We start from the raw sequence: 54,123 nt of genomic DNA, 5'->3' as shown, positions 1-54,123 counted from the left end.
TCGCCTCCTTCGCGGGGTTCGCCCTCTTCGGGGTGTTCACCTCGGTCAGCCCCGCCTTCCTCGGCCGTTTCCTGCACGTGGACAACCACGCGGTGAGCGGACTGGTCGTCGCCCTGGCCTTCTTCGCCTCCACCGCCGGGCAACTCGCCGTCGGCCGCTTCGGGGTGTCCAGGTCCCTGCCGCTGGGCTGCGCCGTGCTCTTCGCCGGACTGGCCTTCCTGGCGGGGGCGCTCTCCGCGGAACTGCTGGTGCTCGTGGTCCTCGCCGCCGTCGTCGGCGGAGTCGGCCAGGGGCTCTCCTTCCGCGCGGCGCTGTCCGCCGTCGCCGCGGCCGCCCCGGTGGAGCGGCGTGCGGCAGTGATCTCGACCCTGTTCCTGGTCGCGTACACGGGAATCTCGATCCCGGTCATCGGAGTCGGCCTCCTGACCGGACCACTGGGCCTGGAGGAGGCGGGTCTGGTGTTCACCGGCTGCATGCTGGTGCTGGTCACGTCGGCCGGGATGTACCTGCTGCGACGGCCGGTGCGGACGGGAGAACGGTGAGGCCTCCGGCCCGCCCCGGGCGATCGCCGGCCGCGGCCGTCCTCACATGGGGAGCGAGAGCAGGCGGACCTCTCCCGGAGGCCAGGTCGCGCCGTCGTGCAGAGGCGTCCACATGGTCCGCAGCGGCATGATCACTGCTCCCCCGGGTTGCTCGACGTGGACGTCCCGCTCAAGGGCGCGCCAGCCGAGTCGCTCGTAGAGCGGGACGAGCGGAGGGCGGCAGAAGAGGAGCCCGTGCCGTGGTCCCAGCGTCCGCGCGTGGTCCACGGCCGCCGACACGACCGCCCGCGCCAGTCCGTGGCCCCGCAGGTCGGGGGCGACGGCCACACCGCCGAGGCCCACCACCCGGGTGTCGACGCCGTCGATCGACAGGGGGAGCCGCAGCAGGCCGGCGTGGGCGACGAGACGGCCGTTCCGTCTGATGCCGAAGTGCTCCTCCTTGGGCAGCCAGGTCAGCCCGGCGTCCGCGACGCCGAAGGGATCGGGGCTGTCGCCGAGTATCTCGATCTGCTCGGCCCTCGTGTACTCCGCGAGCCGCACCACGGTCGGGGGCGCGGGGAGGTGGCGATCCGTCATCCCGTCATGATCCCCCACCGGCACGGCCCCGGTCCGGTGAGGGCCGGACGGCGGGCGGCGGCTCCCCCGGCGGCGGAACCGCACGGTGTCGAGGCACGTCCCTTCCCCCGTCCACAAGATCATGAACCTGGTCGGAGAGAACGAGCATGACGGAGACAGCCGCCCGCTACCTGTACCTGGCGCGACACGGTGAGGCGTCCGCGGACGGGAGCGCGTTGACGGACGACGGCCGCCGCCAGGCCGTCCTGCTCGGAGAGCGGCTCCGGAAGGCCCCGCTCACGGCGATCCACCACGGCCCGCTGGCCCGGGCGGAGCAGACGGCTCGACTGGTGGGCGACCGACTCGACGGGGTTCCCCTGCGGATGTCCCCGCCCGCCGGCGACTACATCCCGTACGTCCCGCGGCGCGAGGAGCTGCCCGCGGAGTCGGCCGACGCCATGCTCGGCTTCCTGGCCCGGTTCCCGGCGGAGGAGCGCGAACAGGGGCCCGGGCTGGCCGCGGAGGCCGTCGCGCGGTTCACCGGCCCCGTCGAAGGCGACCGGCCGCGCCACGAACTCGTCGTCACGCACAACTTCCTCATCGCCTGGCTCGTACGGGAGGCCCTCGACGCCCCCGAGGGCCGCTGGATGGGCATCAACCAGGCCAACGCCGCACTCACCGTCATCCGCTACGCCCCCGGCCGGGCTCCCGCCGTCCTCTGCTTCAACGACACGGGGCACCTCCCCGAGGAACTGCGCTGGACCGGCTTCCCTCCCGAGCTCCACATCTGACGCGGTGACGGGCCCCATCCGGTGGGTAGGGGCAGCCGGGGAGGCACGGTCCGGAGCCGACCGGTCCGGATCGCGGGTGCCCGCAGCCCTTGATCCGGGCCTCCGCAGTCACCATGATCATCAAAACGAGATGCAAACCCCCGGAAAGGTTCTGAGCCCATCATGCGAGTCAAAGCCTTCGACCACCTGGTGCTCAACGTGACCGACGTCGACAAGGCCCTCGAGTTCTACACCGACGCCCTGGGCCTCGCGCCCGAGCGCGTCGAGGAGTGGCGGGCCGGCAAGGTGTCGTTCCCGTCCGTACGCATAGACGAGAACACCGTCATCGACCTCTTCTCCCGTCCGCGCGGCGAGTCCAACGTCGACCACATCTGCCTGGTCGTCGACCCCCTGGACTGGCAGGAGGTCATCGACTCCGGCACGTTCGACGTCCTGGAGGGCCCGGTCCCGCGCTGGGGCGCGCGCGGCTCCGCCCAGTCGGTCTACGTGAAGGACCCCGACGGCAACACGGTCGAACTGCGCTGGTACCCGCAGGACGTCGAGGACTGAGTCGGTCCCACCGGCCCCGCACGTCCCGGCCGGGCGAACGGTCCGGCGCCCTGGCGGCCGGGGCGTGTCCGGTGGGTCACAGGGCGAGGATCCGGGGACAGGGGGCTCCCGCACCCGCTAACGTACCGGCGAGTAGCGGTGGGGGAGTCCCACGGGTGCGAGGGGAGCGGGCCATGGACCGGCAGTGGAGCCTTGAGGAGAGCACGGTCGTCGACGCGCCGCCGGCGGTCGTCTACCGGTTGGTGTCGGACCTGCGGAACATGGGGCGGTGGAGCCCCGAGTGCCGGTCCGTATGGGTGCTGCGCCCTCCGGCGCGCACCGGCTCCCGGTTCATCGGCTTCAATCGGCGCGGGCTGTTCTTCTGGCCGTCCCTCGGGCGGGTGACCCGGATGCGCCCGGACAGCGAATTCGTCTTCGACATCAACGTCTTCGGCCTCCCGATCGCCCGCTGGGGCTACCGGTTCGAACCGGAGGGCCCGGGGACGCGGGTCACCGAGTTCTGGGAGGACCTGCGGACCGAAGGCTACCGGGCCCGGATCGCCGAACTGCTCGGAACGGTCGTCGCCGGGACGAACCCCGCCCGCCGGGTCGCCCTCAACCGGGCCGGGATGCGCACCACGCTCGAACGCATCGCGAGGACCGCGACGACCGGGACCTGAGGTGGTCAGGTGACCCGGCGGGCCGTACGCGGCCGCGCCGGGATCCGGTGCAGCACGCACCGGCGCAGCGGCAGGCGATCGGTGCGCGGTTCCGTCATGCCACCGGGCCGACTCCGTCGAGGTCCGGGGCGTCGACCGACCATGCGGCGGCCACTGCTGTGGTCCTCGGCGCACCCGTTCCGTCCCGTGACCGTGATGCCCGTCGAAGTCGAAGGAGAGCAGAAGCGGACAGCAGACGCTGATCCGCGTGGACGCACCGGAGCACTGAGCCCCGGGCCCGGGTCCTCGCCCTCCCGCGCTCCCCCGCCACCACGACGTCCCTCGTCGAACGCGCGTCCGTCTCGCTCGCCGCGGCCGGCCGGCACGCGGGGTCCTGCGGAGTGCGGGCCTGATCGGCACCGTCCGCACCGGGACGGCGGTGCTGCACAGCCTCACACCGCTGGGCCGTTCCCTGTCGGCCGGGAGACCGCCGTGACTACGACTCCCGCGTGCGGGTCCTCTCCTGCCGCCGGCCGGAGAGGACCCGGCCCAGGTCCAGCACGCTCAGGCCGAACATCAGGACGCCCAGGGGGACATGGAGGGAGGGCTTGTGCGCGATGCCCAGCACCACCTGCACCGAGGCGAGGATCAGGAAGCCGGTCGAGTACAGGACGGGCCGGGGCGAGTCCCCGCCCGGCTTCCAGGCGAGGACCGCCGCCAGCACGTACAGCATCGTGGCTCCGTACATCACGCGCGCTCCGGCGCTGTGCAGCACCTCGCCCTGAGGCGACGTCAGAAGCAGTCCGGCGGTGGCGGCCTGGAAGAAGATGGTCAGGGTCTGGAGGGCGATCGAGACCCGCAGGAACGTGCGGCTGCTGTCCCGTACTGCCGTGGTCTGCGCGATGGTGGCCATGACTCGGTCCTCTTCTTCTGCCTCGCGGCGGTGGCTCGGTAGTCTCTCGAACAGTCCGACGACGTAGGCCCGGGAAATGTGAGGCGCCGGAGGCGTCGAAGGAACGAGATCCACGTCACACCGCGAAGGACCGAGGAAGCAGGGAGCGGCCGCGATCATGATCACCTCCGACGAGCCGGTGCGCGACGGGACCGAGCCGGACCTCGGCGTGGTCGTCGGCGAGCGGCGCCGACTGATCAACCTCGGCTACCGGCTGCTCGGTTCGCTGGCCGAGGCCGAGGACGCCGTACAGGAGACGTACGCCCGCTGGTACGGGATGTCGCCGCGGCAGCGGGAGGCCGTCAAGTCGCCGGAAGCCTGGCTGACGACGGTGGCCGGCCGTGTCTGTCTGGACATGCTCGGCTCGGCGCGGGCCCGCCGCGAGCGCTACGTCGGGGCGTGGATACCGGAGCCGCTGCCCGACCGCACGGAGTGGGCCGGCGGGCGGGCGGACGACGGGCGGTCCGGGCCGGCCGACCCTGCCGACCGGGTCACCCTGGACGAGTCGGTGAACATGGCGTTCCTCGTCGTACTGGAGTCGATGACGCCGGCCGAGCGCGTGGCGTTCATCCTGTACGACGTCTTCAAGTACCCCTTCGCCGAGGTCGCCGAGATCGTCGGCCGGTCGCCCGCCGCCTGCAGGCAGTTGGCGTCCTCGGCCCGTCGCCGGATACGCGCCGAGGGGAGGCCGGCCGGGCCGTCGGCCGGACAGGCCGCGCTGGTGCGGGACTTCAAGGAGGCGTGGGAGGCCAAGGACATCAAGGCCCTCGTCGGCCTCCTCGCTCCCGACGCCACGATGACGGCCGACGGCGGCGGTCTGGTCGGCGCCGCGCTGCGCCCCGTCGAGGGCAGCGCGCTCATCGCCCAGTACATCGTCCACTTCGCCGACAAGGCCCCGGGGCTCAAGCTCCTCGAACGCACGGTCAACGGGATGCCGGGCCTGGTCGCCCAGAACTCGGGCGTCACCGTGACCGTGGCGGCGTTCGACCTCGCCGACGGCCGCATCAGCCGCATCTGGGTGGTACGGAACCCGGAGAAGCTCCAGGCGTGGAGGGACGGCGCAGTGAACTGACTCGTTCGCCGAGTCACTTCGAACGCCGTCGGCGCGCCGGGAGGCTCGCCGTGCGGTACCTCCACGACGTCATCGCCCGAGGGATTGACCGCAGCGGCCGGTGGACGGAACCCCCGGCCGCTCCCCCTCACGCGGAGGGGGACAACTGCTCACGCACCCACGCGGGATCGGGGTTGACGAACGGCCGGCCCGCGACGACGACTGTCGGCACGGTCTCGTTCCCGTCGTTCGCCGCCCGCACCACCGCCGCGCCGGCCGGGTCCCGCCAGATGTCGACCCAGTACAACTGGCGGGTACGACGGCCCAGTCGGAGGCGCAGACGCAGGCAGTACCTGCAGCCGGGCCGCCAGTAGACGATCGGGCGGCCGTCGGCCGCACTGAGACGCTGCGCCTCCGAGGCTTCTGTCGTCCTCGGGAAGACCAGAGGCGAGTGAGCGACGGCGAGCAGCAGGAACACCGGTAGGAACACCGTGGCTTTCACGGGTTTCCCGTCGGAGGCCGCCCCCGCCGCGACGAGCGCACCGCAGAGCAGGAACAACACCGGCAGCATCCAAACGCGCGTCATGATGACGCAGGTTACCGATGAGCTCAGGGTGTGGCGACGAGCCGGCCCAGTCGGGGGGCGAGCCAGGGCCGACGGCCGCCGGCCCGCATCTGACCGCGGGCGATCGCCTTCCAGATCGGCAGGCGTCGGAAGGAGACCAGCAGGAACGCGGTCGGTGCCACGGTGAGCCGGCAGTCGTAGGCGCGGGGCGGGGCGTCGCGGGTGACCGTCATCGTGCCGTCGTCGACGACGATCGCCAGCCGCGGGCCGCCCTTGACCACGAGGTCGAACGCGATGCCGACACCGCGCGCCTTCGCCGTGTCCAGGGCCGCCACCATCATCGTCGGCATCGACTGGCCGAGCACGAGACGGGCCTCGTCCGGCCCGATGGGCCACGGCAGTCCGGCGCCGCGCGCGATGTCCAGACCGTGTACGAGCGTCTCGCTCAGCATCAGGCCGGTCACCGTCGCCAGCGTGAAGGGCAGGTCCTGCCCGTACCAGGGCGCGGCGACCGGGGTGTCCGGGGCGAGGCCCTCGGTGACCCGCAGGAACGTCTCGCCCCGCTCCGCGAGGAAGTCGCCGAGGTGGGCGCGTTCCTCACCGGTGACGAGGCCGATGGACGTGGCGTTCATGGCCGTGATCCGTTCGGCGAACGGCGCGTCGCCCGGCGGGAGGAGGCCGTCCCAGTCCATGGACCCGTCACCGGAGGCGACGGAGGTGTACGCGAGGTACACGGCCGCGAGGTGCGCGCCGACGTCGCCGACCGTCCACACCGGGACCCCGGAGGCCGCGTCCAGGTCGGGTACGTCGCGCAGGAGCCGAACCAGCCGGGGAACGGCGGCGGCCAGCGCGGCGCGGGTCCTCTCGTGCTCGGTGACGGGATCGAAGCTCGTGACGGTGCCCATACCACTCCCCGCCTCCGGGCCGGCCGACACCGGAAACCAGCCGTCGCCCCGGCTCGTCATGGCGCGGAGCAGTCGGGCGTCGCCGACGTCCGCCACGGCAGGTGCGTTTACGGCCACCTGTCAGGCCGCCCACAGGTGCGCGGGAACGGCCTCGGTGGAGGCGTACCGGAACCGAAGGAAACGCCTCAGGCCCAAACGCCCGGGCCGAAACCCCTCATGAGACCACCCGCCGTACGGGCCGCGCCCGTTCCGGTGGAATGGCCGAACTGTGCGTAGACCAGATAGGTGCCTGAGGCATGTAGTGGAGACGGCAACACAGCCCCTGCCATCGATGCGCTCCTAGCGAGGCCCCCGTGACGAAAGCCGTGGCGTTCCCCCAGGACCGGACCTGCCCCTACCACCCGCCCACCGCCTACCCCCGGACCGAGGAGGAGCACCCGCTGACGCGGGTCACCCTGTGGGACGGAAGGCCGGTGTGGCTCGTCACCGGACACGCGGCCGCCCGCTCGCTCCTCGCGGACCAGCGGCTGTCCACCGACTCGACCCGTGACGACTTCCCGCTGCCGACGGAACGCGCCACGGCCGTGCGCAGGCGCCGGCGCACGGCGCTGCTCGGCTGGGACGACCCCGAGCACAACGCCCAGCGGCGGCTGCTGATCCCCAGCTTCACCCTCAAGCGCGCCGAGACCCTGCGGCCCCGCATCCAGGAGACCGTGGACCGGCTCCTCGACGCGATGGAGGCACAGGGGCCGCCGACGGAGCTGGTGAGCGCGTTCGCCCTGCCCGTGCCGTCGATCGTCATCTGCGACCTGCTCGGCGTGCCGTACGCGGACCACGACTTCTTCGAGGAGCAGTCGCGGCGGCTGCTGCGCGGTCCGACGGTCGCGGACACCGAGGACGCGCTGGCCCAACTGGAGGGCTACCTCGGGGACCTGATCGACCGCAAGCGCCGGAAGCCCGGCGAGGGCGTCCTCGACGACCTGGTGGCACGCGGCTCCGGAGACGGCGGCCCCGAACGCGAGGAACTGGTGCAGCTGGCCACGATCCTGCTGGTGGCCGGCCACGAGACCACGGCGAACATGATCTCCCTGGGCACGTACACCCTGCTGCGCCACCCGGAGCGGCTGGCGGAGCTGCGGGCGGACCCCGGGCTCGTGCCGGCCGCCGTCGAGGAGCTGCTGCGGTTCCTGTCGATCGCCGACGGGCTGCTGCGGGTCGCGCGGGAGGACATCGATGTCGCCGGGACGGTGATCCGGGCGGGCGAGGGCGTGGTCTTCTCCACCTCGGTCATCAACAGGGACGCCTCCGCGTACAGCGACCCGGACACCCTCGACTGGGCCCGGTCCGCCCGCCATCACGTGGCGTTCGGTTTCGGCATCCACCAGTGCCTCGGGCAGAACCTCGCCCGCGCGGAACTGGAGATCGCGCTCGGGACGCTCCTGCGCCGACTGCCGGGGCTCCGGCTGGCCGCCCCGGCCGAGGAGATCCCGTTCAAGCCGGGCGACACGATCCAGGGGATGCTCGAACTCCCCCTCACGTGGTGAAAGGAGCGATGCGGAACATGACGGAGGAAGCGGTGCCCATGCGCGTATCGATCGACGCGGACGTCTGCATCGGCGCGGGGCAGTGCGCCCTGACCTCCCCGGACGTCTTCACCCAGGACGACGACGGATTCGGGACGGTCATCCCGGGCCGGGAGGACGGCACCGGAACACTGGTCCGCGAGGCGGCACGCGCCTGCCCGGTACAGGCGATCACCCTCCATGACCTCGCCGACGAGCCGCGTGCGTGACAGCGGCCGACGAAGGCGATGAGGAGTCGGCACCGTCACGGGCCGCCGGTGCCGACTCCTTCCGGCCGACCGCCGCGTCCACGCCGTACGACTTCCTGCCGCTGAACGCCTGCCACACCGGGCTCCCTCACGCGCTCCGGGATCAGAACGACGCACGCCCCGCAGGCCCTTGCGAGTCGGAGCCCCGGGTTGAACAGCTCGCGGCGGCGTTGTCAGTGCCTCGGGCTACGGTGCGGTCATGTCGTTCGCCCTGCCCGACGGCCTGCCTCCCGGCCGGTTCTTGTCCTGTGGCTCCACCCTTCTATGGGTCTCTGACACATTCCCCCGAGGCGTCGAAAAGTTGTGGCCGCGCCTGCTGAGCGAGCGACCAGCACACGGCTGATCCCGCTCCTGTGTCCACCCGACCCCGGAGGAGGCCGCTTCGCGTCTGTTGGCCGGGGTCGTCGAGGCGGGCCGGTTCGGGCTGGACGAGTGCCGTCTCGTTCTCGTCCCCGCCCGTCGCGGCAGCGACGCCCTGGCGTCGATCGGCTGGTCCGCGGAGGCACCGCTGCCTCTCTTCTGCGCACTCCTGCGGAGCTGGGAGGACCGGTTCGGTGCCCAGGTCGTGGCGGCCTTCGGCAGCGAGCTGCACGTGTCGGTCGCGAGACCTCCCGTCGAGGCGGAGCACGCGGCCCTGCTCGCCCTGGAGCACGTGCTCTCAACCGCGAACAACATCCTCGACGACCCGCCCACGCCCTTCCCCGAGTACGCGACGGACCTGGCGGGACGGACTTCCTGGTCCTTCTGGTGGGACTAGGAACTGCCCGGCCGATCATCCGACTGGCCGAGCCGGAGGCCATGACGCCTGTCGAATGCGGCCATCCCGCCGCACGGCAGAATGGCCGTAGGGAGATCCCATGGGTTTGTGGGACGTGTTCCCGGACCCGGAGGGGGCGGGCCACTCAGTCTCGGCGTAGCCCTCTGGCTGCAGCGGGCTCACGTACGCAGCCAAGGGCAAGGGCGGCCGTGACAGTGCCGGGGAGTACGGCCGCGTTTGTCCTGGGCCGCGTCCCGGAAGTGAATCTTGTACATAAGGTGGCGGCATGTCACTGGGTCACATACTTCTCTCGTCCGGTCGTTCGATCCGACTCACCGAGCTACAGATGTCTTCGACCTACGGGGGGATGCTGGAGGGCTACCCGTGCAAGCGCATCAACGACCTGAAGATCAGTTGGCTTCAGCGGCGGGCCGAACGCGCGTTTCCCTCCACGCCGGTTCATCTTGTTCCGCCTTCCCGCGAGTACCCGGACGAGACCGCCGGCGCCTTCGGTCCCGTTGAAGTGCTGCCTTCCGTGTTCTGCGTCGGTGCCTTCGACTCCGCGGCGCTTGACCCGGCAATGGACGGTTCCGCCCTCGTCGTCGCCTGGTTCCAGCCCCTCCCGGAGGTGCCGGCGGGCGAGGACGCTGATCTTGCGCTTCGCAGCATTCGCTGGGAGGAGCTGGCCCAGGACTACGAGCTGTAGGCGGGGCGACATCGCGATCGGTGGCGCGACGCTCGCCGCCGAGGCGGCCGCGTCGGATCTGATCGACGCATACCGGGCCGGGGCCCACCCGGTGCTGGCGTGCTGAGCAGCCATCGTCCGCCAACTCTTCAGTCCCTTGCTCCGGAGGACGATCGCCCGGGCCCGACGTGCTCGTATTCCCTGGTGGTCCATTGGGATTCCTATCGGAGACATTGGTTTCCTCATTGGATACCTATGAGTCCCCGACCTACTGTCGAGGACGTCGCCGCACTGGCGATCTCGCCGGAGGACGTCACTCGGGTCAGAGTGTCAGTGTGCGCCCCGTCCCCGGGCCCCGGTCGGGCCCGCCATCCCCTGGAGTTCCTTCATGTCGAAGATCCTTTTCGTGATGACCGGCGTCGACCACTGGACGCTGGCCGACGGCACCAAGCACCCGACCGGCTTCTGGGCCGAGGAGGTCGTCGCGCCGTACGAGGCGTTCAAGGCCGCCGGTCACGAGGTCGTCGTCGCCACGCCCGGCGGTGTCGTCCCGACCGTCGACGCGGGCAGCCTCGCCCCCGAGGTCAACGGGGGCCGGGAAGGCGCGGACAAGGTCGCCGCGGCCCTCTCCTCCATCGGGGAGATCCAGCACCCGATCAGGCTGGAGGACGCCCGTCCGGCCGATTACGACGCCGTCTTCTACCCCGGCGGCCACGGCCCCATGGAGGACCTCGCCGTGAACCCCACCTCCGGCAGGCTGCTGGTCGACACCCTGCGCTCGGGCAAGCCCCTGGGCGTCGTGTGCCACGGGCCCGCCGCGCTCCTCTCCGCCACCGACGCCGACGGCTCGAACGCCTTCGCCGGCCGCAAGGTCGCCGCCTTCACCAACGCCGAGGAGACTCAGGCGGGCCTCGCCGAGAAGGCGAAGTGGCTGCTGGAGACCCGGCTCGTCGAGGCCGGCGTGGACGTCCAGGTCGGCGAGCCGTGGGCGCCGCACGTGGTCGTCGACGGCAACCTGGTCACCGGCCAGAACCCGTCCTCCTCCGCCCCGCTCGCCGCTGAGCTGCTCAAGAAGCTGGGCTGACCCCCCACAAGCACGGACCCGGCTCGCCGCGCGCCTGCACGACCGGGCGCGCGGGTCTGGCCGAGGCGATGGGGCGCAGTTCGACCGCATCGCCGCCGAGGCCGTCGGCACCGCCCCGCCGCCGGGGTCGCCGAGGCGGACCCGGCGTGAGCGGTGACTACGGCGCCGTCGTCATCGGCGCCGGAAACGCCGGTCTGACCGCGGCCGCCCCCCTCCAGCAGGCGGGCGCACGGACCCTCCTGGTCGAGTGGCACAACGTGCCGGGCGGTTCCGGCGTGGGTGGTACGAGTTCGATGTGGCCCTGCACCAGCTCTCCGGCATCGGGGCGGAGGGCCCAGGCGTTCTCGCTGCGCGGGCTGTTCGAGCGACTCGGCATCGCCGGCGAGCTGGACTTCGTACGGGAGCACGATCTGTACCGGGCGGTGGCGCCCGGCCGGTTCGACGTGACCCTGCCGGCGGAGTGGGGTGCCGCCGCCGCCAACGCCCTGGCCGCCGACGCCCTGGAGAAGGCCGGCATCCGCCCCGAGGCGGCGTGCCGCTCCGGCGAGTGCGGCCTCTGCCGCCTCCGGGCCGTCAAGGGCGCCGTCCACGACGCCGAGGAGGCCCGGCTGCGCCTGTCGGACCCGCCGGCCTGCCACACCCGCTCCTGCGCGTGGCCTACCCGCTCACGGACGTCGAGCTCGACGTCCGACCGAGCCGGGCCGGAGAGGAGCGGGCCCCGGCAGACGTGCGGCTCGGTTCAGTCCAGGTACGCGGCCACCAGCGTGGCGAAGTCCTCCGGGGTGAGGACCTCGACGCCCAGTTCCGCGGCCTTGACGGCCTTCGAGCTCGGCTTGCCGTTCGCCGACGGCGCCGCGACCAGGTACGTGGTCCTGGAGTTCACGCCGCTGCCCGCGCGCCCGCCGGCCTTCTCGATGAGCGCGCCCATCTCGGAGCGCCCCCAGCCGTCCAGCGGGCCGGTCATCTTTCCCGTCACGACGACGGTCTTCCCGCTCAGCGGCCCGTCGACCGCGTCCTCGGTCTCCTCCGGCCTCGGCTCGATCATGCCCACGCCCGCCGCGATCAGCTTGTCGATCACCGGGGCGAGCGCGGCGACCTGCTCCACGATGACCGGCGCCTTCTCCGGGCCTATGCCCTCGACCTCCTGCAGGGCGGCGGCGTCGGCTGCCCGGATGGCCTCCATCGTGCCGAAGTACGCGGCGATGCGCCGGGACATGCTGCGGCCGGTGCCCGGCACACCGAGCGCGCAGAAAACGCGACTGAGGGGACGGGACTTGGCGAGCCGGATCTGCTCGGCCAGCTTTGCGCCCCGCTTGGCACTGCCGGAGGCGGCGGTGAGCTGCTCCTCGGTGAGGGTGAACAGGTCGGCGACGTCACCGACGACACCGGCGGCGATCAGCGCGTCGACGTACTTCCTGCCGAGACCGTCGATGTCGAGGATGTCGCGCCCGGCGGCGTACTCGATCAGCGGCGCGAGCGCGCAGGCCGTGCCCTTCGCGCAGCGCCACCGCTCCTGGCTCTTGTCGATCTCCCCGCCGCAGTGGGGGCACGCCCCGGGCAGCGGCACCGGAACGGCGCCGTCCGGGCGGAGCTCGACGACGGCTGCCTGGACGCGCGGGATGATGTCGCCGGCCTTGTGGACGGTCACGGTGTCCCCGATGTGGAGGTCCCGCCGCAGGATGTCGGCGGGGTTGTGCAGGGTGGCGCGGGTGACGGTGGAGCCGTCGAGTTCCACGGCGGCGAGCACGGCCGTCGGGGCGAGCACACCCGTACGGCCCACTTCCCAGAACACGTCCTGAAGGACGGTCTGGCGTTCGACGGCCGGAAGCTTGTAGGCGATCGCCCAGTACGGGAAACGGCTGCCGAAGCCCGCCGTCGCCTGCTCGGCTGCACTGTCGGCCTTGATGACGACGCCGTCGATGCCGAACGGCAGGCTCGCGCGCATCGAGGCGATCGCGTCGACCCTCCGCTGGGCCTCGGCGAGGAAGGCGACCACGTGCAGTCCGGCCGGGGTCGCCGCCGTCGTCTGCACCCCGGCTTCCGCCACCGCGGCCAGGGTCTCGGCGTGACCGGCCCCGGCGGGCAGGAACGCCCGGCCGTCGAGGTCGACGGCGCCGTACGCCCAGAAGGTCATGGCCAGGCGGTAGGGCCGGTCCTTCGCCCGCAGCGTGCCGGCGGCTCCGTTGCGCGGATTGGCGAAGACGTCTGCGCCGTGCGCGATCCGTATCTCGTTGGCCGCCTCGAACTGCTCCTGCGTGAAGAGGACTTCGCCGCGCGCCTCGAAGGTGGCGGGGACGGGCAGCTGCTCGGGGAGGCCCACGATCGTCCCGATGACGTGGCTGACGTCCTCGCCCCGCGCGCCGTCGCCGCGGGTGATGATCTGCACCAGGCGTCCGTCACGGTATCGGGCGGCGACGGCCGCACCGTCCATCTTCGGCTCGACGGTGAACCCTCCCGCCGGCTCGTGCCCGAGCCTCCGCCGGAGCGAGGCGCCCCAGGCGACGAGCCCCTCGGGCGCGAAGACGTTGTCGAGGCTGAGCAGTCGCGTGGTGTGCGCGACGTCGCCGGCCGGGGCGGCGCCGTCGGCGACCTGGTCGGCGGGCGAGTCCGGTGCGACGTCCCCGGGGTGCTCCGCCTCCCAGGCCTTCACGTCGAGCCGCAGCCGGTCGTACGCGGCGTCGTCCATGACGCTGTAGCCCGCGCCGAAGTACGTGCGGGACGCGTCGCGCAGTCGCTCGATGGCGGCCTCGTACGCAGCACGGCTGGACAGGCTGAAGTGCGCCTCAACGGCGGGCGTTGTCGTCATGCCCACCATCCTGTCGCAGGGGTCTGACAGTGAGGATGGAGGCGGCATCACTCGGGGGTCTGACTCCGGGTCTGGCCGTGGAAGCCATCCGCGCGTTGCGTGTGGTCCGCAAGAGCGCCGTCAAGGCCCGGACACAGGCCCTCAACCAGCTCCGCACTCTCATGGTCACCGCTCCCTCCGCGCTGCGCGACAAGCTCCGGGGACTGCCCACCGGCCTGCTGATCGACACCCTCGCCCGGACCCGGCCGGCTGGTGACCTCGCGGACCCGGCCTGCGCGGTCAAGACCGCACTGCGCCGTCTGGCCCGGCGCTACCGGGCCCTCCAGCAGGAGATCAAAGAGGCCGACGCGGCCCTCGCTCCCTCGTGAGGCGAGCCGCTCCCAGCCTCGTCGCGCTGCCGGGGGTCGGCACCGAGACGGCCGGCCAGCTGCTGATCACCGCGGGAGACAACCCCGACCGGCTCAGATCCGAATCGTCCTTCGCGCACCTGTGCGCCGCGGCCCCGGTCCCGGCCTCGTCCGGCCGCACCAACCGCCATCGCATCAACCGCGGCGGAGACCGGCACGCCAACAGCGCCCTCTACACCATCGTCCTGGTCCGCATGCCACACGATCAGCGGACCCGGGACTCCGTCGCCAGACGCACCGCCGAAGGCATGACCACCAAAGACATCATCAGATGCCTCAAGAGGTTCGTCGCCCCCGAGGTCCACAGACACATCACAGCCCCGAGCCGCGTCAACCAGGTGCCGCCCGCGGGCTTCCCGTCTCAACCACAGGCAAGGAACGCGTGCAGCGCTGAGCCGTCGGCTTTACCAGTCGATCCATCCGTCCTTGCCGACGATGGGCCGGGCTACTGCGGTCAGTCGCTCGGGCCGGTCGTGATGTTCCATCGCTTCAGAGATCTCGTGGAGCCAGGCACCCAGGCTTGGCCAGCCCAAAAAGCACGCGGTGTCGGCGTGCGGGGCGTTACCCAGATGACCCCGCCACATGCCCTGGCCGGCATCGATGAACGAGTCGTCCCCGTCCCGACCGGCGAAGGGAATCCAGTGTTCCCGCCACCACGGCGTTTCCTCCTCGTCAGGGTCCTCGGTGTCGTCCCAGACCTCCATGCGCATCTGCCGGACCTCGGCGATCCGCTCGGTGGAGTACAGCGGACCGCATGGAAGGACCTTGAGATACGAGGTGTCGCCGTCGTGGCAGAGCAGCGAGGCACGCAGATCGTCGGGCAGCCGTAGGTTCATCCGCGACTCCAGGGCGTCGATCGCACCTGTCGTCGCCGGCGGCCGCAGGTCCGCCAGCCGGGCGGGTGCATGCCGGGCCAGCCATGCGTCGATACGCCGCCATGAAGCAGATACAGGAGGAACGGCCGGCGAAATACCGATCCGAGGAGGCTCAATCACAGGCTGAAGCATGCCACCGCGATGCAAACGGGCCGCAGCTGACCAGCTTGACGATCTATAGGAGCTTCAAGGCTCCCGTAAGCCGCTCGGCGCCTACCGGGCGTTCGTGCGGTGCGGGGTGGTGGGCCGGGATGTCGCCCCACCGCGGTATCCAGTCGGCCGACGGCTCCCCTGCGTGGCGGTCCGGCCGACGTCATCCGGACGGAGACGGGAGGTTTCCCGGCGTCCGGGACGACGGGCAGGCATGCTCGGTGGAGAACAGGGAGGGGGACGTGCGTGTCCGACGAGGTGACGTCGTGGTTGGCCCGGGCGGCCCTGCCGTTGGCCTGCCTCACCGCCGGCGCGCCCACCACCGATCTCCAGCCGCTGAAGGGTGTCCTCGACGGCGTGAGGGTCGTCGGTCTGGGGGAAGCGACGCACGGGACACGGGAGTTCTTCCAGCTCAAGCACCGTCTCCTGGAGTTCCTGGTGACCGAGCTGGGGTTCTCGGTCCTGGCCATGGAGGCGAGCGCGTCGGCCGCGCCGGCCGTCGACGCGTACGTCCGCCACGGCGGCGCCGTGCCGTCCCTGGGACGGCACCTTCACTCCCGGTACGGCGACGCCTATTACGCGCTGGGGCTGCTGTTCGGTCGCGGCGCGTTCCGCGCGCGGCGGATGCGGCTCCGTTCTCGGGCCCGTCCGCGAGCCGGCGCCGTCGTCACCCATCGGATCGGGCCGCCCCGCGCCGGCACCGTGGAGGCTCGGCTCGCCGCCGCCCGTCCAGGCGATCACCTCGTGGATCTGCGGAGCGCGGCCGATGCGCCGGCAGCCGTCCGGGAGTGGCTCGACGGCAGTGGCTTCTCTCGCGGCTTCGGGGCCATGGTGCCTCGTTGGACCTACCGCTTCCAGCAGAGACCGCTTTCCCCGGCCGCCGAGTTCGACGGCCTGGTCTACATCGCGGAGTCGTCCGCCTCCCGGCCCCTCTCCCTCTGAAACGGACCGCGGGGGAGAGAATCCTTCTGTCGGGCCGGCAGTTGTGGAAGGGGAGTCACGGAGTGCGTGTGGTGTTGTCGACGTACGGGGCGCGCGGGAGTGTCGAGCCGATGGCGGGGCTCGCGGTGGCGTTGCGGGAGCTCGGTGCGGAGGTGCGGGTGTGCGCGCCGCCGGACGAGGAGTTCGCGGAGCGGCTCGCCGAAGCCGGACTGTCCGTGGTGCCGACCGGTCGGCCGGTGCGTCCGCTGGTGACGACGGTCGCACCGGGGTCGGCGGTGGGACTGGCCCAGCGCGCCGCCGAGTTGATGGCCGCTCAGTTCGAGACGGTCGCCGCGGTGGCCGAGGGCGGTGACGTGCTGGTGGCGACCGGTCCGCTGCCGGTCACGGCCGGTGCGCGGTCGGTGGCCGAGAAGCTGGGCATCCGCTACGTACACGCCTGCCATCAGCCGGTCGTCCTTCCGTCTCCGTACCGCCGGCCGCCCGCGCGGCGGGGCCGGCCGCTGCCGCGGGAGGTGACGGACAACCGGGTGCTGTGGGACCTGGACGCCCGCGTCGCGAACGAGATGTTCGGGGAGCTGCTCGACGCCCAACGGGCCGCGGCCGGCCTGGCGCCGGTGGACGACGTCCGTGACTACGCCTTCACCGACCACCCGTGGCTGGCCACGGACCCCGTCCTGGATCCCTGGCGGCCGACGGACCTGGACGTGGTGCAGACCGGCGCGTGGATCCTCCCCGACGAACGCCCGCTTCCCGCCGACCTCGTGGAGTTCCTGGACGCCGGTGCTCCGCCGGTGTACGTGGGCTTCGGCAGCACGACCATGGGCGCCGCCACGGACATCGCCCGGGTGGCGATCGAGGCGGTCCGCGCGCGGGGCCGCCGCGCGGTCGTCGCCAGGGGCTGGGCCGGTCTGTCCCTCGTCGACGACCGCGACGACTGCTTCGTCGTCGGGGAGGTCAACCACCAGGCGCTTTTCCGCCGGGTCGCCGCCGTCGTGCACCACGGCAGTTCGGGCACCACGACGACCGTCACGCGGGCGGGCGCGCCCCAGGTCGTCGTGCCCCAGGGCGCCGACCAGCCGTACTGGGCGGGCCGCGTGTCCGACCTGGGCATCGGGGTCGCGCACGACGGCGCGAGCCCGTCCGTCGAGTCCCTGTCTGCGGCGCTGGAGACGGCCCTCGCGCCCGGGACCCTCGCCCGCGCGGAGGCGGTGGCGGGTACGGTCCGCTCCGACGGGGCGACGGTGGCCGCGAAGCTGCTGTTCGACGCGGTCGGCTGAGCTGAGGAGAGGGCCGTGTACGCCGGCCGGGAACGGGTTCCGGTCGGCGTGTCGGGAACGGGCCCCGGTCGGCGTGTCGGGAGCGGTGAGCTCGTGTCGGCTCGGGTGCCGGGCGAAGAACTCCGGCGAACTCCCCCTTCGAACGGTGGCACGTCCCCGTACCGGCCCGGTCCGTCAAGGACGGTTCCGGGCCGAGAACGCGCCACACGCCGGCCCCCGTGCGGTCGGGGCCGGCGTGTGACCGGGCCTGTCCCCACCGCGTGCGGCGGGGTCGGCGGTTCGGCTCGTCGTCAGCGCGTGGCGAGGAGCTGCAGGGTGTCGATCACGCGGTTCGAGAAGCCCCACTCGTTGTCGTACCAGGCGACGACCTTGATGTGACGTCCCTCGACGCGGGTGAGGGCCGAGTCGAAGATCGACGAGTGCGGGTTGCCCACGATGTCGGCGGAGACCAGCGGGTCGTCCGAGTACTCGAGGACACCGGCCAGCGGGCCCTCGGCCGCGGCGCGGTAGGCCTCCAGGACCTCCTCGCGGGTCACGTCGCGGGAGACGGTCGTGTTGAGCTCGACGATCGAGCCCACCGGGACCGGCACGCGGATCGAGTCGCCGGACAGCTTGCCGTCCAGCTTCGGCAGCACGAGGCCGATGGCCTTCGCGGCGCCCGTGGAGGTCGGCACGATGTTGACGCCGGCGGCGCGGGCGCGGCGCGGGTCGCGGTGCGGGCCGTCCTGCAGGTTCTGCTCCTGCGTGTAGGCGTGAACCGTCGTCATGAAGCCGTGCTCGATGCCGGCGAGGTCGTCGAGGACCTTCGCGAGGGGCGCGAGCGCGTTCGTCGTGCAGGAGGCGTTCGAGACGATCGTGTGCAGATCGGCGTCGTACGCGTCGGTGTTCACGCCGTAGGCGAGGGTGACGTCGGCGCCGTCCGCGGGCGCGCTGACGAGCACCTTCTTGGCGCCGGCGTCGAGGTGTGCGCGGGCGGCCTTGGCCGAGGTGAAGCGGCCGGTGGACTCCAGGACGATGTCGACGCCGAGTTCGGCCCACGGCAGCTGCGCCGGCTCGCGCTCGGCGAGCACCTTGATGCGGCGGCCGTCGACGACGAGGGTGTCCCCGTCGACGGTGACCGGACGGCCCAGACGGCCCGAGGTCGAGTCGAAGGCGAGGAGCCGCGCAAGGGCCGTGGGCTCCGTGAGGTCGTTGATGGCGACGACCTCGAGGTCGCTGTCACGCTCGAGGAGCGCGCGCAGCACGTTGCGTCCGATGCGGCCGAAACCATTGATGGCGATACGAGTCATGAGCGGTGTCCCTTCCGATTCGCCACCCAGGTTCGCGCGGAATGATCGCTCCGACCAGCGGCGTGATCGCCACGGTCCGCAAGTATCGCGCCAAGGGGCCGGCGGGCCGGCTACTCCCCCTGCGCGAAGGTGCGCCGGTACTCGGTCGGTGTGGTGCCGAGGATGCGCTGGAAGTGCAGACGGAGATTGGCCCCGGTGCCCAGGCCGACGTCGGCGGCGATCTGCTCGACGCCCCGCTCGGATCGTTCGAGCAGTTCACGGGCCATGTCGATGCGGGCGCGCATGACCCACTGCATCGGCGTGTAGCCGGTGTCCTCGACGAACCGGCGGGAGAACGTGCGCGGCGACACCGCCGCGTTCCGGGCGAGTATCTCCAGGGTGAGGGGTTCGCCGAGCCGGTGCAGCGCCCATTCGCGGGTGGCGGCGAACCGCTCGCCGAGCGGCTCCGGCACGCTGCGGGGCACGTACTGCGCCTGTCCGCCGCTGCGGTACGGGGCGGCCACGAGCCGCCGGGCGGCGTGGTTCGAGGCGCCCACGCCGAGGTCCCCGCGCAGGATGTGGAGGCACAGGTCGATGCCGGAGGCGGCGCCGGCGGAGGTGAGCATGCTGCCCTCGTCGACGAAGAGGACGTTCTCGTCGACGTGGATCAGCGGCCGCTTGGCCGCGAGCGCCCGCGCGTAGTGCCAGTGCGTCGTGGCCCGTTTGCCGTCGAGGAGGCCGGTGGCGGCGAGGGCGAAGGCTCCCGTCGAGATGGCGGCGAGCCGCGCCCCGCGCGCGTGGGCGGCGATCAGCGCGTCGACGACGGCCTGCGGCGGGTCCTCGCGGTCCGGGTGGCGGTAGCCGGGGACGAAGACGATGTCGGCCCACGCGAGCGCTTCCAGGCCGTGGGCGACCTGGTACGACAGGCCGTCGCCACCGGCCACGACGCCGGGCTCCGCGCCGCAGACCCGTACCTCGTACGGCATGCTCGCACGGGTCGTGAACACCTGCGCGGGGATTCCGACGTCGAGGGGTTTCGCGCCTTCGAGTACGAGGACGGCGACGCGGTGGAGACGTGAAGCAGACACGTCCACGAGGGTACGCGTACGCGTGTCCTCGCTGGTCAGCGGCGGCCGCGGACGTCTCTGACCGTCGGGCGCGCGGGGGGGGCGAGGCCCTGTGCGTCCGGGGGGCCGTCGGGCCGTCGGGCCGTGGTGCCCGGGGAGCCGGAGCCCTGGAACCGGAGCCCTGGAGCCGGCGCCCCGCGTCGTGGTCCCGGCCGGGCCGCACCCGGGACGGAACTGCGCCGTCCGGAACTCGTCGCCCGTGTCAGGAACCTCCGGTACGCGACGGCACTCATGATCGTTGGGCACGGGGGTCGCGCGCGGCAGCGACGCGGTCCCCGCCCCTGCGGCCCACCCCCGCCCAGTGCCGCGCCGAACGTTCCGGAAGAAGTCGAGGAATCACCGTGCCCCTTTCGTCGCACCGCCGCCTGGCCGTGAGCACCACACTGATCGCCGCCCTCGCGGCGGGTGTCGTCCCCGCCACGAGCGCGTTCGCCGCTCCCCTCTCCCCCGCCGCGGCGGCCGCACCCGCGGTTCCCGCCCCGGACATGGAGGGCGTGACCGCCGCGCTCGACTCGGCCATGGCCAACGGCGCTCCGGGGGCGATGGCCCGCTTCACCGGCCCGGACGGGGTCGAGAGCCGGACCGCCGGCGTCCGGGACCGGACGTCGGGGGCGCCGATGGACATCCACGCGCGGTTCCGGATCGGAAGCGTCAGCAAGACGTTCTCCACGGTCGTGCTCCTGCAGTTGGTGGAGGAGGGCCGGCTGGAACTCGACGCGCCCGTCAACCGGTACCTGCCCGGACTGCTTCCCGACGACCGCATCACGGTCCGGCATCTCCTCACCCACCGCAGCGGGCTCGCCGACTACACCGACGCGATGTTCGCCGACACCGTGCCCGGCTTCGAGGCCGTGCGGAACCGGGTGTTCAGCTACCGGGAGCTCGTGGACCTCTCCCTGAGCGAGCCCCGCACCACCGAACCCGGCGTGGCGTACAAGTACTCCAACGCGAACTTCGTGGTCGTCGGCATGCTCATCGAGAAGCTCACGGGCCGGCCGGTGTCCGACGCGTACGAGCGCCGCATCTTCAAGCCGCTGAAGCTGCGCAGGACCTCGTACGTCCATCCCGACACGCGCATCAAGGGCCTGCACGTGCGGGGGTACCTGCACCCGGACGCGGCCGGCGACCCGCTCGTGGACTCCACGGAACAGACCGTGTCCTGGGCGCAGTCGGCCGGGGCGGTCATCTCCAGCCCCGCCGATCTGAACGCCTTCACCAGTGCGCTCATGCGCGGCCGGCTGCTGTCCCCGGCGATGCTGGAGGAGATGACGACGGTCACGCCGACGGACACCACCAACACCCGGTTCTACGGTCTCGGCCTGCGCCGTTACGACCTGTCCTGCGGCACCCAGGTGTTCGGCCACACGGGCACCGTGCAGGGCTTCTACACGTACGCCTTCTCGACCCGCGACGGGCGGCGCAGCCTGTCGGCCGTGGCGAACACCTCGAACCACGGTGCCGCCAACACGGCGCTCGGCGGAACGCTGGAGGCGGCCTTCTGCGGCAAGAAGCCGACGGTGGCGCCGTCCTCGCGGGCTGCCTCCTCACCGGCTGCCCGCGACTTCTCGTCGCTGCCGGCGGAGCGGGACCTGCCGGAACGCCACTGACGGCCCTCCGGCGGGGAGCCGGTCGAGCCCGCGGTCCTGGAGGGCGAACTCCAGGGCCGCGGGGGCGTACCCCTGGTCCCAGAACCGCCGAGGCGCCGGCCGATCTCCACGGCGGGGAGCACCTCCGGGAGGAGCTCCGGCGCTGACAGGTGGCCGGGTCAGCGGTAGTACCCCTCGACCACGGCCCGCACCTCGTCGAGCAGGGCGGGGCCGTCCTGCGGCACGGGCGGGCGGCCACTGGCCGGGCGGATGTCGAGGAGCTGTTCATGGGAGAGGGCGTACACGACGCGGCGGAGGCCCGCCTGCCGGATGACCGCTTCGCACATGCCGCACGGCTGGCAGCTGGTGTACATGGTGGTCTTGGCCGCCGTGGCCGGGTCCAGTTCCCGGGCCGCCCACCGGGCGAGCTTCAGTTCGGGGTGCGCGGTGATGTCCCGGTCCGTGAGGGTGGTGTTGTGCTCCTCGGCCAGGACGGTCCCGTCCGGGGCCGCGAGGAGCGACCCGAACGGGGGATCGCCGCCTTCCCTCGCCTTGGCGGCGAGGGCGATGGCGCGGCGGAGGAGGGTGTGCTCGTCGGGCGTCGTCATGACGGCTCCGTTCTGACGTGGTGTCGGGAGAGGTGGGCGGCCGCGGTGGTGCGTGCCTGCCGGGTCGCTTCGGTGTCTGCTCCCCGGCCCGGACGCTAGTGGGACGGGCCGGCGGTGGTCTGCGCTCGCGTGAGGTCCGTCGGGTCCGTGTTGGCGCCGCAGAGGACGACGCAGACCTTCTCGCCCGGTGCCGGGCGGTAGCCGGTGCGGGCTTCGGCGGGGGCGGTGAGGGCGGCCAGGGCCGTGGCTGCGGCGTGTTCGACGGCGAGGCGGCGATCCTCCCAGAGGGCCCGGCGGGCGCGGACGATGTCGGTGTCCGCGACCAGGACGGGGTGGACTCCTTCCTGCCGGGCGGCGCTCACGGCGAGGGAGGTGGCGCGGCGGGCGCCGAGGGCGTCGGCGGCGACGGAGTCGACGGTCACGTCGACGGGACGTCCGGCCCGGACGGCGGCGTCGAGGGCGCGGCAGTTCTCGGGTTCGACGGCGACGGTACGGATGCCGTGGTGCCGGGCGGCGGTGGCGACCCCGGCGAAGAGTCCGCCGCCGCCGACCGCGACGACGACGGTGTCGAGGTCCGGGATCCGCCGGTGGATCTCGTCGAGGAGGGTGCCGGCCCCCGCGGCGATCAGGGGGTGGTCGTAGGCGTGGGAGGCGAGGGCGCCGGTGTCGGCGGCGAACGCCTCGCAGGCGGCGAGCGCCTCGGCGTACTCCGTCCCCACGAGCCGTACGTCGGCGTCGTAGCCGCGCAGCTTGTCGATCTTCACCTGGGGAGCGGTGGTGGGAAGGAAGACGGTGGCGCGGACGCCCTGCCGACGGGCTGCCCAGGCGCAGGCCAGGCCGGCGTTGCCGCCGGAGGCGATGGTGACGCCGGCGGCCGGCAGGGTGCCCTCCTCCCGGTGCGCGAGGAGGAAGTTCTGCGCGCCGCGGGCCTTGAAGGAGCCGGTGTGCTGCATGAGTTCCAGCGCGAAGTGGAGCTCGTACGGCTCGTCCCGGGGCGCGTCTCCGGGCTCGGCGGGGGTGACCGCGACGGGCCGGATGTGGCCGTGGATCCGGTCGGCGGCGGTCTTGACGTCGGCGTACGCGAGGGTGTGCACCAGATGCTCCTGAAGGGGCGGGGCCGGACGGTCGTGCCGACGATCTTCTCAACGTCGGGTGCGCGCGGGAAGGCCGGGCGGTCGGGGGGCGGCGGAGCGGGGGTCGGTGTCGCTCGTGTGCGTGGTCACGGCGGGGGGATCGTCCCTCTCGGGCACGCCCCGTGCGCCCGTTCCTCCGCCGGGAGTCACGAGGTGTCGGATAGCGTCGGGGGCAACCGGACCGGCCCCGCCGGACGCCATCCGAAAGGACACACGCCATGCCCCTCGAAGGCGAGTACGAGCCCAGCACGACGAAGTGGGTGCGCGACCAGGTCGAGCTGTACGAATCGTCCGGCGGCACCGAGGGCACGACGCTGCGGGGCCTTCCCGTCGTCCTGGTCACGAACCTCGGCGCCCGGAGCGGCAAGCTCCGCAAGACCCCGCTCATGCGGGTCGAGCACGAGGGCGCGTACGCGCTCGTCGCGTCCAACGGCGGCGCGGTCGAGCACCCCGTCTGGTACCACAACCTGGTGGCCACGCCCCTGGTCGAGCTGCGCGACGGCACGCACGTGTGGGACATGAAGACGCGCCTGGTCACCGGCGAGGAGCGGCAGGCGTGGTGGGAGCGGGCCGTCGCCGCGTTCCCGGACTACGCCGACTACCAGCGCAAGACCGATCGGGAGATCCCCCTCTTCGTCGCGGAGCCGGTCGTCCAGGACGTGTGAGGCGGCGGGCCCGTCGGCAGCGGCGGAAGGCTCGGCACGGGACCTCCTGACGGCGTTTCAGGAGGTCCGAGCGGGCCGGGGTCACGGCGAGAGGACCGCCAGGAGGTGGGCGACCTCGCGGGCCACGGCCGCGCGGGCCGGGGTCAGGTACGTGCGGGGGTCGACCGTCGTGGGGTGTTCGGCGAGGTGGGTGCGGACGGCCTCGGTGAAGGCCTTGTTCAGGTGGGTGGAGACGTTCACCTTGGTCATGCCCGCCGCGATCGCCGCGGTGAGGTGCGGGTCCGAGACGCCCGAGGAGCCGTGCAGGACGAGCGGGGTGTCGACGGCCGCGCGCAACCGGGCGATCAGGTCGAAGTCGAGGACGGCGTCCCGGGTCACCATCTGGTGGGCGCTGCCGACCGCGACCGCGAGGGCGTCGACGCCGGTGGCGGCGACGAAGGCACGTGCCTCCTCGGGGTCCGTGCGTACGCCCGGGGTGTGGGCGCCGCCCTTGCCGCCGACCTCGCCGAGTTCGGCCTCGACCCAGACGCCGTGGCTGTGGCAGTACTCCACGACCTCGCGGGTCGCGGCGACGTTCTCCGCGTACGGGAGCTTCGAGGCGTCGAACATGACCGAGCCCAGGCCGAGAGCGACGGCCTCGCGGACGAGGTCGGGGTTCTCGGCGTGGTCGAGGTGGACGGCGACGGGGGTCTTGGCGGCGCGGGCGACGGCCAGGGAGGCGAGCGCGACCGGTTCCAGGGCGCCGTGGTAGCGGACGGTGTTCTCGCTGATCTGGAGGACGACCGGACGGTCGGCGTTCTCGGCGCCGGCCACGATGGCCTGGGCGTGTTCGAGCTGGAGGACGTTGAACGCCCCCACCCCGGTGCCCGCGGCGCGGGCGCGGCGGACGATCTCGTCGGTGGGCGTCAGCGGCATGGTGTCTCTCCCGGGCGGTGAGCGGGGGCGGGGCGGCGGTCAGGCACGGACGTCGGTGAGGACGACGGAACGGGTCAGGTTCCGGGGGGTGTCCGGGTTGAGCCCCTGGGACTCGGCGACGGCGACGGCGAGCCGCTGGGCGCGGACGAGCTCGGCGAGCGGGTCGAGGTCGCTCTCGGCGAGGGTGCCGCCGACCTTGCGCACCTCGTCCGCGAGTCCCGCGGGCAGGGCGCCGAAGCCCCAGGTCACCCGGCCGGGGCCGGTGATGCTGATCGGGCCGTGGCGGTACTCCATGGCCGGGTACGCCTCGGTCCAGGCGCCGGCCGCCTCGCGCATCTTCAGGCCCGCTTCCAGGGCGAGTCCGTACGTCCAGCCGGTGCCGAGGAAGGTGAACTGCTCCGCCGCGCGCACGCTCTCGTCGAGGGGGGAGGTGAGGGCCCGTTCGGCGTCGCGGGCGGCTTCCTCGACGGTGGCGAGCCCCTCCGGCAGGGCGTCCTCGGCCTCCAGGTGCGCGCGGAACAGGGCGAGCACGGTGGTCGCGAAGCGGGTCTGGACGACGGACTCCTCGTCGGCGAAGTCGAGGACGGCGACCTCGTCGGCGAGGTCCATCACCGGGGTCGTGGGGTCCGCCGTGATCGCACCGGTGGGGACCGTGCCGCGCAGCCGGGACAGGACGGCGAGGACCTCGCTGGTGGTGCCGGAGCGGGTGATGGCCACGACCCGGTCGTAGCGGCGGCCGTAGGGGAATTCGGAGGCGGCGAAGGCGTCGGTCTCGCCGTGGCCGCCCGATTCGCGCAGCTCCGCGTAGGCGAGGGCCATGAACCAGGAGGTGCCGCAGCCGATCACCGCGACCCGCTCGCCGCGTCGGGGCAGGGCCGCGACGTGCTGGGGCAGGGTGCGGGCCGCCTGGCGCCAGGTCTCCGGCTGGGAGGCGATCTCCACGGCGGTGCGGGTAGTGGTCATGCCGATCTCCTTGCAAGAAGAGTGCGCGATAATGACGGAAGATGCTTGAAGATGCATCCATTCAAGCAGAAACATGCATCCTCTTTCCAGATTCCACGCCTGTCGGCGGCTAGAATCGGACGCGCACGAGCGGGGTGGTCATGCGGTCGCGGCCCCGGTGGAGGGAGGGCCCCATGCCCAAGCACGAGCGGTGGAACGCGCTCCTGGAGCTGCTCGCGGCCTCGGGGAAGCTGGAGGTCGAGGAGGCGGCGTCCGCGCTCGACGTCTCCGCCGCCACGATCCGCCGGGACCTCGACGAGCTGGCAGAGCAGCAGCTGCTGGTACGGACGCGGGGCGGGGCGGTCGCGCACGGCGTCTCGTACGAGCTGCCCCTGCGGTACAAGTCGACGCGGCACGCGCCGGAGAAGCGGCGGATCGCGGAGGCGGTGGCGGATCTGGTCGCGCCCGGCGAGGTCGTCGGGCTCAACGGGGGCACGACGACGACGGAGGTCGCGCGGGCGCTCGCACTGCGGTTCGCGAGCGGTCGCGCCGAGATGCCGGGGGCCGCCGCGTCGGCGGGGCCGGCGCTGACCGTGGTGACCAACGCGCTCAACATCGCGGGCGAGCTGGCGGTGCGCCCACAGATCAAGATCGTCACCACGGGGGGCGTCGCCCGTCCCCAGACGTACGAGCTGGTGGGTCCGCTGACGGTCGGGGTGCTCAACGAGGTCGTGCTCGACGTGGTGGTGCTCGGTGTCGACGGGGTCGACGCCGAGCTGGGCGTGATGGCGCACCAGGAGGACGAGGCGAGCATCAGCCGGCTCTTCGCGGAGCGGGCGAGCCGGGTCGTCGTGGTGACCGACTCCTCGAAGATGGGCCGCAGGGCATTCGCGCGGATCTGCGGCCTGGACCGGATCGACACGCTCGTGACCGACACCGGAATCGCCCCGGAGGCGGTGGCGCAGCTCACCGAGGCCGGGGTGGAGGTCCTCACCGTCTGACGCGTCGTCCGACGCCCCACCCCTCGCCCGGCACCTGCCCATTGGCCCGACATCCGACTCATTGGTCTGATGTCGAACCAATCCAGAGCTTGGCTCCCCAGGTCCTGCGGGTATTCATCGAGTAATTACCGCACGGCTGTATACCTTTAAGCTCCCCTCCCTCATCATGTCTCCGACGTGCCGCCGGGGCACACCGTGACAGGAGGGGCGAGGCATGATTCCCATCAGCCGCAGGGGGTTCGTCGGGATCGGCGCGGGGCTCATGGCGGGAGCCGCGCTTCCGCCGGTCCGGGCGTCCGCCGCCGCGAGCACCGCGACCGGCACCCTCGCCGACGTCCGGCACGTGGTGATCCTCATGCAGGAGAACCGCAGTTTCGACCACTACTTCGGCACCCTGAAGGGCGTGCGGGGCTTCGGCGACCGCGCAGCCGGCAATCTGCCCGGCGGCTGGGGCATGTTCAACCAGCCCAACTGGGGCGGCCGCCAGTACCCCTGGAAGCTCAGCGACACCCCACCGGCCGGCGGTGTCGACGGCGAGACCCTCGCGCAGTGCAACGGCGACCTGCCGCACAGCTGGACCTCGCAGCACGCCGCCTGGAACAAGGGGCGCCTCGACAACTGGGTCACGGGCGTGGGCAACACCCGGACGCTCGGCCACCTCGACCGCGGGGACATCCCGTTCCACTACGCGCTCGCCGACCACTACACGATCTGCGACGCGTACTTCTGCTCGACGCTGAGTGCCACGGGCCCCAACCGCACGTTCCTGTGGAGCGGCAAGATCGACGGCTCCAGCAAGGACGGTGGCGACGAGTCGGGCCTCACCTGGGAGACGTACGCCGAGGCGCTCCAGCGCGCCGGAGTGAGCTGGAAGGTCTACCAGAACGCCCAGGACAACTACGGCGACAACGGCCTCGCGTACTTCAAGAAGTTCACCGACGCACGGCCCGGGGATCCGCTGTACGACCGGGGCATGGGTTCGGTCCCGAAGGTGACCGGCTCGACGCCGGACGACATCGCCGCGGCGATCCGCGCCGACGTCGTCGCGGGGACCCTGCCGCAGGTGTCGTGGGTGGTCGCGAACGAGGCCTTCTCCGAGCACCCCTACGCCCCTCCGGGGGACGGCGCCCACTTCGTCGACCTCGTCTACCGTGCGCTCGCCGCGAATCCCGAGGTCTTCGATTCCACGGTGCTGTTCCTCAACTACGACGAGAACGACGGCTTCTTCGACCACGTGCCGCCGCCGGTCGCCCCTCCGGGCACCGCGGGCGAGTACCTCGACGGCGTGCCGATCGGCCTGGGCTTCCGCGTCCCGATGATTGTCATGTCCCCGTGGACCCGGGGTGGTTGGGTGAGCTCCGAGGTCTTCGACCACACGTCGGTGCTGCGCTTCATGGAGAGCTGGACGGCAACGCTCGGCACCCCGGCCACCTGCCCCCACATCAGCGCCTGGCGGCGGAAGGTCACCGGCGATCTGACCGGGGTCTTCGACTTCGCCCACCCGGTGTACGGAGTGCCCGCCGGCCTTCCGTCCACGGCGAAGGTGATCGGGCAGGCCACCTGCGGCCCGCTGCCGAACCCGGCACCGCAGAACAACGCGCTGCCCGCCCAGGAGTCCGGCACCCGGCCGGCGCGCGCCCTGCCGTACCAGGTGAACGGCAACCTCGACCGCTTCGAGTTCGGCGCCGCGGGCAAGATCCTCGCCTGGTTCTCCATGACCAACCAGGGCGTGGAGGCCAAGCGGTCGGCGCACTTCTCGATCCACCCGCACCAGTACCGGGACACCGCCGCCTGGCAGTACACCGTCGACCCCGGCGGCACGGCCACCGACTACTTCAACATCGGCCTCGGCTCGGGGTCGGGGAAGTACGACATCTCGATGATGGGCCCGAACCGTTTCCTGCGCCGCTTCGTCGGGGACGCCTCCAAGGCGGGCAAGGCCGTCGAGGTGGCGGCCCGGTTCGCGCCCGAGGCGGGGACGGGCAAGACGGCCCTGTGGTTCAGGATGACCAACACCTCGGCCGGGCCCGTCACCTTCACGATCCGCTCGAACGCCTACCGCTCGGACGGTCCGTGGACCTATACGGTGCCGGCGAACTCCAGCCGCGAGGACTTCTTCAACGCGGTGGCGTACAACGACGGCTGGTACGACTTCACGATCCTCGCCGACATCGACGGAAGCTGGTCGCGCCGGTACACCGGACACATCGAGACCGGAGCCCCGAGCGTCAGCGGCTGACCCCCTCCCCCGCGTGCCGGGCAGCGGCCTTCCGGTCGCCGCCCGGCACCGGCGCGGCACCAGCGTGGCACCGGCGTGGCGTGGCGTCAGCGGCCGGCGTGCGCGGCGCGGCGGACCGTGGCGTCGAGGAGCGCCACGGCGTCGGCTCCGGTGCGGCCGGGGGCCCTGTTCCACGGCCCGATCAGCCCCTGCCACCCGCGCGACCGCAGTTCGGTCATGATCCAGGCGGCCGCCTCGTTCATGGTGTCGGCGCTGCCGTAGCCGAGCCGGTGGGCGGCGAGGAGGGCCCCGCAGACGCACCGGGCGCCACGCACGTCACGCAGCTTGTACGGGGCGTTCTGCCAGCCCCACTCCGTCAGCACCAGGCGCGCGTAGCCGAGGTGGACCGAGGGACGGAGCTCGGCCTGGCCGATGCGGCGCCAGGTGTGCAGCCGGTCCGGCAGCACGGCTCCGAGCCGCCCCGGGATGCGGCGCTCGGAGGGGAGCTTGGGAGGCAGGGAGGCCAGGGCGTCGGCCACGAGCCGGTCCACCGGCACGCTGAGCAGCGCCCGCCAGCCCTCCTCCGCCGGCGGCGGCTCCTGGGGGGCGGTCCAGTCCGTGACGATCCGCTGCCAGGTGGCGCTCTCGAAGAGGGCGGCCGCCTCGCGGTCGAGGGCGTCGGGGCTGAGCAGGGAGGTGGAGGGCGGCATGGGGGTGTCTCCTGAGTCGGCTCCCTCCATCCTTCAAGACGGAATGTCGGTTTCGCGGCTTTCGCCTCCACACGGAGAGTCGCCACCTCCGCGCCACCTCTCCCCTTCTCGACGAACACCCCACCATATGAATTACCATCCTATTTACCCATGAAAGGAATTAAGCAACAAATGGGACATTGCGCTTCGAGTGACACGGCTCACTCACACGGCCCGACAGTCCGGCGACCCCCTCCCCCACCCCGTACTGGGCAAGGAAGTTCAACGCCTCCCGGACGGCATCGATCTTGAATTAACCGAATTCCGTGATCCATTTCCGGATACCAGAGACACCTCCCCCTTGTTATCCGTCGCATTACTGGCCTACGGTCACCTCCATTCGAGCGGAACGCCCAATCCTGCCGCCGCTCGGTAAACCTCCCTTTTCACCCGACGGCAGGAGCGGGGGACCCACGAATACGCCGGTCCGGAATCCGGAACGGCTCGGGGTGAAGCCGCGTGCGCGCGGCCGGACATCTCCCGTCCGAACCCGACAGCTCACCCCGCAGGCGCCGGAGAGGAAACCGTCATGCCTGCTCACGGTAAGCACCGCCGCCCCCGCCGCAGCCCCGTCTCCCGAGGCCTCGCCCTGGTCGGCACGAGTGGCGCCGCACTCACCCTGCCGCTCGTCGCCCCGGCCGTCGCCGACGCCGCGCCCGTGTCCGGCGCCCCCGAGATCGCCGCCCAGTCCCTCGCCGCTCCCGCCGCGCAGACCGCCGCCAAGGCCCCCGCCGCCCCGGCCGCCGCACGCACGTACACCGTCGTGAGTGGCGACTCGCTTTCCCTGATCGCCCACAAGAAGGGAATTCAGGGAGGCTGGAAGAGCCTTTACCGTGCCAACAAGAGCGTCGTGGGTGACAACCCGTCACTCATTCGCCCCGGCCTCGAACTGACGATTCGTCGGGATTCCGTCAAGGCCGCCCCCGCGCAGGCGAAGGCGAAGAAGTCCGCCACGACCGAACGGGCGAGCCGCTCCGAGCGCCGGCCGGCCGCTCCCGCCGTCGCCACCGGTGCGGGCGCCTCCGCCGCGCAGGCCGTCGCCGCCGCACCCGCCGCCGGCCAGGCCGCCCCTGCCGCCGCCACGAACTACGCCGACAACCTCGACGGCTGGATCCGGGAGTCCCTGGCCATCATGGGCCAGCACGGCATCCCCGGCTCCTACGACGGGATCCTCCGCAACGTCATGCGCGAGTCGTCCGGAAACCCCCAGGCCATCAACCTCTGGGACTCCAACGCGGTCGCCGGCACCCCCTCCAAGGGCCTGCTCCAGGTCATCGAGCCGACCTTCCTCGCCTACCACGTGCCCGGCACCTCCATGGACCTGTTCGACCCGGTCGCCAACATCACCGCCGCCTGCAACTACGCGGCCGACCGCTACGGCTCCATCGACAACGTCAACTCGGCGTACTGATCCCCTGACGCCGGAAGTGCTCGGCGAACCAGGAGGTGGCGAGGTCCGCCACCTCCTCCAGGGCGCCCGGCTCCTCGAAGAGGTGGCCGGCGCCCCCCACCACGGCGAGCCGGTTCTCGCAGCGCAGCAGGGCCAGGGCCCGCCGGTTGAGGTCCAGGACCATCGCGTCCGCGCCGCCCACCACCAGGAGCGTCGGAGCACGCACCCGGGCCAGGTGCTCGGCCGCGAGGTCCGGCCGACCGCCCCGCGAGACGACGGCGCTCACGGGTGACGCGGGGTCGGCGGCCGCCCACAGCGCGGCGGCCGCGCCCGTGCTCGCACCGAAGTACCCGAGCGGGAGTCCCGTGCTCCCGGGCCTCCCGGCCAGCCACTCCGTGGCCCCGGCCAGCCGCCCGGCGAGGAGCCGGGTGTCGAAGACACGCTCACGGTCCTCCGCCTCCGCCTCGGTCAGCAGGTCGAAGAGGAGGGTCCCGAGGCCCGCCCGGTTGAGCACCCCCGCGACCGCCCGGTTCCGGGGGCTGTGGCGGCTGCTGCCACTGCCGTGGGCGAACAGGACGATGCCGTCGGCGCCCTCGGGCACCGCGAGCCGCCCGACGAGGGTGACGCCGGAGACCGGGATCCGCACGTCCGTGCCCTGCGCGTCGGGGTTCCGCGCGGCTTTGCTCCGGTCCAGGCAGGCGATGACCTCGGCGTCCGGTGTCTGCGAGAAGTCCTGGTAGAACTGCCCGATCGCGAAGAAGAGGTCCGGCGTGTGCACGCTGACGGCCTCGTCGGCATCGTCGCCGACGCGGGCCGTCCAGCCCCGTGGCGCCACCGGGACGGCGAGGACGATCCGGGCGGCGCCCCGGGCCCGGACCACCCGGCAGGCCGCCAGCGCCGTGGCCCCCGTCGCCAGCCCGTCGTCGACCACGACGACCGTCCGCCCGTCGAGGGGCACGGAGGGCCGGCTGCCCCGGTAGCGGCGGGCGCGCTGGTCGAGCTCGGCGTGCTCACGCTCCTCCACCGCGGCGAGGTCGTGGTCGCCCACACGGGTCTCGCGGAGCACCCGTTCGTTGAGCACCCGCACGCCCCCCTCGCCGAGCGCCCCCATCGCGAGCTCCGGCTGGTGCGGCACACCGAGCTTCCGTACGAGACAGATGTCGAGCGGCGCGTCGAGGGCGTCGGCGACCTCCACCGCCACCGGCACACCGCCCCGCGGAAGCCCGAGGACCACGACGTCATGGCCCTTGAGGTGGTCGAGCCGGGCGGCGAGCTGCCGCCCCGCGTCGGTGCGATCGCTGAAGAACATGATCCGCCGCCCTTCCGCCGGTGCGCGGCTCGGGCGCGGGGAGGAACGGAGTGCCCCGTCCCCTGCCCGTCCTTCCAGGGTAGACGCGTCGCCCTCGTCGGCGGGGCGCCCCGGAAGGCGGCCCCGGGCGGGACGGCGGCCCCGGGCGGACAGCGGCCCTCGCAGACGGCGGCCCCACGTGGACGGCAAGCCCACCCGGCGAGCGGACCGGTGCCGGCTCGGCACGCCGGTGACCGACGAGGCCCCGGCTCGGTCAGCGGGACTGCAGGGCGTCGAGGGCCACGGTCTGGGCTATGGCGAGCCGCCGGTCGAGCTCCGGGTCGGCTATGTCGAGCACGTACCGGTCCCGGATGCCGAAGAGCTTGTCGACGGACATGACGGGCCGGCCGCCCTCGGCGAAGTCGAAGTGGTACGGCACGATGAACGGGACGAGGTCCACGAACGGCAGGAACTCCCAGGCCCGCCGCAGCAGCGCCACCACCTGGTTCCGCTCCTGCCCGGTGGCCTCCCCCTTCTCGTCGTCCCGGCTCAGGTGCCAGGTGCTCCGCAGCAGGGACGCGCCGAAGTCCTTCCGGAAGCTGCCCAGTCGGGTGCCGGAGGCGCCGACCACGTCGTACGTCGCACCGAGGTCGATGACCTGACGGGCCTTGAAGGTGAAGAGGACCTGACGCTGGGACTCGTCGGTGTAGAAGGTGACGTGCTCCTTGAGAGCCATCCTCTTCTGGTGGGCGAAGGCGACGAGTTCGCCCTCCTCGCCGTCCGGTCCGACGGTGTGCACCAGGTAGCGGTTGGCCATGGGCGTCACCTTCTGCCGTACGAGGAAGCGGTGCTGCGACTGTGCGAGGCCCATCGGTCGTGCTCCTGCCGGTCGTGGACGGTCCCTGGAAGACCGCCCCCTGAGGTCGTGAGCACGATGATCCGCTGCCGAGGGGCCCCGCCGCTGTCCTCGAAAGTCGTCGACTCCGTCGACCTTCGGATGAGACCGAAGCCGAGGCCGGAAGCCGAGGCCGAGGCCTCAGGCGCCGAGGAAGGCCTCGATGGCCTCGGCGAGGGCCTGTGGGGTCTCCTCGGGGGCGTAGTGACCGGCGTCCTTGAGGACTTCGAGGCGGGCGTTGGGGTACCAGCGCAGCCAGGTGGCCTCCATCGCCTCGGACCCGAGCGCGGGGTCGTGGGCGCCGACGACGAGCAGGACGGGCGTGGGGTTGTCGCGGACCCGCTCGTGGAAGTCGGTGCGGGACCAGGAGTCCAGGTAGGCGCGGAAGGCCGTCGCGGAGGAGCGGGTGACGGAACGGTCGACGAGTGCGCCCAGCCACGCGTCGTCGTAGCGCCCGCCGGTGGTGTTGTCGATGATCGTGCGCCGGTTGGCCGGCTCGTCGGCGGCTCCGGCGAAGAGCTCCCAGGTCTCCCCGTCGAGCGGGAAGCCGGCGGCGGAGACCGGAGAGACACCGATGATCGAACTGATCCGGTCGGGGGCGTCGAGCAGCATCAGCTGGGCCGCCTTGCCGCCCATCGAGTGACCGATGACGGAGAACGAGTCCCAGCCGAGGTCGTCGGCGACCGCGAGGGCGTCGCCCGCGACCTCCTCCATGGTGTAGGCGCCCGCGTGGTCGAGGGCGTCGCCGTAACCCCGGCAGTCGACGAAGGCGTACGTGCCGAGGTCGCCGTCCAGATGGGCGCGCAGCGGGGCGAAGCTGGTGCGGTCGCCGAACCAGTTGTGCAGCACGAGGGCCCTCCCGGGGCCCTCGCCGTGTACGTCGTACGGAAGAACCTGCCCCGTCATCGTGCCCCCTGCTCGCGAGGTCGTGCGCCGCGCGCCGACGGCGGCGGTCGACGACCGAGTGTGACGGCCCGGACGCGTGGGGTCAACACCATCGGGCGGGGCGCGCGGGAGCGCGCCGGATCCGGGGCGGGAGACCCCTTGGCGGTCCGGAGCGGGAGACCCTCGGCGGTGCGGGACGAGAGACGCCCCGCCGGAGCCGGACCGGGAGACCGCCTCGCCGGGGCCGGGCCGGGAAGTCACCTCGCCGGGGCCGGACGGAGAGACGCCTCGCCGGGGCCGGGGGCGGGGAGTCGCCTCGCCGGGGCCGGGCCGGGCCGGGCCCGGGCAGGGGAAGCGCCTCGACGGGTCCGGGGCCAGGCCGGGCCGGGCCGGGGCAGGGGAAGCGCCTCGACGGATCCGGGGCCGGGCCGGGCCCGGGCGCTCGGGCCCCGGGGTTCCGGGACCCCGGGTGCTTTCGCGGCCCTCCGGGAACGGGGGGATCCTGGCTGTGTGACCTCGCACGGCGCGTCCGGCCCCGGCCCGGCGGGCGGCACCGGGAGTCCGTCCGGGAACGGAGCCGACAACGGGCCTGTTTCCCGCGCGCTCACATGGGCCCTCTCGGAGGCGGCCCTCGCGACGGTGGAGGGGGTCGGCGGTTACGCGGGCGGGGTGTACCTGCGCTCGGGGACCCCGGGGCTGTTGCGCCTCGCGGTCCTGGTGGGGCTGCCGGGGCCGCTGTTCCGGCCGTGGTGGCGCATGCACGCGAACCGGCCGTTCCCCGTGGCGGAGGTGCACCGCTCGGGCCAGTCCGTCCATCTCGCCGACGTCGAGGAGGCCATGCGGCGTTTCCCCCAACTGGTGGCGAGCCTGCCGTTCCCGTTCGCCTCGCTGTACGCGCCGGTGGTCGCGGGCCGCGAGCGCTTCGGGGTGCTCGTGGCGCTGCGGGCGCCGAGCCCGGGGGTCCCGGTGGACGCGCGGGACCGGAGCCGGATGACCGGGGGCGCGCTCCGCCTCGGTGAGGCCCTGGCCGATCTGGCCCGGCAGGGGACGGAGGTCGAGTGGCCCGGGGATCCGGTGTGCGTGCAGCTGCCCACCGGTTCGGGACCGCCGGTCCGGTTCGGCTCCTTCGCCTGGGACCTGGACACGGGCACGGTCACGCTGGACGACGGGCTCCGCGCCGTCCTCGGGGAGGGTGCCTCCTCGCCCTGTTCGATCGAGGTGCTGACGTCCCTCCTCGATCCCGAGGACGGATACGCGCTGTGGGCGGCGGCCCGGCAGGCGACGGGGGCGGACGGTCGGCCGTCGGTCCGCAGGATCCGGCTGAAGGGGCCGGACGGCGGCCTCCACCTGCTTGAGGTGTCCACGCGTGCGCGGCGGACCGTGCCGGGGACGGGAGTCACCGGTGGCGGCCGGCTCGAGGGGACGCTCGTGGACCTCGGTACGGGGCTGGTCGGCTCGGACGCCACGGACCGGCTGCCGCGGGCCATCCTGGCCGTCGACCGGCTCGGCCGCGTCACCTACCTCAACGAGCAGACGGAGCACCTGCTGGGACGGCCGCGCGGGGCGCTGGCGGGGCAGCCGCTGTGGGAGGCGCTGCCCTGGTTCGGTCACCCTTTCCACGAGGAGCAGTTGCGCGCCGCCCTGCTCTCCGGTGAGGCGGTGCGTTTCCTGGCCCGTCCGGAGCGGGGCCGGTGGCTGTCGGTCTCGCTGCACCCCGGCCGCGACGGGGTGACGATGGTGCTGGTCCCGGAGGAGGAACCGATGCCGGTCGCACCGGGAGCCGCGCGCGGCCGCCGGCGTACGGACGACGTCCTGTCGGAGCCCGACGACCGGGCGGCGGCGCTGTACCGGCCGGTGGCCCTGGCGATCGCGCTCTCCGAGGCGGTGACGGCGCGCCAGGTGTCGGCGGTCGTGACGGAGGAGCTTCTGCCGGCCTTCGGCGGACGGCAGTTGGCGATCTACCTGCTGAGCGACCGGCGGCTCTATCTGGCCTGGGAGACGGGCTTCCCGCCGGGTTTCCTCGAACCCTTCGACGGCGTGGCCCTGGACTCCCACGTGCCGGGGGTGGAGACCCTGACGACCGGCAGGCCGCTCTTCTTCGAGTCCATGGAGCAGTTGGGGCTGGCGTATCCGGACCTCCCGATGGAGACGCACTCGGGCGCGCGGGCGTTCCTTCCCCTGATCGCCTCGGGCCGGCCGGTGGGCTCCTGCATCCTCGGCTTCGACTCGCCGCGCGGCTTCAGTCCGGAGGAGCGGACCGTCCTCACCGCGCTCGCGGGGCTGATCGCACAGGCCCTGGAGCGGGCACAGCGGTACGACACGGAGTCGGCGGTCGCGCGGGGGCTGCAGGACGCGCTGCTCCCGCACCGGCTGCCGGTGCGGGAGGGGGTGGAGACGGTGGGCCGTTATCTGCCTGGCACACAGGGCATGGACGTGGGCGGCGACTGGTACGACGTGATCGAGACCGGACAGGGGCGGCTCGCCCTGGTGATCGGCGACGTGCAGGGGCACGGTGTGGCGGCCGCGGCCACCATGGGGCAGCTGCGCAGTGCCGTCCGGGCGTTCGCGCTGGGGGGACATCGGCCGCAGGACGTGATGCGCGGCACCAACCGGCTCCTGATCGATCTGGATCCGGGACAGTTCGCGAGCTGCTGCTACGTACTGCTCGATCCGGAGACGGGTGACGTGCGGGCGGTGCGGGCGGGGCATCCGCAGCCGCTGCTGCGGATGCCGGACGGTACGGCGCGGCCGGTGGAGCTGGCGGGCGGGATGGTCCTGGGGGTCGATGTCCGGGCGTCGTATCCGGTGACGCGGTTGCGGCTGGCTCCGGGGGCGGTCCTCGCGTTGTTCACGGACGGTCTGGTGGAGCGCCCGGGCCAGGACATCGACGAGGGGATCGGGCGGCTGAGCAGCGCCTTCGCCGCGACGGGTTCGCTGCCGCTCACCGAGACGGCCGACCGGCTGATCCGGGAGGCCAGGGCCGCCACGTCCCGCCCGGACGACATCGCGTTGCTGCTCGCCGCACGGTGGACGGACGGCGGCTGAGCCGGTCGCGCGGGTGTCACCCGGTCGGGCCCGTGGCGCTGGTCGGGGACCGCGTGGCCGGGGAGGCTGAGGGTGCCGTGCCGACCAGGCCGGACGAGTCAGGGCAGCAGCCCGAGGAGGACACGTGCAGCAGGACAAGCAGCCCGATTACCGCCCCGTGGTGTTCCGTGACCGCTCGGCGGGGTACGCGTTTCTGACCCGGTCCACCGCGACCAGCGACCGGACCATCGAGTGGGACGACGGCGAGACGTACCCCGTGGTCGACGTCGAGATCTCGTCCGAGAGCCATCCGTTCTACACGGGCAAGGCGCGGACCGTGGATTCCGAGGGCCGGGTCGCCCGGTTCGAGCGCCGCTACGGCGAGGAGAAGTGAGGCCGCCGGGAAAGTGAGGCCGCCGGAAAGGTGAGGCCGTCGAGAAGGTGAGGCCGTCGGGAATCCGTCCGTGAAACTGGCCAGGAGGTGGCCAGTTCGCCTTCCAGGATGAGGTCACGAAGACGGCGGGGCGCTCGCGCTCCGCCACGGACTCCCTGGAGGGGACAGCTGTGATCGTGGTGACCGGAGCGACCGGAAACGTCGGGCGGCCGCTGGTGGAGATGCTGGCCGCGGCCGGCGAGGAGGTCACGGCGGTGAGCCGCCGTCCGGCCGAGGGGCTGCCCGCCGGTGTGACGCACCGGCAGGGCGACCTGGCCGATGTCGACGGCCTCAAGGGGCTGTTCGAGGGGGCGGAGGCCGTGTATCTGCTCGTCGCGGGTCTCGGGGCCGAGCTGCGGCCGCGCGAGATCGTGACGGCGGCGGTGGCCTGCGGGGTGCGGCGGATCGTGTTCCAGTCCTCGCAGCTGGTGGGGACGCGGACCGATTCGGTGTCGCACGAGATCCTGCGGGCGTTCGAGGCGGCGGTACGGGAGTCGGGCGTCGAGTGGACGGTGCTGCGGCCCGGCGGCTTCGCCTCCAACGCCTTCCTCTGGGCCGAGCAGGTGCGCTCGGCGCGTACCGTCGCGGCTCCGTTCGCGGATGTGGCGCTGCCGGTGGTGGATCCGGCGGACATCGCCGGGGTCGCGGCCGCCGCGCTGCGCGACCCGGCGCATGCCGGGCGGACGTACGTCCTGACGGGACCGGCCGCGGTCTCGCCGCGTGAGCAGGTGCGGGCGCTGGCCGACGCGCTGGACGCGCCGGTGGAGTTCGTGGCGCAGAGCGCGGGCGAGGCCCGGACGCGGCTGGTGCGGTTCCTGCCGGAGGAGGCCGTCGACGGGATGCTGTCGGTGATGGGCGAGCCCCGCGCGGACGAGCAGCGGGTGAGCCCCGATGTGGAGAGGGTGTTGGGGCGGGCGCCCCGGCCCTTCTCGGAGTGGGCGGTGCGGAACGCGCCTGCCTTCGCCTGAGACACCGGGGGTCAGGCGACACGGCGGGGCAGGGACACGCGTCCGACGGAACGCGTTCCCCGCCCCGGCCGGGTGGGCGAGCGAGGGCGCCGGGCCCTCCGCTCGGCCCGAAAGGCGATTCGGCCCCGAAGAGACGATTCGGCCCGAAGGGGTGATCCAGCCTGGAGAGGCGATCAGGCCTTCACGATGCCGGACTCGGCGATCTCGATCTTGGCCTTGGTGGCGCCGGAGCCGGAGCCCAGGGACTCGATCTTCTTGACCAGGTCCTGGCCCTCGACGACCTCGCCGAAGACGACGTGCTTGCCGTCGAGCCAGTCGGTGACGATCGTGGTGATGAAGAACTGCGAGCCGTTGGTGTTGCGGCCGGCGTTCGCCATCGAGAGCAGGAACGGGCGGTCGTGCTTCAGCGTGAAGTTCTCGTCGGCGAACTTCTCGCCGTAGATGCTCTTGCCGCCGGTGCCGTTGCCGTTGGTGAAGTCACCACCCTGCAGCATGAAGTTCGGGATGACGCGGTGGAACGGGGAGCCGGCGTAGCCGAAGCCGTGCTCGCCGGTGCAGAGCTCGCGGAAGTTCTTGGCCGTCTTGGGGACGACGTCGTCGAACAGCTTGAAGGTGATGCGGCCCGCGGACTCGCCGTTGATGTTGATCTCGAAGTAAACGTTCTCGTTGCTCATGAGGACATCCTGTCATTAGTCACGCACGGCGCGCGCACGGGCCGCCTCCTCCCGGGTCATGGCGTGCCGGTGCCCCGCGTCCGTCGGGAACGCGGGGCACCGGTCGCCACCTGGGACGCGGCGTCAGAGCAGCCCGCCGCCCTGCTGGTTCTGGAGGGCGCCCTCGGCGCCCTGGACGGTCTCGTGGAGGACGGTGGCGGTCTGGTCGTCCTGGAGGAGACCCGTCGTGCCGGCGAGGGGGTTGTCAGCGGCGCTGGCCTGCGGCGGCGGGGTGACGATGGCGGTGACGACGCCTGCGGCGAGGGAGGCGATGGCGAGCATGCTGCGCTTCTTCATGGCCTGGTCAACTACTGAGAGGCCATCGGGTTACGGCCGGCCGGGCTCGGATCCGTCCGCGGGCGTCGCCGACCGCCGCCCGCGGGCCCGGGCGAGCAGCAACAGGGAGGCGGCCGCCGCGAGGGCGCACCAGGTGGAGACGAACTCGGTGCGCCACAGGAGGGCGCAGACGGCCGCTCCGAGGCCGGTGAGGAGTCCGAGGGTCCGCAGGAGCCGGTCGCGGGCGAGGAGCAGCGCCCCGACGGTGGCGAGCAGGTATCCGGCGAGGACCAGCGGCGCGTGCGGCAGGTCGACGGCGTAGCCGAGGGTGTGGCCCCGGATCTCGGCCGAGACGGGGCGGACGGCGAGGCGGTACGCGAGGACGGAGGCGGTCGCGAGGCCGGCGGCGAGCGGTACGAGCAGCCGTGGCCGGTCGGCGGGGCGGGCCGCGGCGAGGACGCCGAAGGACACCCAGAGGGGCAGCAGGGGGAGGGCGATCACGGCCCAGACGAGGGTGGCGGGCCCGGTTCCGCCGCCGGCGTGCCAGACGGCGGCCTCCACGACCTGGTGGGCACCGAGAAGGAGGGGCAGAGCGGCGAGCGGCGCGTCCCCGGGGCGGCGTACGGAGGCCAGGGAGGCGACGCCGACGGCGCCGATCCCGAGGCCCGCCCAGAGGTCGGCGGTCGCGCTCCAGCACATGGAGAATTTTTACCCTATATACGGCGAAACGGGTGGAACCGTATCGTTGTGGTGGTTGTCTCTGCCAGTGACACCACTGTCCCCGGAACAGCAGAAATTGGGGGACGTCATGCATCACCGCCACACCCTCGCGGCCGTCGCCGCGGGAATCCTGCTGACCGCCGGAATCGGCGCCACGATCCCGGCAGGCGCGGCCGGCACCCCGACCCCGAGCGCCTCGACCCCGGCCACGGCCCTGGTCGTCAACGCCCGCTGGGGCGGCCACGCCACCTTCGACCGGCTCGTGATCGACGTACGGGGCGCCATGCCCCCGATCACCGTCCATCAGACCCGCTCGCTCCACTACGACGGATCGGGGAACAGGGTCCCGCTCGCGGGGAAGTACTTCCTGGAGATCAGGCTCTCCCCCGCGGCCGCCCACGACGACGCCGGCCGGTCCGTCTACCAGGGCCCCCGGCTGCTGAAGATCTATCTGCCCGCGCTCAAGGGGGTCGCGCTGACCGGCGACTTCGAGGGCGTGGTCGGCATCGGAGCCGCCTTCGACACCAAGCCCGAGTACAAGACCTTCCGGCTGCACTCGCCGGAGCGCTTCGTCGTCGACATCGCCCACCCGATGGTGGGCTGCGGGACCTGAGCCCGCAGGGTCGGGGCCCGTCCGGTGGACGGGCCCCGCGCTCACGTCCCGGCGGGTCCGCTCTCCACGTACACGGTCGACCCGCTCCTTCGCGCCCGGTCGATCGCGGCGAGGCGGGCGAACTCGCGCGGGTTCATCTCCCGCTCCCACTCCTCAAGGGTCCGCAGGCGGTACTCGCTGTGCTCCTCGGGGTCGAGGACGACGGCGGCGATCTGTTCGTCCGTCAGCTCGCCCCCGTCGAAGATGAAGCCGATGTGGTTGGCCGGCCAGTCCTCGCCCCGGTCCGTGACGAAGTGGGCGGCGAGGAGGCGCGGTTCGCCGGTGAAGACGATCCCGGTCTCCTCGTGGCACTCGCGCACCGCGGTCTCCCAGGGGGTCTCCCCCGGGTCCATGTTGCCGCCGGGCCACTGCCACGGCTCGGTCTGGTAGGCGGCCCGGAGCTGGAAGGGGCGGCCGGCGGTGTCGGTGAAGTAGAGGCAGGCGTACGCCGTCGCTCTCGGCAGCGTGTCGACGTACTCGGCGGGCGGCAGCCAGGTGTTCGCCATGGGCGGCTCTCTCTCGACGGACCGGATGGGTCGCCTCCATCCAAGCGGTCCGGGGCGGGCCGGCCGGCGCCTCGCGAGTGGATCACCGGATCGTGTGAGCACCGCCGGACCGTCAGGCCGCGGAGACCAGGCCCGCCTCGTACGCGATGATCACCAGCTGTACGCGGTCGCGGGCGGCCAGCTTGGCGAGCAGCCGGGTGACGTAGGTCTTCGCGGTGGCGATGCTGATGTGGAGCGCCTCGGCGATCTCGGTGTTGGAGAGGCCGCGTCCGACGAGGGTGAGGACCTCGCGCTCGCGGTCGGTGATCCCCTCGGCACGGCGGCGCGGGGCGGGCACGGTCCTGGGGCGTTCGGTGAACTCCTTGATGAGGCGCCGGGTGACGCTGGGCGCGATGAGGGCGTCGCCGGAGGCGACGACGCGGACGGCGGCGAGGATGTCGTCCAGGGCCATGTCCTTGACGAGGAATCCGGACGCGCCCGCGTGGAGCGCCGCGTACACGTGGTCGTCGTCGTCGAAGGTGGTGAGGACGACGACTCGGGCGCCGGTGGGGCCCTCGGTGATGATCCGGGTGGCCTCGATGCCGTCCGTGCCGGGCATCCGCAGGTCCATGACGGCGACGTCGGCGCCGGTCTCCTCGACGAGGCGGACGGCCTCGGCACCGTTCGCGGCCTCGCCGACGACGACGAGGTCCGTCGTGTCGGTGATGACCATCCGGAGCGCGGTGCGCACCAGGGGCTGGTCGTCGGCGAGGACGACGCGGACCGGCTGCCCGGCGGTGGTCTGGCTCATCGTGGGGTGACTCCTGTGGGCAGGGGAAGGCGGACGGTGACGCGGAAGCCGCCACCGGGGCGGGGTCCCGCGCTGAACTCTCCGTGCAGCACCGCGACGCGCTCCCGCATCCCGGTCAGGCCGTACCCGGAGCCGGGGCCGGGGCTCACGCGCGCGTGGCCGGGGACGGGGCCGCGGTCCTCGACGGTGAGGGCGAGGAACGCGGGGTCGCGGTGGTCGACGGTGACGGTGCAGGAGTCGGCGCCCGAGTGCCGTACGACGTTGGTGACGGACTCCTGGACGATCCGGAACGCGGAGAGGTCGATGTCCGGGGGCAGCGGGCACGGGGCTCCGACCCTGCGGACGGCGACCCGGACGCCGGCGCTCCCGGTGAGTTCGGCGAGCCGGTCGAGCGCGGCGAGACCGGGCATCTCGGGGAGTCCCCGGACTTCGGCGGAGATCGCGGTACGGCCGGTGGCGGTCTCGGTACGGTCGGCGGCGGTTGTCGTACGGCTGGGGGCGGTGGGGGCCATCGTCGTACGGCCGGTGGCGGCCGGGGCCGTCTCGGACCGGGTGTACGCCTCCCCCTCTGTCTCCGTGTCCGCCGTACGCAGGGCGCCGAGCATCCGGCGCAGGCCGGCGAGGGTCTCGCGGCTCGCCGTCTCGATCTCGGTGAGGGCCTGCCGGGCGGCTTCGGGCTGGGTCGCGATGACCCGGCGGGCGGCCCCGGCCTGGAGGGCGACGATCCCCATGCTGTGGGCGACCGTGTCGTGCATCTCGCGGGCGATCCGGAGGCGTTCGGCGGTGACGGCCTGTTCGGCGGCCTGGGCGCGGCTCCGTTCCGCGTACTCCCGGGCCTGGCCCTCCGAGCGGCCGAGGAGCCAGGCCACGAGGGCGGCCAGGGCGACCGCGAGGGTGCTCGTGGTGCCGGCGCTCCAACCGGCGAGCAGGCGAACGGCCACGTAGACGACGAGCAGTCCGAGGGCGAGCAGGAGCGCCCGCCAGGCCTCGGGGCGGGGGCGGGCGGCGGCGATGGCGTAGAGCGCGACGTCGACCGCGAGGTACTGGGCGAAGGGGATGGCGGTGACGCCGAGGGGGGTGGAGGCGATGACCGAGGCGACGAGGAGGTGGTTGAGGGCGGCGACCGGGCGCCGGGCGAGGAGGGCGCTGCCGCGCAGGGTGAGGAGCGTGGAGACGGCCAGCATGGTGAGGCCGTCCCAGCGCAGGATGACGAAGCCGGGCAGGACGTCGGGCCCTTCCTGACCGGGCACGGGCATCCGGAGGAGGGCGGTGAAGGCGATGCCCGCGCCCCAGGCGACGGCGGCCCACCCGCCGGGTGCGACCCTCTTGTAGAACGGTGCTGACGGGGTGGCGGACATGCGGTGATCGTAAACGGCGGTCCCTGCCGCGGGCATCGGACCGGGGGTGTACGACCTGGGGTGACACGGCCCGCCGCGGATTGTCCGTGCTGGTCCGATGCCCGGCGCGGGTCCCGGACGGCACGGTGGTGGCCATGATCGAAGTCAGGGAACTCACCAAGCGCTACGGCGCCACGACCGCCGTCGACGCGCTCACCTTCACGGTCCGGCCGGGCCGGGTCACCGGATTCCTCGGCCCGAACGGATCGGGCAAGAGCACCACCTTGCGGATGGTCCTGGGCCTGCACACGCCGACGAGCGGCTCGGCGACGGTCGACGGCCGGCCGTTCACGGACCGGCCTCGCGGCCTGCGGCACGTCGGTGCGCTCCTCGACGCCGGGGACGTGCACGGCGGCCGCACCGCGCGGGCGCATCTGGCGGTCCTGGCGCGCAGCAACCGCATCCCGCTCTCCCGGGTCGACGAGGTCCTGGAGGAGGTCGGGTTGGCGGGGGCGGCCAGGCGCCGGATCGGCGGCTACTCGCTGGGCATGCGGCAACGGCTCGGCATCGCCGGAGCGCTGCTCGGCGACCCGCCGGTGCTGCTGTTCGACGAGCCGCTGAACGGCCTCGACCCGGAGGGCGTGAAGTGGGTGCGGGGGCTGTTCCGGCGACTGGCGGCGGAGGGCCGCACGGTCTTCGTGTCGAGCCATCTGATGACGGAGATGGAGCACACGGCGGACGAGTTGGTGGTCATCGGCCGGGGAGCGCTGATCGCGGCGGAGAGCCTGTCCGAATTCGCCGCGCGGGGCAGGCGCCTGAGCGTGACGGTGGGCACGCCGGATCGGGCGCGCCTGACGGCGCTGCTGCTCGGGGAGGGCGCGGAGGTCGAGGAGGAGGCCGGTCTGCTGACGGTGACCGGGCTCTCGGCGGCCCGCGTCGGCGAACTGGCCCTTGAGCACCGGGTGCTGCTCGACCAGCTCACCACTCGTACGGCCTCCCTGGAGGAGGCGTTCATGGAACTGACCGCCGACAGCGTCGAGTACCCGGCAGGAGACGCCCGATGACGACCCTCGATGTTCCCGTGGCCTCCGTGGTGGAGCTCCGTGCCCGTTTCCGTGACCTGGTGGGGTCGGAGTGGCTGAAGCTGTGGTCGCTGCGCTCGACGGGCTGGTCGCTGCTGCTCGGCGCGCTCGCCGTGGTGGCCTTCAACTTCGGCACCGCCTGGGACCACTACCGCTACTGGTTCCAGTACGACGAGGCGGGCCGGGCCGAGTTCGTGGCGAACGGCATGGCGCTGTGGGACGCCTTCACGTACAACGCGGCGCTGGTCCTGATCCTCGCCTCGGCCGCCATGGGGGCGGTCGCGGTGGTCGGCGAGTACAGCAGCGGGCTGATCCGTACGACGTTCACGGCGGTACCGGCACGGGGCGCCCTCATGGCGGCGAAGGTGCTGGTCGTGGCAGTGGTGCAGACCGTGTTCGGGGCGGTGGTCGCCCTCGGTTCGTTCTGGTCGACGCAGGCGGTGCTGTCGGCCCGGGACATCGGGCTGCCGATCACCCACCCGGGGGCAGGGCGCGTCGTGGTGGCCTCGGCCCTGCTCGCCCCGGTGTGCGCGGTGGGCGGGATGGCGATCGGCGCGCTGCTGCGGAAGGCCGCGATCTCGGTCGTCGGCGCGGTGGTCCTGTTCCTGCTGCTGCCCGCGGTGCTCTCGGACCGGCGTCACCTGACGGCGGTGCTCGCGCACGCGACGCCGCTGCACGCCTGGCAGCGGCTCGCGGACGCGGGACCGCCCGCCGGGGAGCTGTTCCCGTGGTCGGCGGGCGGCGCGTGGCTGGTGTTCGTGCTGTGGGCGCTGGGCGGGGCGGCGGTGACGGTCCTCGCGGTGCGGGGCCGGGACCAGTAGGGGTCACCGGGGGCGCCGCAGTCGGCGGAGGACGAGGTGTTCGTGGACGAGGCGCCCCACGAGGGCGCCTCCGTACACGACGAAACCGACACCGACGAGCCAGGACTGGAGGACGAGGACGGTGCCGAACTGGCCGTACGTCACGGCGTTCGAGGCGATCAGCGGGGAGAAGACGAGCTGCGAGAAGATCCGCAGCCCGAGCAGTCCGAGGGCCGTGAGCACGGCGCCGGGGGCGAGGGCGCGCCAGCGGATGCGGCCGCAGAGCAGGAAGCGCTGGGACCACCAGAAGAAGACGAAGGTGCCGAGGAGGTCGCCGAGGGCGACGAGGGTGGTGACGCCCGCCGACGCGTTCTCGGGCGCGGGGAAGGCGACGAAGAGCAGCAGGGAGGCGATGAGGACGCCGAGCCAGACGACGTGCCGCCACATGGTGTGCCAGCGGGCGGTGGGGAGGTCCCAGACCCGCTCGTACCCGGTCTGTACGGCGGATCCGAAGGTGACGCCGAAGGCGGCGAGGGCGGCGAGGCCGAAGGCGGTGGTGCGTTGCAGGGCCTGTCCCGGCTGGCCGAAGAGCCGCTCGACCTCCTCCTGGGAGACCTCGGAGACGCCGAGGCCCTGGACGAGCCAGCGGGCGAAGCCGTGGCCGCTGGCGAGGTCGGCCGCGGCGATGACGATGAGCAGGGGGACGAGGGTGAGCAGGCTGAGCGCCGCGAAGCCCATGGCGCGGTGCATGAGTTCCATGGCCCGGCCTCGGCTCCAGGCGAGGCCGATCGAGGAGGCGAGCACGCGCGTGTGGAGCCGTGCGAACCAGTGGCCGTGTTCGGCGGGAGCACGGCCGCGCGGCGGACCGGGTGTGGAGGGCATGCCTGGTGAGGTACCCGGCGGGGCGCGGGGACATCTCAGGGGTGGGGCCGAACGGGTGGGCGGTCCCCGGCTCGGTCCTCGGCTCGGTCACCGGGCCGGATCACCGGGCCGCGAGCGGGCGGGCGCCGGGGCCGGGGCGGACGGTGACGTCGCGGGCGGTGAGGGCGGCTCGTTCCTCGCCCTCGCACTGGACGACGACGCGGACGGGGGCGCCGCAGTCGGTGTGGCGGATGTCGAGGACCGGGCCCTCGGGCTCGGCGGCGTGGGTGTCGCCCCACTGCTTGAGGGCGAGGAGCACGGGCCAGAGGTCGACGCCCTTGCGGGTGAGCCGGTACTCGTTGCGGGTGCGGGCGCCGGGTTCGCGGTAGGGCTCGCTGCGCAGGACCCCGGCGGCGACGAGCTTGCGGAGGCGGTCGGCGAGGACGGCTTCCGAGAGGCCGAGGTGGTAGCGGAACTCGTCGTACCGGCGGACGCCGTTGAAGGCCTCGCGCAGGATGAGCAGGCTCCATTTCTCGCCCACGACGTCCAGGGCACGGCGGACCGGGCAGTTCTCCGTATCCGTCTCCAGCCAGTTCATCCGCCCACTGTAGCCACCTGGCTCTGTCGTTGACAGTCAGCCGACACGGAAGCTAGCTTCGCCATACAGAGTCAGATGGTGAGCGGAGTGGAGTGGTGATGGGGCGGTCACGCACGGTCGAGTGGGAGGACGCCGGGGCCACCGCGCGCGCCGCGATGTCGATGGCGGGCATCGACTTCCTGCGGGAGATGGTGGCGGGCCGACTGCCCGGACCGCCGATCGCCGCTCTGCTCGGCTTCACCCTGGAGGAGGTCGAGCCGGGACACGCGGTGTTCGCGCTCGAACCCGGCGAGGAGCACTACAACCCGATCGGAAGCGTGCACGGCGGGGTCTACGCGACCCTGCTCGACTCGGCCGCCGGCTGCGCGGTGCACAGCACGCTCCCGCAGGGCACGGCGTACACCTCGCTCGACCTGTCGACCCGCTTCCTCCGTCCGATCACGATGGACACGGGCAAGATCCGGGCCGTCGGCACCGTGCTGTCGCAGGGGCGCCGCACGGCACTGGCGGAGGCGGGCCTGTACGACGCGGAGGACCGGCTCCTCGCCCACGCGACGAGCACGTGCATGCTCTTCCCGGTCCCCTCGTAACCCTCCGGCACCCCGGGGGTTCAGCGGGTGCCGGGGACCGGGAGGGTGCGGGTGCAGCCGTCCGGGGCGACGTCGGGGACGCCGTTGGCCTGGAGGGCGGCGCTCACCAGGGTGGCGAGCAGGTCGATGTCCGAGCCCATGTCCAGACGGACCGTCACCCAGCCCGATCCGGCCCGCAGCCGGACCGCGCTCGACCCGAGGAGGGCCGGGCGCAGCTTCGCGACCATGGCGCGCGTGAGATGGACGTCCGCCTCGTGTTCACCATGGAAGTGGACGATCTCCTGCGTCCCGGTGCCCAGTCCGAGCTCGGCGCCGCAATGGGCGCGGCCGGGGGACAGCGAGGGCCAGCTCATCAGACGTTCACTGGCATGCCTGGCCGTGTTCATACGAGGAGAGTGACGGGCCGCGGGGCCGCGCACAAGCGTCCTACCGCAACAATCCCGCCGCGGCGTGAAACAGGTCGTCGGCGGGGGTGGTGTGACCGTGCGTCACCGCTACGCGTGGGGGTGGGGTGACTCCGTGTCACGGCGTGGGGCGGGAGCGGACGCGGGCGGCGAGGACGGCCACGTCGTCCTCCGCGTGATGCGCGTCAAGGCGGCGGAGCACCTCTTCGACGACCTGCTCGGGGCCGGAGCCCGCGGGGAGCCGGAGGGCGGCGAGACGGGCGAGCGACAGGTCGATGTCCTCCCCGCGCCGCTCGACGAGGCCGTCGGTGAAGATCAGCAGGGTCTCGCCCGGGGCAAGCGGGCGCGTGGTGGGTTCGTAGCCGCCGACGCCGGTGCCCAGCGGCGGTCCCACCGGGAGGTCGACGAGCTCGGCGGAGCCGTCCGGGCCGAACACGGCGGGCGGCAGGTGCCCGGCGTTGGCGAAGGTCGCGGTGCCGCGCGCCGGGTCCACCCGGACGAGCAGGCAGGTGGCGGGGCGGCGGGCATCGTCCTGGGCGACCACCGAGTCGAGGTGGCGCAGCACCCGGTGCGGCGGCAGATCGGTCGCTGCGACCTCGCGGAGCGCCGTGCGGTAGGCGTTCATGTCGACGGCCGCGTCGAGGCCGTGGCCCATCACGTCGCCGACGACGAGAAGGCTGCGGCCGAAGTGGAGGCGCACGGTCTCGAACCAGTCGCCGCCCACGAGGGCGCGGGGCCCCGCCGGGAGGTAGCCGCCCGCGATCTCCAGGTTGGGGTGCGGCCGGCCCGGTTCGGCGACGAGGGCGCGCTGGAGGTGGAGCGCGGTGTCCTCGGTGGCGACGAGACGGCGGGCGTGACCGAGGTGCCGGGCGGCCAGCCGGGCCGCCTGCCGGAGGACCGCGACCTCGTCGACCGAGAAAGCGGGCCCGCGGCGCGTGACGATCACGGTCCCGAAGGGAGCCTCGTCGTGAACGGCGAGGGGGACGGCGAGACCGGGGGCGCTCGGAGGCACGGCGGAGGCGCGGGCCGCGCCGGAGCCCGCCCGGGAAGTCGGGGAGACGGCCGGGCCCGGGGCGGTGGCTCCGGAGGCGGCCGGGCCCTCGGGAGAAGTCCCGACGGTCGCCGGGCCTTCGGCGGGGGCCCCGGAAGGTGGCAGGCCGGCCGATGCCGTGCGGCGGGCCGGGGCTCCCGGTTCGTCGAGCAGGTCGACCGTGACGGCGCCGTGGAGGTGGCGGGCGAGGAAGGCCGCGAGTTCACGGCAGGTGGTCGTCTCGTCGAGCGTCGTGCCGATCTCGCCGATCGCCTGCTCCAGGGCCCGTGCCCTGGTCAGGAGGGCCTCGTCCCGTTCCGTCACGACACCTCCACCGCCGTGCGGGCCTCCGGGTCGCGTACCCGGTCTCCCCATTGCACCACCGCGCGACCGCCCCACGCTCGGCACGGAGCTCGCGCGGGACGGTTGTGCAGTGGTGCCCGATCTGATCAAGTACAGCTGAGGCTACTGGCCAGTAAGAGATTCCGCTTCCCCGGGGGGACAGCCATGACGACCGGATTCTTCACCTCCGTCGACGACGTCGCCGAACGGCTCGCCACGACCGGCTACCTGGCGTCGCCGGCCGTCGCCACCACCGTCTTCCTCGCCGACCGGCTGGGCAAGCCGCTGCTCGTCGAGGGCCCGGCCGGCGTCGGCAAGACACAGCTCGCCAAGGCCGTCACCGAGGTCACGGGGGCGCGTCTGGTCCGGCTGCAGTGCTACGAGGGGGTGGACGAGTCCCGCGCGCTGTACGAGTGGAACCACGCCAAGCAACTGCTGCGCATCACGGCCGGGCGGGGCGAGTCCTGGGACGAGACGCGGACGGACGTCTTCGGCGAGGAGTTCCTGCTCCCCCGGCCGCTGCTCACCGCGATCCGCTCCGAGGAGCCGACGGTGCTGCTCATCGACGAGACCGACAAGGCCGACGTCGAGGTGGAGGGGCTGCTCCTCGAGGTGCTCAGCGACTTCCAGGTGACCGTGCCCGAGCTCGGCACGATCACGGCGACGCAACGGCCGTTCACCGTGCTCACCTCGAACGCCAGCCGCGAGCTGTCCGAGGCGCTGCGCCGCCGCTGTCTCTTCCTGCACATCGGTTTCCCCGAGGAGGAGCTGGAGCGCAGGATCGTGGCCCTCAAGGTCCCCGGCCTCGACGCCGAACTCGCCGCGTCCGTCGTACGGGTCGTGGGGGCGCTGCGGGCGATGGACCTGCGGAAGGTGCCGTCCGTGTCGGAGACGATCGACTGGGCGCGCACGCTGCTCGCGCTCGGCGCGGACCGGCTGGACGAACGGGTCGTACGGGAGACCCTCGGCGTCCTCCTCAAGCACCAGGAGGACATCGTGAAGGCGGCGGCCAAGCTCGACCTGGACACGGTGTGAGCCCGGCGGACGGGGACGGACCGGCGGCCGCCGCCGGGGCCGCGGTGAGCCCGGCCGGCACGGACCGTCCGGCGGGCACCGCCGGAGCCGTGGCGCGGCTCGCCGGGCTCGTCTCGGCGCTGCGCGCGCACGGGTTCGGGATCGGGACCGGGGAGACCGTGGACGCGGGACTGGCCCTCGAAGCCGTCGGCTTCACCGAACGGGAGCGGGTCCGGGAGGCGCTGGCGGCGACGCTGCTCCACGGACAGGGCCGGCGGACGGTGTTCGACCAGGTCTTCGACCTGTACTTCCCGCTCGGCACCGCCCCCGGCCCGGCCGAGGCGTACGAGAACACGCCCGCGGACCTCGCCGCGCTGCGGGACCGGCTCGCCGAGGCCCTCACCGCCGGAGACGGCGCCGCGCTCGACCGGCTGGCCGCCGAGGCGGTGGGCGGGTTCGGCGGCTACGGCTCCGGTCCGGAGTCGGACGGCTGGTCCTCGTACCAGACGCTCTCCCGGCTGCGCCCCGAGACGCTGCTCGCCCGGGTGCGCGAGCGGCTGCGCGCGACGGCCGCGGCCGATGACCCCGAGTTCACCGAGCGGCTGCTCGACGACGAGATCCGGCGGCGCATCGAGGCCTTCCGGGAGCGCGTGCGGACCGAGGCCCGGCGGCGCGTCGCCGAGCGGCAGGGCCGTGACCGGGTCGCGCGGCGGGCGGTGGCGGGGACGGCGGACAGCGTGGACTTCCTGCTGGCCGGACGGGCGCAGCTGGACGAGTTGCGGCGTACGGTACGGCCGCTGGCGCGGAAGCTGGCCACCCGGCTCGCGGCGCGGCGGCGCCGGGCGGCGCGCGGGGAGATCGATCTGCGGCGGACCCTGCGCGGCTCGCTGTCGACCGGGGGCGTGCCGGTGCGCCCGGTCCTGCGACGGCGCCGCCCCCGGCGTCCCGAACTGGTCCTGCTGTGCGACGTGTCGGGCTCGGTGGCCGGTTTCGCGCAGTTCACGATGCTGCTGGTGCAGGCCTTGCACGACCAGTTCAGCCGCGTGCGGGTCTTCGCCTTCGTCAACCGGGTGGACGAGGTGACCGGGCTGATCGCGCGGGGCGCGGCCGACCCGGCGGGGCTCGGCGACCGCATCCTCGCGGAGGCGGAGCTCACGGGGTGGCACGGGCAGAGCGACTACGGGACGGCGCTCGGGGAGTTCGCCGAGCGGTACGCGGAGGCGGTCGGCCCGCGCACGGTCGTCTTCGTCCTCGGCGACGCCCGCACCAACGGCGCCGACCCGAACCTGGCGGCGCTGCGTCTCGTCGCGGACCGCGCGCGCCGGGTCCACTGGCTCAACCCCGAGCAGCCCTCGCTCTGGGGGACGGGCGACTCGGTGGCCCCTGCCTACGCCGAGCTCGTGGAGATGCGCCCGTGCCGCAACGCCCGCCAGCTGGGGGAGCTGATCGGCCGGCTGCTCCCGGTGTGACGGCGGGCCCTGCCCCGGCCCCGCGCCGTCGGCCGACCCGCCGCTCCCCCGCGTGGCACGATCGCTCCATGGCAGACGGATCCGACCGGCCCGGGACGGGCCTCCCGCGTGGAATCGGCGCGCCCGCGACCCGCGCGCTCGTCGCGGCCGGGTACACCCGGCTCTCCCAGCTCGCCGGCGTGCCCGCCGCCGAGCTCGCCGCGCTGCACGGCGTGGGGCCGAAGGCCCTGGGCGTGCTGGGCAAGGCGCTCGCGGAGCAGGGGCTTTCCCTGGGCTAGCAGGGTCTTTCCCTGGGCTAGCAAGGCCTTTCCCTGGGCTGGGGGCCGCCCGGTTGTACGACGGGCGGCCTCTCGAACTAGCGTGACCCTCATGGAACTCTTGGGAGAGATCACGGCCGACCGCCCCCTGCTCGTCCTCGCCGTCAAGGAGGAGGCGCAGTTCCTCGACACGGAGCTGCCCGTCCTGCTCACCGGCATGGGCAAGGTGAACGCGGCGACCGCGCTCGCCACCGTCCTCGGCCGGGGCCCGCGACCGTCCGGGATCGTGAACCTCGGGACGGCCGGGGCCCTGCGGCCGGGCTGGACCGGGACGCACGTCGTCGGCACGGTGGTCCAGCACGACCTCGACGGCGAGCTGCTCTCCACGCTGACCGGCGAGACGTACGGCGCTCCGCTGACGCTGCCGGACGGCGGTGACGTGGTCCTCGCCACCGGTGACACGTTCGTCTCGGACGAGGCGGCCCGCGCCCGGCTCGCCGAGCGGGCGCCGCTGGTCGACATGGAGGGGTACGCGCTCGCCTCGGCGGCGGAGCTCGCCGGGGTGCCGCTGCGCATCGTGAAGCACGTCAGCGACGAGGCCGGCGAGGGTGCCGCGCGCACCTGGCGGGAATCGGTCGCCGAGTGCGCGCGGGCGCTGGCCGACTGGGCGGAGGCGAACACCCCGTACCACTCCTGACTCCCGCCCCGGAGCGGCTCAGCGGTGCTGGAAGTGGACCTCCGGGTTCGCGGGCGTCGGGCCGTCGAGGACCGGGCGCGGGAGCCCGCGCAGGTGCTGGTCGAAGAAGGCCGCGACGTAGGTCCGGGTGACGGCGACGGCCCGGTCGGCGGGCAGTTCCGGCTGGGGAAGGCCGAAGTGACGTGAGATCACGGGGCCGTCGGAGAAGGTGAAGTGTTCGGATCCGGCGACCGTGATCCAGCGCTTCCAGCCGTCGAGCGCGGTCCACGTCCGGTCCCAGGTGGCGTCCTGCCCGCCGGGCAGGTGCATGCTGTCGTGGGTGCCGAGCATCAGGAACGGGCGGCCCCGCAGGCCCTCCGCGGGAAGGTCCTCCCAGAAGGAGCCGTCCATGTTGATCCCGGCGTCGATGCGTGGATCGGCCACCATGGCGGAGGCCGCGCTCGCCCCGCCGATGGAGTGCCCGGCCATGCCGACGCGGCGCGCGTCGATCACGTCGGCGTACCGCCAGACGGGCTTCGGTCCGGTCAGCCGGTCCAGGACGTACCGCATGTCGGCGGCGCGCGTGGAGGTGACGACACTGCCGTGCACCCCGCCCCCGTCGAGGGCCGTGCAGGCGACGCAGGTGAGGGTGCGGCCGCCGGGAAGGCTGATCCCGAACGACTCGTAGGCGTGGTCGACGGAGGCCACGACGTAACCCCGCGAGGCGAGGTCCTCGGCGAGGTGGGTGAGCGTCCAGCGGGAGACGCTGAAGCCCGGCGAGAGCAGCACCAGGGGGTGCCGGCCGGGCGCGGGCCTGACGCCGGTCCTGCTGTGGGTGCGGGTGCGGGCGAGCACGTCGCCGGAGACGCCGGGCCCGAGCTGCTCGGCGAGCAGCCGCGCCTCCTCCTGTGTGGCGTACGGGGCGGGGCGGCCGCCGCCGGGGTGGGCGGCCGGGTAGTGCAGCGTGACCATGAGCGCCCGGCCGTCGGCGGTGGGCACCCAGGGGTCGGTACGGGAGCGGTCGACGAGGGGCAGGACCGTGCTGCCGACGGCGTACGGTCCGGTGGGCGCCGGCAGCGTGGCGGCCCGGGCGGCCTGCACCGGAGCGCCCGTGGTGGGCCGGTCCGGGACGGCCGCGGTGGCGACACCGGCCGGTAAGGCGAGGGAGCAGACGAGAACGGCGGCCGCGGCCGCCCTGGTGAAACGGATCATGCGAGCACGCTAGGGGCGGGCGCCGGGCCCGCGCGTCCGTCCACGGGCCGACCTTCGATCAGCCCGGGGTCTGACACGGGATCCGCCCCGGGGCGGATCGGCGGGCTCCGGTCGGCGTCCCGGTGATCGTAGCCCCAACTCCTTTCCCGTTCCGGCACCCTGACGTCCCATCGGCCAGGAGGTCCTTGACGGTACGGAAGGCTGCCTGCCCACGGTGAGGCGTTCACGTCCCCGGATGGGGCCGGAACCGGCCGTCGACCGCACCGCCGAGCGGATGTCCTTCGACTGCCAGGAGGCGTACGTCCGCGCCTCGTGCAGGAAGTGCCCGCCGTACTCG

Annotated in this window: 56 protein-coding genes, 5 pseudogenes and 1 riboswitch (1 of these 62 only partly in view); of the genes and pseudogenes, 33 read left to right on the top strand and 28 right to left on the bottom strand. The window is 73.0% G+C overall.

The features are described 5' to 3' along the window. Positions 1-542, top strand: partial view of an MFS transporter gene (locus ABZ318_RS10710; RefSeq protein ID WP_356902119.1) — the 3' portion only. The gene continues 652 nt to the left of window position 1, outside the view; the window shows 542 of its 1,194 coding nt (coding positions 653-1,194); its start codon lies off the left edge, out of view; it ends in the stop codon at positions 540-542. 42 nt (positions 543-584) lie between these two features. Here the strand turns inward: ABZ318_RS10710 and ABZ318_RS10705 are convergent, their stop codons facing one another. After that, on the bottom strand, positions 585-1,118 hold the full coding sequence (locus tag ABZ318_RS10705; protein ID WP_356902118.1) for a GNAT family N-acetyltransferase: 534 nt from the start codon (positions 1,116-1,118) through the stop codon (positions 585-587). A gap of 146 nt (positions 1,119-1,264) precedes the next feature. On the opposite strand from ABZ318_RS10705, the gene ABZ318_RS10700 reads away from it, so the two are divergent. The 4 genes and pseudogenes from ABZ318_RS10700 to ABZ318_RS10685 all read left to right on the top strand — a co-directional run. Further along, entirely contained in the window at positions 1,265-1,888 is a 624-nt protein-coding gene (locus ABZ318_RS10700) for a histidine phosphatase family protein (RefSeq protein WP_356902117.1), read from the top strand. Positions 1,889-2,050: 162 nt separating this feature from the next. Then, positions 2,051-2,437, top strand: coding sequence for a VOC family protein (locus ABZ318_RS10695; protein ID WP_356902116.1), 387 nt, complete (start codon positions 2,051-2,053; stop codon positions 2,435-2,437). 173 nt (positions 2,438-2,610) lie between these two features. Continuing rightward, the gene (locus ABZ318_RS10690; protein ID WP_356902115.1) at positions 2,611-3,096 is read left to right on the top strand and encodes an SRPBCC family protein; all 486 of its coding nucleotides are present in this window, start codon (positions 2,611-2,613) and stop codon (positions 3,094-3,096) included. 308 nt (positions 3,097-3,404) lie between these two features. Continuing rightward, positions 3,405-3,571 (top strand): annotated as a pseudogene (locus tag ABZ318_RS10685) (ArsR family transcriptional regulator); the annotation flags it as partial. On the opposite strand, the gene ABZ318_RS10680 reads toward ABZ318_RS10685, so the two are convergent. Continuing rightward, positions 3,572-3,988: a hypothetical protein gene (locus ABZ318_RS10680; protein ID WP_356902114.1), complete on the bottom strand. Its 417-nt coding sequence runs from the start codon at positions 3,986-3,988 to the stop codon at positions 3,572-3,574. It lies immediately after the preceding pseudogene. 157 nt (positions 3,989-4,145) lie between these two features. Here ABZ318_RS10680 and sigJ point away from each other — a divergent pair, with 157 nt between their 5' ends. After that, positions 4,146-5,099 (top strand): RNA polymerase sigma factor SigJ, encoded by a 954-nt coding sequence (gene sigJ, locus ABZ318_RS10675; protein ID WP_356902113.1) that lies wholly within the window; start codon positions 4,146-4,148, stop codon positions 5,097-5,099. A gap of 127 nt (positions 5,100-5,226) precedes the next feature. Here sigJ and ABZ318_RS10670 read toward each other — a convergent pair whose 3' ends face one another. Further along, positions 5,227-5,664, bottom strand: a complete 438-nt coding sequence (locus tag ABZ318_RS10670) for a glutaredoxin domain-containing protein (protein ID WP_356902112.1) — start codon at positions 5,662-5,664, stop codon at positions 5,227-5,229. A gap of 23 nt (positions 5,665-5,687) precedes the next feature. After that, on the bottom strand, positions 5,688-6,644 hold the full coding sequence (locus ABZ318_RS10665) for a maleylpyruvate isomerase N-terminal domain-containing protein (protein ID WP_356902111.1): 957 nt from the start codon (positions 6,642-6,644) through the stop codon (positions 5,688-5,690). A 257-nt stretch (positions 6,645-6,901) separates the two neighbouring features. Between ABZ318_RS10665 and ABZ318_RS10660 the strand changes: the two genes are divergently transcribed. The 7 genes and pseudogenes from ABZ318_RS10660 to ABZ318_RS10630 form a co-directional block, all read left to right on the top strand. Beyond that, a complete protein-coding gene (locus ABZ318_RS10660; RefSeq protein ID WP_356902110.1) occupies positions 6,902-8,092 on the top strand; it encodes a cytochrome P450 in 1,191 nt (396 codons plus the stop codon). Between the two features lie 38 nt (positions 8,093-8,130). Further along, complete coding sequence (locus tag ABZ318_RS10655; protein WP_356902135.1) at positions 8,131-8,340, top strand: ferredoxin; 210 nt, start codon at positions 8,131-8,133, stop codon at positions 8,338-8,340. Positions 8,341-8,770: 430 nt separating this feature from the next. Then, complete coding sequence (locus ABZ318_RS10650; RefSeq protein WP_356902109.1) at positions 8,771-9,136, top strand: DUF4253 domain-containing protein; 366 nt, start codon at positions 8,771-8,773, stop codon at positions 9,134-9,136. Positions 9,137-9,422: 286 nt separating this feature from the next. After that, positions 9,423-9,842, top strand: a complete 420-nt coding sequence (locus tag ABZ318_RS10645) for a hypothetical protein (RefSeq protein WP_356902108.1) — start codon at positions 9,423-9,425, stop codon at positions 9,840-9,842. A 4-nt stretch (positions 9,843-9,846) separates the two neighbouring features. Beyond that, positions 9,847-9,939 (top strand): annotated as a pseudogene (locus ABZ318_RS10640) (dihydrofolate reductase); the annotation flags it as partial. A 270-nt stretch (positions 9,940-10,209) separates the two neighbouring features. After that, complete coding sequence (locus ABZ318_RS10635; protein WP_356902107.1) at positions 10,210-10,905, top strand: type 1 glutamine amidotransferase domain-containing protein; 696 nt, start codon at positions 10,210-10,212, stop codon at positions 10,903-10,905. Between the two features lie 68 nt (positions 10,906-10,973). Next, positions 10,974-11,489: pseudogene (locus ABZ318_RS10630) on the top strand (FAD-dependent oxidoreductase); the annotation flags it as partial. 155 nt (positions 11,490-11,644) lie between these two features. Here ABZ318_RS10630 and ligA read toward each other — a convergent pair. Then, on the bottom strand, positions 11,645-13,711 hold the full coding sequence (ligA, locus tag ABZ318_RS10625) for an NAD-dependent DNA ligase LigA (protein ID WP_356902106.1): 2,067 nt from the start codon (positions 13,709-13,711) through the stop codon (positions 11,645-11,647). Between the two features lie 77 nt (positions 13,712-13,788). Here ligA and ABZ318_RS10620 point away from each other — a divergent pair, with 77 nt between their 5' ends. Together ABZ318_RS10620 and ABZ318_RS10615 are read left to right on the top strand one after the other, a co-directional pair. Further along, positions 13,789-14,079 carry a hypothetical protein gene (locus tag ABZ318_RS10620; RefSeq protein WP_356902105.1) on the top strand — a complete coding sequence of 97 codons (291 nt, stop codon included), beginning with the start codon at positions 13,789-13,791 and terminating at the stop codon, positions 14,077-14,079. Next, positions 14,076-14,279: pseudogene (locus ABZ318_RS10615) on the top strand (transposase); the annotation flags it as partial. The gene ABZ318_RS10620 and the pseudogene ABZ318_RS10615, both read left to right, overlap by 4 nt. A gap of 243 nt (positions 14,280-14,522) precedes the next feature. Here ABZ318_RS10615 and ABZ318_RS10610 read toward each other — a convergent pair. Then, positions 14,523-15,125 carry an SMI1/KNR4 family protein gene (locus ABZ318_RS10610; RefSeq protein WP_356902104.1) on the bottom strand — a complete coding sequence of 201 codons (603 nt, stop codon included), beginning with the start codon at positions 15,123-15,125 and terminating at the stop codon, positions 14,523-14,525. 264 nt (positions 15,126-15,389) lie between these two features. On the opposite strand from ABZ318_RS10610, the gene ABZ318_RS10605 reads away from it, so the two are divergent. After that, positions 15,390-16,085: an erythromycin esterase family protein gene (locus ABZ318_RS10605; RefSeq protein ID WP_356902103.1), complete on the top strand. Its 696-nt coding sequence runs from the start codon at positions 15,390-15,392 to the stop codon at positions 16,083-16,085. A 68-nt stretch (positions 16,086-16,153) separates the two neighbouring features. Next, the gene (locus tag ABZ318_RS10600) at positions 16,154-17,362 is read left to right on the top strand and encodes a glycosyltransferase (protein ID WP_356902102.1); all 1,209 of its coding nucleotides are present in this window, start codon (positions 16,154-16,156) and stop codon (positions 17,360-17,362) included. Between the two features lie 290 nt (positions 17,363-17,652). On the opposite strand, the gene gap is transcribed toward ABZ318_RS10600, so the two are convergent. Both gap and ABZ318_RS10590 read right to left on the bottom strand, forming a co-directional pair. Beyond that, positions 17,653-18,651: a type I glyceraldehyde-3-phosphate dehydrogenase gene (gene gap / locus ABZ318_RS10595; RefSeq protein ID WP_356902101.1), complete on the bottom strand. Its 999-nt coding sequence runs from the start codon at positions 18,649-18,651 to the stop codon at positions 17,653-17,655. A 110-nt stretch (positions 18,652-18,761) separates the two neighbouring features. After that, positions 18,762-19,718 (bottom strand): helix-turn-helix domain-containing protein, encoded by a 957-nt coding sequence (locus ABZ318_RS10590; protein WP_356902100.1) that lies wholly within the window; start codon positions 19,716-19,718, stop codon positions 18,762-18,764. Positions 19,719-20,098: 380 nt separating this feature from the next. On the opposite strand from ABZ318_RS10590, the gene ABZ318_RS10585 reads away from it, so the two are divergent. Further along, on the top strand, positions 20,099-21,364 hold the full coding sequence (locus ABZ318_RS10585; protein ID WP_356902099.1) for a serine hydrolase domain-containing protein: 1,266 nt from the start codon (positions 20,099-20,101) through the stop codon (positions 21,362-21,364). A 15-nt stretch (positions 21,365-21,379) separates the two neighbouring features. Here the strand turns inward: ABZ318_RS10585 and ABZ318_RS10580 are convergent. From ABZ318_RS10580 to ABZ318_RS10570, 3 genes and pseudogenes are all read right to left on the bottom strand, one after another. After that, positions 21,380-21,513: pseudogene (locus ABZ318_RS10580) on the bottom strand (GNAT family N-acetyltransferase); the annotation flags it as partial. Between the two features lie 9 nt (positions 21,514-21,522). Beyond that, complete coding sequence (locus ABZ318_RS10575) at positions 21,523-21,951, bottom strand: nucleoside deaminase (RefSeq protein WP_356902098.1); 429 nt, start codon at positions 21,949-21,951, stop codon at positions 21,523-21,525. Between the two features lie 95 nt (positions 21,952-22,046). Continuing rightward, positions 22,047-23,045 carry a serine/threonine dehydratase gene (locus tag ABZ318_RS10570; RefSeq protein WP_356902097.1) on the bottom strand — a complete coding sequence of 333 codons (999 nt, stop codon included), beginning with the start codon at positions 23,043-23,045 and terminating at the stop codon, positions 22,047-22,049. Positions 23,046-23,302: 257 nt separating this feature from the next. On the opposite strand from ABZ318_RS10570, the gene ABZ318_RS10565 reads away from it, so the two are divergent. Continuing rightward, positions 23,303-23,749 (top strand): nitroreductase family deazaflavin-dependent oxidoreductase, encoded by a 447-nt coding sequence (locus ABZ318_RS10565; protein ID WP_356902096.1) that lies wholly within the window; start codon positions 23,303-23,305, stop codon positions 23,747-23,749. 81 nt (positions 23,750-23,830) lie between these two features. On the opposite strand, the gene ABZ318_RS10560 is transcribed toward ABZ318_RS10565, so the two are convergent. Next, positions 23,831-24,664 (bottom strand): class II fructose-bisphosphate aldolase, encoded by an 834-nt coding sequence (locus tag ABZ318_RS10560; RefSeq protein WP_356902095.1) that lies wholly within the window; start codon positions 24,662-24,664, stop codon positions 23,831-23,833. Positions 24,665-24,703: 39 nt separating this feature from the next. Then, entirely contained in the window at positions 24,704-25,627 is a 924-nt protein-coding gene (locus ABZ318_RS10555) for a sugar isomerase (protein WP_356902094.1), read from the bottom strand. 173 nt (positions 25,628-25,800) lie between these two features. On the opposite strand from ABZ318_RS10555, the gene ABZ318_RS10550 reads away from it, so the two are divergent. Together ABZ318_RS10550 and ABZ318_RS10545 are read left to right on the top strand one after the other, a co-directional pair. Next, entirely contained in the window at positions 25,801-26,607 is an 807-nt protein-coding gene (locus ABZ318_RS10550) for a DeoR/GlpR family DNA-binding transcription regulator (RefSeq protein ID WP_356902093.1), read from the top strand. Positions 26,608-26,821: 214 nt separating this feature from the next. Beyond that, complete coding sequence (locus tag ABZ318_RS10545; RefSeq protein ID WP_356902092.1) at positions 26,822-28,846, top strand: phosphocholine-specific phospholipase C; 2,025 nt, start codon at positions 26,822-26,824, stop codon at positions 28,844-28,846. An 86-nt stretch (positions 28,847-28,932) separates the two neighbouring features. On the opposite strand, the gene ABZ318_RS10540 is transcribed toward ABZ318_RS10545, so the two are convergent. After that, on the bottom strand, positions 28,933-29,535 hold the full coding sequence (locus tag ABZ318_RS10540) for a hypothetical protein (protein WP_356902091.1): 603 nt from the start codon (positions 29,533-29,535) through the stop codon (positions 28,933-28,935). Positions 29,536-29,914: 379 nt separating this feature from the next. Beyond that, positions 29,915-30,099, top strand: a riboswitch (cyclic di-AMP (ydaO/yuaA leader). Between the two features lie 4 nt (positions 30,100-30,103). On the opposite strand from ABZ318_RS10540, the gene ABZ318_RS10535 reads away from it, so the two are divergent. Beyond that, positions 30,104-30,985, top strand: coding sequence for a LysM peptidoglycan-binding domain-containing protein (locus ABZ318_RS10535; protein WP_356902090.1), 882 nt, complete (start codon positions 30,104-30,106; stop codon positions 30,983-30,985). Here the strand turns inward: ABZ318_RS10535 and ABZ318_RS10530 are convergent. The 3 genes from ABZ318_RS10530 to ABZ318_RS10520 form a co-directional block, all read right to left on the bottom strand. Beyond that, positions 30,969-32,273: a phosphoribosyltransferase family protein gene (locus tag ABZ318_RS10530; protein ID WP_356902089.1), complete on the bottom strand. Its 1,305-nt coding sequence runs from the start codon at positions 32,271-32,273 to the stop codon at positions 30,969-30,971. The two genes, ABZ318_RS10535 and ABZ318_RS10530, sit on opposite strands and share 17 nt — an antisense overlap. Before the next feature lie 253 nt (positions 32,274-32,526). Next, positions 32,527-33,123 (bottom strand): hypothetical protein, encoded by a 597-nt coding sequence (locus ABZ318_RS10525; RefSeq protein WP_356902088.1) that lies wholly within the window; start codon positions 33,121-33,123, stop codon positions 32,527-32,529. Positions 33,124-33,288: 165 nt separating this feature from the next. Continuing rightward, positions 33,289-34,053: an alpha/beta hydrolase gene (locus ABZ318_RS10520; protein ID WP_356902087.1), complete on the bottom strand. Its 765-nt coding sequence runs from the start codon at positions 34,051-34,053 to the stop codon at positions 33,289-33,291. Between the two features lie 489 nt (positions 34,054-34,542). On the opposite strand from ABZ318_RS10520, the gene ABZ318_RS10515 reads away from it, so the two are divergent. The 3 genes from ABZ318_RS10515 (at position 34,543) to ABZ318_RS10505 (ending at position 38,457) form a co-directional block, all read left to right on the top strand. Beyond that, a complete protein-coding gene (locus tag ABZ318_RS10515; protein ID WP_356902086.1) occupies positions 34,543-37,077 on the top strand; it encodes a SpoIIE family protein phosphatase in 2,535 nt (844 codons plus the stop codon). 124 nt (positions 37,078-37,201) lie between these two features. Next, positions 37,202-37,450: a type B 50S ribosomal protein L31 gene (locus ABZ318_RS10510; protein WP_356902085.1), complete on the top strand. Its 249-nt coding sequence runs from the start codon at positions 37,202-37,204 to the stop codon at positions 37,448-37,450. 170 nt (positions 37,451-37,620) lie between these two features. Beyond that, entirely contained in the window at positions 37,621-38,457 is an 837-nt protein-coding gene (locus ABZ318_RS10505; RefSeq protein WP_356902084.1) for an NAD(P)H-binding protein, read from the top strand. Between the two features lie 173 nt (positions 38,458-38,630). Here the strand turns inward: ABZ318_RS10505 and ABZ318_RS10500 are convergent, their stop codons facing one another. The 3 genes from ABZ318_RS10500 to ABZ318_RS10490 form a co-directional block, all read right to left on the bottom strand. Beyond that, entirely contained in the window at positions 38,631-39,131 is a 501-nt protein-coding gene (locus tag ABZ318_RS10500; RefSeq protein WP_356902083.1) for a peptidylprolyl isomerase, read from the bottom strand. A gap of 123 nt (positions 39,132-39,254) precedes the next feature. After that, the gene (locus ABZ318_RS10495) at positions 39,255-39,467 is read right to left on the bottom strand and encodes a hypothetical protein (RefSeq protein WP_356902082.1); all 213 of its coding nucleotides are present in this window, start codon (positions 39,465-39,467) and stop codon (positions 39,255-39,257) included. A gap of 30 nt (positions 39,468-39,497) precedes the next feature. Further along, positions 39,498-40,145 (bottom strand): DUF6629 family protein, encoded by a 648-nt coding sequence (locus tag ABZ318_RS10490; protein ID WP_356902081.1) that lies wholly within the window; start codon positions 40,143-40,145, stop codon positions 39,498-39,500. 109 nt (positions 40,146-40,254) lie between these two features. Between ABZ318_RS10490 and ABZ318_RS10485 the strand changes: the two genes are divergently transcribed. Beyond that, positions 40,255-40,779, top strand: a complete 525-nt coding sequence (locus ABZ318_RS10485) for a hypothetical protein (protein ID WP_356902080.1) — start codon at positions 40,255-40,257, stop codon at positions 40,777-40,779. Positions 40,780-40,820: 41 nt separating this feature from the next. Here ABZ318_RS10485 and ABZ318_RS10480 read toward each other — a convergent pair whose 3' ends face one another. The 3 genes from ABZ318_RS10480 to ABZ318_RS10470 all read right to left on the bottom strand — a co-directional run bounded on the left by ABZ318_RS10480 (position 40,821) and on the right by ABZ318_RS10470 (position 43,472). Further along, positions 40,821-41,324: an NUDIX hydrolase gene (locus ABZ318_RS10480; RefSeq protein ID WP_356902079.1), complete on the bottom strand. Its 504-nt coding sequence runs from the start codon at positions 41,322-41,324 to the stop codon at positions 40,821-40,823. Positions 41,325-41,436: 112 nt separating this feature from the next. Continuing rightward, positions 41,437-42,114 carry a response regulator transcription factor gene (locus ABZ318_RS10475; RefSeq protein WP_356902078.1) on the bottom strand — a complete coding sequence of 226 codons (678 nt, stop codon included), beginning with the start codon at positions 42,112-42,114 and terminating at the stop codon, positions 41,437-41,439. Beyond that, positions 42,111-43,472 carry a histidine kinase gene (locus ABZ318_RS10470; RefSeq protein ID WP_356902077.1) on the bottom strand — a complete coding sequence of 454 codons (1,362 nt, stop codon included), beginning with the start codon at positions 43,470-43,472 and terminating at the stop codon, positions 42,111-42,113. The genes ABZ318_RS10475 and ABZ318_RS10470 overlap by 4 nt, the downstream gene beginning before the upstream one ends. 134 nt (positions 43,473-43,606) lie before the next feature. Between ABZ318_RS10470 and ABZ318_RS10465 the strand changes: the two genes are divergently transcribed. Further along, positions 43,607-44,515 carry an ATP-binding cassette domain-containing protein gene (locus ABZ318_RS10465; protein WP_356902076.1) on the top strand — a complete coding sequence of 303 codons (909 nt, stop codon included), beginning with the start codon at positions 43,607-43,609 and terminating at the stop codon, positions 44,513-44,515. Then, positions 44,512-45,354: an ABC transporter permease gene (locus tag ABZ318_RS10460; RefSeq protein ID WP_356902075.1), complete on the top strand. Its 843-nt coding sequence runs from the start codon at positions 44,512-44,514 to the stop codon at positions 45,352-45,354. The genes ABZ318_RS10465 and ABZ318_RS10460 overlap by 4 nt, the downstream gene beginning before the upstream one ends. A gap of 3 nt (positions 45,355-45,357) precedes the next feature. On the opposite strand, the gene ABZ318_RS10455 is transcribed toward ABZ318_RS10460, so the two are convergent. Next, the gene (locus ABZ318_RS10455) at positions 45,358-46,215 is read right to left on the bottom strand and encodes a YhjD/YihY/BrkB family envelope integrity protein (protein ID WP_356902074.1); all 858 of its coding nucleotides are present in this window, start codon (positions 46,213-46,215) and stop codon (positions 45,358-45,360) included. Between the two features lie 100 nt (positions 46,216-46,315). Further along, the gene (locus tag ABZ318_RS10450; RefSeq protein ID WP_356902073.1) at positions 46,316-46,792 is read right to left on the bottom strand and encodes a helix-turn-helix domain-containing protein; all 477 of its coding nucleotides are present in this window, start codon (positions 46,790-46,792) and stop codon (positions 46,316-46,318) included. A gap of 98 nt (positions 46,793-46,890) precedes the next feature. Here ABZ318_RS10450 and ABZ318_RS10445 point away from each other — a divergent pair, with 98 nt between their 5' ends. Continuing rightward, a complete protein-coding gene (locus ABZ318_RS10445; RefSeq protein WP_356902072.1) occupies positions 46,891-47,382 on the top strand; it encodes a PaaI family thioesterase in 492 nt (163 codons plus the stop codon). 20 nt (positions 47,383-47,402) lie between these two features. On the opposite strand, the gene ABZ318_RS10440 is transcribed toward ABZ318_RS10445, so the two are convergent. Both ABZ318_RS10440 and ABZ318_RS10435 read right to left on the bottom strand, forming a co-directional pair. Continuing rightward, positions 47,403-47,768, bottom strand: a complete 366-nt coding sequence (locus tag ABZ318_RS10440) for a luciferase family protein (RefSeq protein ID WP_356902071.1) — start codon at positions 47,766-47,768, stop codon at positions 47,403-47,405. A gap of 136 nt (positions 47,769-47,904) precedes the next feature. Further along, positions 47,905-49,140, bottom strand: a complete 1,236-nt coding sequence (locus ABZ318_RS10435; protein ID WP_356902070.1) for a SpoIIE family protein phosphatase — start codon at positions 49,138-49,140, stop codon at positions 47,905-47,907. A gap of 183 nt (positions 49,141-49,323) precedes the next feature. Between ABZ318_RS10435 and ABZ318_RS10430 the strand changes: the two genes are divergently transcribed. The 4 genes from ABZ318_RS10430 (at position 49,324) to ABZ318_RS10415 (ending at position 52,595) form a co-directional block, all read left to right on the top strand. Then, on the top strand, positions 49,324-50,193 hold the full coding sequence (locus tag ABZ318_RS10430) for a MoxR family ATPase (protein WP_356902069.1): 870 nt from the start codon (positions 49,324-49,326) through the stop codon (positions 50,191-50,193). 89 nt (positions 50,194-50,282) lie between these two features. Then, positions 50,283-51,641 (top strand): VWA domain-containing protein, encoded by a 1,359-nt coding sequence (locus ABZ318_RS10425; protein ID WP_356902134.1) that lies wholly within the window; start codon positions 50,283-50,285, stop codon positions 51,639-51,641. A gap of 68 nt (positions 51,642-51,709) precedes the next feature. Next, positions 51,710-51,919: a DNA-binding protein gene (locus tag ABZ318_RS10420; RefSeq protein WP_356902068.1), complete on the top strand. Its 210-nt coding sequence runs from the start codon at positions 51,710-51,712 to the stop codon at positions 51,917-51,919. 91 nt (positions 51,920-52,010) lie between these two features. Then, positions 52,011-52,595, top strand: a complete 585-nt coding sequence (locus ABZ318_RS10415) for a nucleosidase (RefSeq protein ID WP_356902067.1) — start codon at positions 52,011-52,013, stop codon at positions 52,593-52,595. Between the two features lie 18 nt (positions 52,596-52,613). Here ABZ318_RS10415 and ABZ318_RS10410 read toward each other — a convergent pair whose 3' ends face one another. Next, complete coding sequence (locus tag ABZ318_RS10410; protein ID WP_356902066.1) at positions 52,614-53,786, bottom strand: alpha/beta hydrolase; 1,173 nt, start codon at positions 53,784-53,786, stop codon at positions 52,614-52,616. Between the last annotated feature and the right edge of the window lie 337 nt (positions 53,787-54,123).

This window comes from Streptomyces sp. NPDC006197 (assembly GCF_040613865.1).
In the GTDB taxonomy this organism is placed as follows: Bacteria; Actinomycetota; Actinomycetes; order Streptomycetales; family Streptomycetaceae; genus Streptomyces.
The sequence above is the reverse complement of the archived record's forward strand: the minus strand, read 5'-3'. Positions and strand labels throughout refer to the sequence as shown.

Coding starts and splice junctions, on each gene's coding strand:
- ABZ318_RS10475 (WP_356902078.1), bottom strand. CDS start 42,114: ATGAGCCAGACCACCGCCGGGCAGCCGGTCCGCGTCGTCCTCGCCGAC.
- ABZ318_RS10500 (WP_356902083.1), bottom strand. CDS start 39,131: ATGAGCAACGAGAACGTTTACTTCGAGATCAACATCAACGGCGAGTCC.
- ABZ318_RS10485 (WP_356902080.1), top strand. CDS start 40,255: ATGCATCACCGCCACACCCTCGCGGCCGTCGCCGCGGGAATCCTGCTG.
- gap (WP_356902101.1), bottom strand. CDS start 18,651: ATGACTCGTATCGCCATCAATGGTTTCGGCCGCATCGGACGCAACGTG.
- ABZ318_RS10490 (WP_356902081.1), bottom strand. CDS start 40,145: ATGTGCTGGAGCGCGACCGCCGACCTCTGGGCGGGCCTCGGGATCGGC.
- ABZ318_RS10635 (WP_356902107.1), top strand. CDS start 10,210: ATGTCGAAGATCCTTTTCGTGATGACCGGCGTCGACCACTGGACGCTG.
- ABZ318_RS10545 (WP_356902092.1), top strand. CDS start 26,822: ATGATTCCCATCAGCCGCAGGGGGTTCGTCGGGATCGGCGCGGGGCTC.
- ABZ318_RS10430 (WP_356902069.1), top strand. CDS start 49,324: ATGACGACCGGATTCTTCACCTCCGTCGACGACGTCGCCGAACGGCTC.
- ABZ318_RS10465 (WP_356902076.1), top strand. CDS start 43,607: ATGATCGAAGTCAGGGAACTCACCAAGCGCTACGGCGCCACGACCGCC.
- ABZ318_RS10460 (WP_356902075.1), top strand. CDS start 44,512: ATGACGACCCTCGATGTTCCCGTGGCCTCCGTGGTGGAGCTCCGTGCC.
- ABZ318_RS10655 (WP_356902135.1), top strand. CDS start 8,131: ATGCGCGTATCGATCGACGCGGACGTCTGCATCGGCGCGGGGCAGTGC.
- ABZ318_RS10535 (WP_356902090.1), top strand. CDS start 30,104: ATGCCTGCTCACGGTAAGCACCGCCGCCCCCGCCGCAGCCCCGTCTCC.
- ABZ318_RS10520 (WP_356902087.1), bottom strand. CDS start 34,053: ATGACGGGGCAGGTTCTTCCGTACGACGTACACGGCGAGGGCCCCGGG.
- ligA (WP_356902106.1), bottom strand. CDS start 13,711: ATGACGACAACGCCCGCCGTTGAGGCGCACTTCAGCCTGTCCAGCCGT.
- ABZ318_RS10705 (WP_356902118.1), bottom strand. CDS start 1,118: ATGACGGATCGCCACCTCCCCGCGCCCCCGACCGTGGTGCGGCTCGCG.
- ABZ318_RS10455 (WP_356902074.1), bottom strand. CDS start 46,215: ATGCCCTCCACACCCGGTCCGCCGCGCGGCCGTGCTCCCGCCGAACAC.
- ABZ318_RS10700 (WP_356902117.1), top strand. CDS start 1,265: ATGACGGAGACAGCCGCCCGCTACCTGTACCTGGCGCGACACGGTGAG.
- ABZ318_RS10540 (WP_356902091.1), bottom strand. CDS start 29,535: ATGCCGCCCTCCACCTCCCTGCTCAGCCCCGACGCCCTCGACCGCGAG.
- sigJ (WP_356902113.1), top strand. CDS start 4,146: ATGATCACCTCCGACGAGCCGGTGCGCGACGGGACCGAGCCGGACCTC.
- ABZ318_RS10670 (WP_356902112.1), bottom strand. CDS start 5,664: ATGACGCGCGTTTGGATGCTGCCGGTGTTGTTCCTGCTCTGCGGTGCG.
- ABZ318_RS10480 (WP_356902079.1), bottom strand. CDS start 41,324: ATGGCGAACACCTGGCTGCCGCCCGCCGAGTACGTCGACACGCTGCCG.
- ABZ318_RS10450 (WP_356902073.1), bottom strand. CDS start 46,792: ATGAACTGGCTGGAGACGGATACGGAGAACTGCCCGGTCCGCCGTGCC.
- ABZ318_RS10525 (WP_356902088.1), bottom strand. CDS start 33,123: ATGGGCCTCGCACAGTCGCAGCACCGCTTCCTCGTACGGCAGAAGGTG.
- ABZ318_RS10690 (WP_356902115.1), top strand. CDS start 2,611: ATGGACCGGCAGTGGAGCCTTGAGGAGAGCACGGTCGTCGACGCGCCG.
- ABZ318_RS10550 (WP_356902093.1), top strand. CDS start 25,801: ATGCCCAAGCACGAGCGGTGGAACGCGCTCCTGGAGCTGCTCGCGGCC.
- ABZ318_RS10415 (WP_356902067.1), top strand. CDS start 52,011: ATGGAACTCTTGGGAGAGATCACGGCCGACCGCCCCCTGCTCGTCCTC.
- ABZ318_RS10575 (WP_356902098.1), bottom strand. CDS start 21,951: ATGACGACGCCCGACGAGCACACCCTCCTCCGCCGCGCCATCGCCCTC.
- ABZ318_RS10440 (WP_356902071.1), bottom strand. CDS start 47,768: ATGAACACGGCCAGGCATGCCAGTGAACGTCTGATGAGCTGGCCCTCG.
- ABZ318_RS10565 (WP_356902096.1), top strand. CDS start 23,303: ATGCCCCTCGAAGGCGAGTACGAGCCCAGCACGACGAAGTGGGTGCGC.
- ABZ318_RS10420 (WP_356902068.1), top strand. CDS start 51,710: ATGGCAGACGGATCCGACCGGCCCGGGACGGGCCTCCCGCGTGGAATC.
- ABZ318_RS10470 (WP_356902077.1), bottom strand. CDS start 43,472: ATGTCCGCCACCCCGTCAGCACCGTTCTACAAGAGGGTCGCACCCGGC.
- ABZ318_RS10495 (WP_356902082.1), bottom strand. CDS start 39,467: ATGAAGAAGCGCAGCATGCTCGCCATCGCCTCCCTCGCCGCAGGCGTC.
- ABZ318_RS10555 (WP_356902094.1), bottom strand. CDS start 25,627: ATGACCACTACCCGCACCGCCGTGGAGATCGCCTCCCAGCCGGAGACC.
- ABZ318_RS10645 (WP_356902108.1), top strand. CDS start 9,423: ATGTCACTGGGTCACATACTTCTCTCGTCCGGTCGTTCGATCCGACTC.
- ABZ318_RS10610 (WP_356902104.1), bottom strand. CDS start 15,125: ATGCTTCAGCCTGTGATTGAGCCTCCTCGGATCGGTATTTCGCCGGCC.
- ABZ318_RS10560 (WP_356902095.1), bottom strand. CDS start 24,664: ATGCCGCTGACGCCCACCGACGAGATCGTCCGCCGCGCCCGCGCCGCG.
- ABZ318_RS10530 (WP_356902089.1), bottom strand. CDS start 32,273: ATGTTCTTCAGCGATCGCACCGACGCGGGGCGGCAGCTCGCCGCCCGG.
- ABZ318_RS10445 (WP_356902072.1), top strand. CDS start 46,891: ATGGGGCGGTCACGCACGGTCGAGTGGGAGGACGCCGGGGCCACCGCG.
- ABZ318_RS10695 (WP_356902116.1), top strand. CDS start 2,051: ATGCGAGTCAAAGCCTTCGACCACCTGGTGCTCAACGTGACCGACGTC.
- ABZ318_RS10410 (WP_356902066.1), bottom strand. CDS start 53,786: ATGATCCGTTTCACCAGGGCGGCCGCGGCCGCCGTTCTCGTCTGCTCC.
- ABZ318_RS10680 (WP_356902114.1), bottom strand. CDS start 3,988: ATGGCCACCATCGCGCAGACCACGGCAGTACGGGACAGCAGCCGCACG.